We start from the raw sequence: 57,671 nt of genomic DNA, 5'->3' as shown, positions 1-57,671 counted from the left end.
CGGTGATCTCCACCCACCACATGACCAACCCGCACAAGTACCCCCGCCAGCACGGCAACCCGCCGCTGACCCGGCCCCAGCAGTACGGCGCCGGCATGGACATCCTGTTGCAGCTGCGCAACTCCCTGGCCACCCACGGCCCGGTGCTCATCGGCGGCGACATGAACACCCACGCCTCGTACACCGACCTCCCGTGGACGGCGGCCGCCAAGATGAAGGCCGCCGGCTACGGCTGGCACAACCACTCGGTCGACTTCATCTTCTTCCCCCAGCACCAGGGCGTGCGCCTCGAGCAGGGCTGGGACGGGACCATGGTCTCCGACCACCACTGGATCGCCGCCCGCATCGCCATGAACGGCGCCGGCCCCGAGAGCGCCCCCACGACTGCGGCCACCAGCGAAGGTGTGGTGAACGCCGCCCACACCACGAGGACCTCGGCCGAGGAGCCGCCGACCGGCGACGTGCTCGCCCAGCTGATGCAGCTGCGGTTCGCCTCCAGCTACCCGACCCTGACCACCGAGCAGGCCCGCAACGCGATCACCATCGCCCAGGTCGCCCGCGACCTCCAGGTTCCTCGCTACGGGCTGCAGATCGCGATCGCCACCGCCATCCAGGAGTCCAAGCTGGTCAACCTCACCGGCGGCGACCGCGACTCCGGCGGCCTGTTCCAGCAGCGTCCCTCGACCGGCTGGGGGAGCCGTGCCGAGGTCACCAACCCCGTTCTCGCCGCTCGCGCCTTCTTCGGCAAGGCCCGGCACACCGGCAACCCCGGACTGCTCGACATCCCCGGCTGGGAGGACATGCCGCTCACCGAGGCGGCCCAGGCCGTGCAGCGCTCCGGCTTCCCCGACGCCTACGCCCAATGGGAGGACGTCGCCGGCGACATCACCGACCTTCTCGGCGGCGACCTGCCAGACCTGCCAGACGTCGATGGCGAGGTCTCGAACGCAAGCAACTGCGAGGACACCGTCGGCCCGATCACCGTCGGAACCTTGAACATCCTGGGCGCCGGCCACACCGACAACCAGGCTGGCGGCGGCAACGAGAAGGCCGGGCACGCCACCTGGGACAAGCGGCTGCCCGGGGCACTCAGCGCGATCGAGAACGCCGGCGTCACCATCGCCGGCCTCCAGGAGGTCCATGGCCCCCAGGCCAAGGCCCTGGCTGACCGCTACTCGGCCAAGTGGGGCATGTACCCGTCCACCGGCAACACCCAGAACAAGGTGATCTGGGACCGCGGCAGCTGGGAGATGACCGACTCACGCCTCGTCCAGATCCCGTACTTCAACGGCAAGGACGTCGGGATGCCGGTCGTCCAGCTGACGGGTGCGGCCGACAGCGTCAACGCCGGGCAGGTGATCTGGGTCTGGAGCATCCACAACCCGGCCAACACGCAAGGGAACGCCGCCGGGCACCGCAAGGAGGCGCTGCGCCGCCAGCTGGCCACCATGACCGAGCTCGCCGGCACCGGCACCCCGGCGGTGATCTTGGGCGACTTCAACGACGGCAAGGACGGCCAGAGCTCCTCGCACTGCGTCCTCACCCCCGAACTGAGCAACGCCTTCGGGGGATCAGCGGAGCCCTGCAAGAAGCCCAAGCAGGACGCGCCGATCGACCACATCTACGGCGCCAATCTCACCTGGGCCAGCGCCGAGGTCGACAACAGCACCCAGGCCAACAAGATCGCTGACCACCCGCTGGTGACCGCCACCACCGCCGGCAGCAGCGCGGGCTGCGCGGTCGCGACCGAGACCAACTACAACCTCGGCCCGGTCAAGCCGCAGCTGACGCAGCTGGTCAACATCCTCGGCCCGATGTTCGACATCAAGACCGTCGGCGGCTACCGCGAGAGCGCCACCGACCCCCACGGTCACCCTGCCGGCCTGGCGGCCGACTTCATGGTCCCGCTGACTCCCGCCGGCAAGGCCCAGGGGGACGCGCTCGTGGCGTACGCCCAGGCGCACGCGAAGGAACTCGCCATCGACTACATCATCTGGTACCAGCGCATCTGGTCGGTCGCGCGGGCCGACGAGGGCTGGCGGCCGATGGAGGACCGAGGCTCGGCCACTGCGAACCATCTCGACCACCCGCACATCAACGTGCTCCCCAACGCCGAATTCTCCCCAGTCGGCCTCGAGGGCGCATCCTGCGACGAGGTGGTCTACCCGGTTCCCGCGCAGTACATCGGAACGGACCGGAAGAACTGGCACGACACCGGCCCCTACTGGTCCAACTGGCACACCGGAACCGACTTCTCCGCCCCGTGCGGCACGACCGTCTACGCCGCCCACGCCGGCACCATCGAGATCGACACCAGCCAGGGCTGGGCCGGCCCGCAGCTGGTCAAGGTCACCACCGGCGCCGGGTCCCTGACCACTTGGTACGCGCACATGCAGAACGTCACCGTCAGCCGCGCCCAGACCGTCGCCGCCGGCGAGCCGATCGGCCAGGTCGGCAATGAAGGCAACGGAAGTGGCTGCCACCTCCACTTCGAGGTCCACCTCGAGAACGGCTCCATCTACGGACCCGACAACGTCGACCCCTCGACCTGGCTGGCTGAAAACGCCTCGAAGCCGAGTCGGTCTGTGTGATCGCTGCCGGGCCCTCCCGACACATAGGTGACCAGCCAGAACTTCGACCACGAGGCGGCATCCAATGCAGCGAGAGCGACGACGCGACCCCTACCCCTGGACCTGGGAGATCCCTGTAGCCGTGGCCTTGGCGGCCCTGTTCGTCATCGTCATCGGCATCCAGTTCGGCCGCTCCCTCGCGAACCTGCTCGCCGGCGCCGGATGGACCTGGCCCGACGCCAACGCCGGCGCGTTCCCCTCGCCGATCGGCACCGCCTTCTGGACCAGCCTTCCCGGAGTGTTCGGCGGGCACGCCGACGCCGGCCTGCCCACACCGACACCGGACGGCCTGGCTGGCCGCGGCCTGGTGTGGGTCAGCCTCGCGATGACCGAGGTCGCGCTGCTGACCGCCACCATCTGGGTCGGCGTCTCGGCCTACCAGCGCTGGGGCCCGGGACGCATGCGCGGCATGGCCACCGCCGCAGAGGCCGAGAAGATCCTGGGCGTCACTCGGCTGCGCAAGGTCGCCGGCATCGTCCGCCCCGACCTCTACGGCAAGCACGCCGCCACGGTGGCACCCGTTCAGCGCACCGCCGGCGACCTCACCGAACAGACCGGGCCGCAGTTCGGCCACGGGCTCAGCCCGTGGCTCCTGAACGGCCGCCGGACGAAGGAGGAGCGATGAAGCTGAGGTTCAACCCGTGGGACGTGGGCTGGCGCATCGGGGACGCGCACGAGCCGCGTGGCGGCGAGCTGTGGGTGCCGTGGGACCGCACCGCCGGGGTGATCGGACCGCAGGGCTCAGGCAAGACCCTCGACCTGCTCACCCCGGCGCTGCTCAGTGCCCCGGGCGCTGCCCTGGTCACCCTGACGAAGGTCGAGGACCTGCTGCTCAGCCTCACCGAACGCTCCCGCGACGACCGGCCGTGCGTGGTCCTCGACCCGTTCGGCCTGGCCGAGGGCGTCGTCGACGAACTGATCTGGGACCCGATCGCCGGGTGCGTCGATCCCAAGGTCGCCGAGCGGCGAGCCAAGGCCTTCACGGCCGGCACCGTCAAGGGTGCGATCACCGGCGGCACCGGGGACGATGCCGCCCGGTTCTATGCCGCGGAGTCGGCGAAGGTGCTGCAGGGCTACTTCCACGCCGCGGCCCTGACCCGCAAGACCCTCGAGGACGTCTTGCAGTGGGTCGCGAACCCGACCGCAGCCACCCAGCCGATGGAGATCCTGCGACGCCACCCGCACGCCGAGCCCTTCTGGCACGGCCTGCTGCACGGAGCGCTCAACGGCGACGACCGCACCGCCGGCAACACGATCACCACGGTGCAGCAGGCCGTGTCCCTGTTCTTCCAGGCCGACATCCGCCGCCGCTGCGTGCCCAGCCACGGGCACCCGGCGTCCGACCTGGTCGACGTGATCCGTCGACGCGGCACCATCTACCTCCTGGGCCGCGAGGACCCCTACGCCTCGGCCAGCCCGCTGATGACCGCGGTGGCCGAGCACGTCTTGGACACCGGGCTGTTGCTGGCCAACAGCTCACCGTGGGGAGGCCGACTGTGCCCGCCCCTGGTCTCGGTGCTCGACGAGCTGCCCTCGACCGCACCGTTGCCGACGCTGCGGACCCGGATGGCCAACGAGCGCGCTCTGGGCCTGTCGTTCATTTGGGCAGCCCAGACCCGTCCCCAGCTGACCAGCATCTTCGGCGAGCACGAGGCCCGGGCGCTGCTCGGCCTCACCAATACCCTGGTGATGTTCGGCGGGTCCAAGGACGTCGCGTTCAACCAGGAGATCTCCGACCTGCTCGGAACAGTCCGCATTGGCCGCGTCACCCACTCCACCGGCGGGTTCAACGGCGGTAGCCGCAGCTTCTCCGGCGACGACATCCCCATCATGCGGCCCGAGGAGGTCCGCCAGCTCCCCGAGCGGCGGGCCCTGGTGATCGCCGAGAACGGCAAGCCGATCATCGCCAAGCTGCACCGCTGCGTGGAGGGCAAGGCCGGCGAGCGTCTCCTGGCCGACCAGCGGGCGCTGCGCGCGCGGCTCACCAACGACAGCCGCATGGTCATCACCCCAGAGGCACGGGCGACCGCCGCCCTCGTCGAGGCGCGCCGCCTCGGCTTCGTCGACGACGAGACCGAACCGACAAGGAGTGAGCTGTGACGACCGAACAGGCCCGACGGGCTGCGTCTAGCCCGATGGTGTTCCCGTTCCCCGTGCCCGGGGAGCAGGTCCGGCTGGCCTACCGCGAGCTCCACATCGCCATCAACGGCACCGAGGAGCAGAAGAAGGCTTTGGGCAACCACGCCCTGCTGCCGCGGCCCTGGGAGCCGGCCACGTGCCTGGACCCCGAGCTGCGGCACGGGCTGTGGGAGTGGCTCGAGGACGTCGTGATCTGGCTCAACCGCGAATACACCTGGGACGTCTCCGGGCTCATCCCCAGCTGCTGGCCCCTGCACCCCCACCTAGTCCACGAGGTCGCGGTCCTGGCCGACCAGCGCCGCCGCGCCGGGCTGGCGATGACCAGCGACGCGCTCGAGGAGTGGCACCGCTACTGCCTGCCGGCCTTCACCGACCGCATGCGCAACAGGCTGCGTGCCCACTGCGACGAAGAGCACCAGGGGTGGCCGGCCAAGCCGCGGCACAATGAACATGTGGAAGACCGCAGCCGCAAGCGCCGGGACGCCGCGTTTGCGCAGGATCTCGTTGCGGCCAATGTGAACACGTGGGCACACGAGCGACCATCGCCGACCGCCCAACCGCGACTGGGCGTGGTCGATCTCGACACAGGCGAGATCCACGAAGATGAGTTGCCCAGCCCGCAGCCTCGCACCCGTACGGAGAAAGGGCCCCGCCGCTAGCTGCACTTGCGGCGAGTAGGGGCATCGGTCGAGTGTGCGATTCGCAGCGGGGTACGACTGAGACCATCTGAGCCTCGTGTGGCGTCGGTAGCTGCCAGGTCGGGCAAAACTCAGCGATGAAGGTGAGTTCGGGTCGGTGTGCGCTTGGGTTCCCCCGCTACGACGACACTGGCAGAAGCACTTAGTGGCCTGAGCCGGGTCGCGATCATCGGCTCGGCGATTGCCAATCCCCCGGTAGTTCCGAGGAAACTGTTTCGCGACTAAGCGGGGACTGCCACGCCACATCTGGCGGTCGTAGTCCGCGGCTTCAGGAGGACAAGTGCCTTCAGCCTGCCGGCTGGCTGCGGACTCGGCGAGATCCTCGATGCCAGCGCCCAGCTTCGCTCCCAGGCCCCTGAGCCCGGTACGTTCAGATAGGCCAACACGAGGAGGCGGATGATGGTGGGGCCGGTCGAGGGTGCATTCCCCGATTTGCCGCGCGTGCCTGCGTTGCCTCACCTGCGCCCGCAGAACGCCTCCGCGATGGCGGTTGTGGCCGAGGCGGAGTCGGTCCTCCGAGCCGCCAGGGACGCAGTGCACCAGGTTGAACACTGCGCGCGGCCCGGTCAGCAGTTGGCGCACATCCGGTCAGCCGTGGTTGACATCCGGCGCGTCACCTTCGTGCTGCAAACGCTCAGCAGCCGCGTCGATGGCTTTGACGACTGGTATCACGGAGTCCAGGTCACGCTGCGCGCTGATCCGCTCATGAGGTACTTCGTCGAACTGCGCAACGACATCGAGAAGCGAGGGCTGCCGGGCGCCGTCGCCGAGCTGTACCGCGTGGACACGGGTGAGGCGATCGCGGACGTCGCTTGCTTTGAGGATCAGTACGGACTAGCGGTCAGTGGAGCGGTTCGCCCGGACGTTCACCTTGCGCAGAGTGGGCTGAGCGGGGCGCACGGGCTCCGCCATTTTCGTCTTCCCGACCCGCCCACAACGCACCAAGGTCGGGAGCTGACGGATCTCCGTTTCGCGACCCTGTCCGGCCTCGCGCTCGACTTCCTTGAGGCCCGAGCCGTGATCCCAGCCAGGTCACGTTTTGCCGACTAGGGCTCCTTTGCAGGCGCTGACATCGTCCGTATGATTGCTGACTGCAACACCTGTTGAACTCGATCACGCCAGCCACCCGGCATGGACACGGCGTCTATATATATGGCTCAGATCGTGTGCGCCCCTCAAAGTTGTGAGTTCCTCAACCGTTGCTGAACCATTCGGTTTGCCACTTATCCGTTCGCTGCTTCTTGCCGGGAGTCGCAGTCACTTCGGCTGAGGAGAGCCCGAATGAACCAGTCCCCAGTACCTGCACGAATCCTCGACGACACCCGCGTGGAGGCTCTCGTCGCGAGGGCGGTTCCGCTGACCCTGGCGGCACTGCTGGCGGTGTACGCCATCCACAAGACCGGCTCAACCGATGCACTCTATGGCCTGACACGACTTCTCGACGCAGTGGCCGGCCGCGACTGACCGGGCATGGAGCTGTTCCCAGTGTTCACCGGGTAGGCCTTCGCCGGGCTGCACCGCTGGCGCATAGTGCTGGTGTGGGCTCTGCAACCGAGGTCATCCCGGACAGCGTCATCGAGCACGACGGCATGCTCTGGAAGCCGCGCCGGGGCACGACCGTCTCTGCCGACGAGTTCATCGCCGCGCGGACGCTGTTCGTCGAGCTCAACCACGATGCGGTCTGGAATCCCTGGGTCCGGGACGAGCGCGAAGCCGACCTCGACCGCGCCGCCGAGATCATGAGCCAGTGGCAGCGTGCCGAGCCTGGCCACAGACACTTGAGTCTCAAGCAGTGGGAAGCGCAGCAGACGCGACGCGACCGACAACGCGAGAAGCAACGCGCCACGGAAGATGCGCGGCGTCAGCGCGACAAGGAACGCTACGACGAGCAGCGATCCACCGCCCGCCTCCGGCTCATCGAGGTGCAATCGCGCCTCGACTATGAGCTGAGCGAGTTGGCCGGCTTCCGCGACGGCACCAGGTTCCCCGCGATGGATCCTAAGCGGCGGGAACAGGAGATCGCAGAACTGGAGCAGAAGGTAGAGCGCCTCCAGGCCGAGGTCGGCAAGCTGGCTCCGATCGTCAGCGATCCCGAGGACGTCGTGGATGAGCACGGCTGGCTGCCTCGTGACCGGCGGCAGCACACCTGGTGGTCGTACCGACTGGAACGCGAGCGCAAGGTCCGCGATCTCAAGGGGCAACTGCCAGGGCTGCAAGCAGCCCTCGAGGCGTGTACCGATCGGGCAGAACGCCGCGACCACCGAGCCAAGTTGGCCGAGGCCAATCGGAAGCTCGACGGCCTCATCGCCGAGGGACCGTTCACTGCCGAGGAGATGTGCTCGGAGTGCGCCACCCCGATGGCACACCATGGGTGGGTCTGGCCTCCTGGCCACCCATGCCCGGCCTGGCCCGGTTGGGCGGCGCGGATGCGCGAAGCTCGACAGATGCTTGAGGCGTTCGCCAAGCGGCGCGAGGAGGCGGTGCCGCCACCGAAGCCCACGCCGCAGCCGCTGGCAGTCGTCCCCTCTGGGCTGCCCATTGCCGAGGTCGTCGCCAAGCTGAGTGAGCTTCAGCAGCAGTACCCGGACGCCGAAGTCCGTCGCGGCCGGGCGAATCGGTGGGAGTTGTGGGCGCCTGAGGGGCCGGAGTAGCCGCGGCACCGGAGGGTGCGGCCGAACGGGATGGTCAAGACGAGTTCCTCGATTCCGGGGACGTGGTCCGCTCCGCGGTGGTGGGATCTGATTGCCCTGCAGGTGACCCGAGACGCCTGCCGGGCACCATGCATTCGGGGCGCGCATCGACGCCTGGCTTTGGGGAGGCGTCTTGACTGTCTTCGAGATTCACGACGAGGCCGGCTTCGCGGCGGCCAAAGCCTTCCTGGCTGGGTGGCTGCCGCAGGTCGATGCCCATCTCACGAGGCTTCTCGGGCTGCCGAACCCGCTCGACGCGGTGCACGTGTTCCTTAGCGATCAGGCGACGCACGAGCAGCGGTTCCCTCGGAGGAGAAGGAGCTGCTCTTGAACGCCGGCGGTGACCAACCGGTCGAGGACATCCCGATTCGGACCGAGACTTACGCCCATGGTGTGGCCCACCTGACCGATAGCAGCCTCAGCCTGCCACCGGGCATCCCCGACGGAGAGCCCGGCATCTTCCTCGACTGCGAGACCTTGGGCAGGATCGCCGAAGAGATCGGTATCGAGTTCGAGCCAGTCCTCGGTCGGACCGCGATCCACGAGTTGTCGCACATTGTGCGTGGGCATGTCACCTCCGACCGAGCGCGTACTCATGGATTTGCGCGCGAAGGCGATGCACAGTGTGACGCCTGGGCCGTGACGGCCTCGATGTTGACCTCGCCTGCGACCCGCGCCAATGCGCTCGCCGGTCGGGCCGCACAGGTGCGGCTCGCCGACCGTCAACCGCGTGCGTACACCATGTTCGGGAACGACTCGGCAGATCGCTACCACCTGGAACCACGAGGACCCCGAGAGCACGGTTCACCTCGTCCGAACGCCCCGGAACCTGCTCGCGGTCATCCAGGAGGACATCGTCGAAGTGCCCGTCCGTACGCTCGTCTCGCCAGTTCCAGAGGTGGGTGACCTCATCTACCTGGCTGAGGAGCGGGACGACCATGACTACTTCGTCGCTGGCCCATGGGTTGTTCTCAATCGCGCTGACGACGCGATCTCGCTGTCCAAGCGGGATCGTGAGGAAGTCGCAAAGATCGAACGCGATCAGAGGCGGAGTTATCGCGCGCGAACTGATATTCAGTACGTCGTGCTGCGACCGTTCAGTGTGTTGAGCGCCGCGCCTGCCGTGAGTACCGATGACCTTCCGCCGATTGGCATTCCGTATGCGGTCGGCGAACCCGGAGTCTGGCTCGATCACCTTGTCAGTCCGGCCGTGCCGGTCCTCGAGCAGATACGCGTCGAACGCCGTGCCGTCCATGCTGTGTTCGTGGACGGAGTCGGCGAGGACTTCCGGGTGAAGTTGCAGCAGTCGGGGTACGTCTTCGATCCCGATGCCGATTGACACGCTTGATGACGGTTGACGATCGCTCCCATGGCGCGCCACTCGACACCGTGGTTCGCGGGCAGTTCGCGCTGCAGCGCTCCTGCCTCGTACCGCTCAACCAACTCAGCTGCTGGTCCGCCCACAGGCCGACCAGACGCTGCTTCTCCCGCTCGACGGGCTGCGGCTGAAGCCTCTCCGGCGGAGCGCAGGATGCTGAGCCACTCCGCAGACCGAGGAGGGGCTTGATAGATGTCCCGCTAGAAACCACCTGACCGGACAACTGTCTGAGAACAGCGATGCGACTTACGTCGCGTCACAGGGTCGCTAGGTCGCGGCATCGCGGAGGTTGAGTCAGCGCCGGCTGACGCCCGGGGCAGGTCCGTTACTACCCGGCATCGGATGGTGTTGAACTCTGCGAAGCGACGAGACGGCCGCGTCCGTTGCGGGGTACGAGTCGACGGGAAGCAGGAGGCGGGACACGATCCGGTAGCGCAGGTCGCGGGCTGGGCCGTCGCCCAGGGGCTTCTCAGCGACCAGGCCGCGCGTGGCGGCGCCGACGTCGTGACCCTGCTCGTGGGCCTCCTGCAGCATCGCCGCGGTGGCGGGCCAGTCGCCCTGCTCGAGGAGGCGCGGGTCGAGCTCGCGAGCCAGCGGGGCCCACCGCTCAGCCGGGGTCTTCTCGGCCGCGGCCGAGAGCCGGGCGCGGACCTCGCTGCTCTTGTGGAGCTCGGCCAGCGCCGCCTTCCGCGGGTCGGCATCCCAGGTCTTGACCGCGTCACGCAGGTCGCGTCGCGCCTGCATCTGGGAGAGCTGTAGGCGGGCCCGGACCTGGTTGACGCCCGGCTCCCAGGCGCGGCTGGGACGAGCCGACAGGATCCTAATGGCCGCCACGCTCGCCTGCTCCGGGGCGAGATTGTCGAGCCGCTCGCTGAGCAGGTGGTCACCTAGCGAGCGGAAGGCCGGCTGGCCGCTGGCCACCGCGGCAGTGAGCGCCGCGGGCCCGCGCTGTGCGAGCAGGTCGGCGGGGTCGAGGCCGTCGGGGAACCGGGCGTAGCCGGGGTCCAGTCCGTGCGGGGTGAGCATCCAGAAGTCGCGCTCGGCCGCGACCTGGCCCGCCAGGTCGGCATCGGTGGCCACGATCGGGTCGCGGCCGGCGGCAGCCAACTGGGCGGCCTGCTCGTCGGTCAGCGACGTGCCGAGCGGGGCCACGCCGAGGTAGAGGCCAGCGCTGGCCAGCGTGACCGCGACGGCGTCCATCGGGCCCTCGACGATCACCGGGACGGCGCCTTCGGCGAGCAGTTCGTCGACGACGCCGAACAGTTGGGCGCCCTTGTGGAACAGCGGGGTGTCGGCGGTGTTGAGGTACTTCGGACCGCCCTTGTCGGCGTCGGTGAGGTCGGGACGGCGGCGGCCGACGAAGCCGAGCACCTCGCCCTGGTGGATCACCGGGAACATCACGCGGTCGCGGAACCGGTCGATGAGGCGGCCGGTGCTGGCCTCCACAGCGACGCCGGTGGCGAGCATCTCGGCGTCGCTGACGCCGCGGCCGCGGAGGTGGTCGACCAGGTTGGTCCAGCCGGCCGGAGCCTGACCGGGGCGGAACCGCTCGTCGCCGGCGAGATCGAGTCCGAACCGTCCGGTGAGGTAGTCGCGGCCCCACGAGTCGGTGAACCGGGACTCGAAGAGGGCCTGCGTGAGCTCGTTGATCTCGACCATGCGCTCACGCGTGACGGGGGAGGAGTGCCACTCGTCGGCCCGCTGGTACATGAGCCGGATGTCGGCGTCGGTGGGCTCCAGTCGGGTGCCGCCGAGGTCGCGGATGTAGGCGGCCAGGGTGAGATCGGGCTCGACGAACTGGTCCTCGTCGACGTCGACCAAGTGCTCGTCGGGCGCTTCAACCAGGTGCTCGTCGGACGGGCCGGGGTCCTCGGCGAGCGGCCAGTCGGTCCAGTCGTGGTCGGTGGCGTGGTCGACGAGCGTCGCCGGGGGCTCGATCCCGTCCCATAGGTCTGCGGGCGGCTCGTCGAAGTGGTAGTCGTGCGTGTGCTCGTCGGGCGCGGTCTGCAGCGCGATCGAGGTCCGCCAGACCAGTGCCTGGCACTCGTCAACTCCGTCAAGCGCGTCGTCCCAGCCGTCGCTCGCGGCATCCCTCTGGGCCCGGCCGGCGCCCAGCAGGGCCTCGACCTGCCATCCACGCTGCAGGCCGTGGTCGACGTTGGAGACCAGCGCCGGCCACCAGGTGCTGGCCTGGATGCTCGCGGCTCGCTCGGGACCGAACAGGTCCGCGAGGCGCGGCGCCCAGTCGGTGGTGACGCTCTCGCCGTGGGAGCCGTCGCCGATCTGGGCGGCGACGGCGGGCGTGAGGTGCCGGGCCATGCGCCACCACAGCGCGGCCGCGGCGTGCTCGTCGGGCAGCGGGCCGGCCGGGTGATCGGGCGCGGCAGCGGAGCGCAGCACCTCGTGGGCCGTGACGCCGGCACGCGACATTGCGGCCAGCCGCTCGGCCAGGAGCGGGGTGAACTCGTCTTCGCGGACCTGCGGGGCCAGGGAGTAGAGCAGCTGACGCCATTCCTTGAGCGCCGGCGTGTGGTCACCGGTGACGGCCCGGTTGAGGCGCCGCTGCCACGTCGCCGACGCCTTCTGCAGCTGCGGTGCGCCGGTCGGTCGCCGGTCGTCCCCGGGGACCTGCATGGCTGCGCGCCAGACCTCGACGTCGGCCACCGTGGCGGCCTCGGGGCGGATGCCGTTCTGCGCCCACACCGGCAACGAGGACTGCTCGGCGGCGCGGGTGTGGACCTGCTCCGCGAGCTCCTCGACCAGGTGCGCGCGCTGGGCGAGGTAGGCGCCCCAGTGCGGGTCCTCGGCCAGACGCGACGGGATCCCGGGCATCCACGGCAGCGGTCCGGCGCCGGCGTTGCGCAGCCCGGAGGCGTCGAGGCGCCAGTCCAGGACCGCGGCCCGGTCGCGTGCGCTCTCCAGCTCGCGGTCACCGGCGGCGGCTCGGAGAGCTTCGACGGGGTTCTCGCCGGCCGCGCCGAGCAGCAGCAGGTGGGCGCGCAGGGTGGGCCAGGCGGCCTCATCCGACAACCCGGGAGCCAGTGCTTCGACGGCGGAGTCCAGCGCGTCGACCACGTTGACCGTGGTGCCGTCTACGCCGGTCGTGGTCTCGTGGCGCAGCAGGTCCTCGGCGGCGACGTAGAGGCTGTCGAGGTAGCGCTGCGCTGCCTCGCCGAGCCGGGTGGCCGGGTCGGCCTGCTCGCGGACCAGGCTCGTCGCGGACCGCTGGGCGTCGTCGCGAGCCAGCATCGACTCGAGGATGTCGGTGGGGGTGAGCGGCCGGACCAGGGTCGGGTGGATCACCGAGTGAGGGTCGCCGTCGCCGACGACCTCGAGGTAGACGTGGTTGGCGGTCGCGCCGCGGGTCATCATCGTGTAGAGCTGCTGGCGCGACTCCTGGCCGGTGGCCAGGCCGTGCATGGTGTCGGCGGTGACGCCCTGGGCGGTGTGCACGGTGCACGCGTAGCCGAGCTCGGTGGCCTTGGCGACGTAGTCACTCGGCAGGCGCACGGTGCGGCCGTGCTGGGTGTGCTGGACGGTCAGGTCGCCGCCGTCGTGGATCTCCAGGACGGTCCACCGATCGCCGTTCTTCACCCAGTCGGTGGCCGAGGTACGCAGCCGGCGGTCGTTCTCGCGGGTGATGATCAGCTCCCCGATCGACGCCTCGTTGCCGTCGGCGAGCCGCCGCCCCGGGCCACTGCTGGCGACGTCGGCCGGGTCGATCCCTTCCAGGCGGTGGGCGCGGGCCTGCTGATTCAGCTCGCTGACCAGGTCGCGGGTCGGGGCGAGCATGATCGAGTCCAGGCCGGCGGCGCGGTCGGCCTGCCAGGCGGCGAAGACCTCCTCGGTCATGGTCGCCAGGTCGCCGACGTGAACCCGGTCGCGGTCGAGGTAGAAGCCGAGCGCCTCGCTCTTGCCTTCGCGCAGTGCCAGCGACGCTGCGCCCTCGGCGGGGTCTTTGAACCGGACGAGCTCGGTCAGCTGGAGCGCGCCGTGGGTGGCGCGGATGTCGCGCAGCACGCCGCCGGCGCCGATCGCGGAGAGTTGCTGGTCGTCACCGATCAGGCGGACGCTGCCGCCGCGCTCGAGGATGTAGGAGACCGCGGCGTCCAGGGAAAGGGTGTCGGCCATGCCCGCCTCGTCGATCACGACGAGCGTTGAGGAGTCGATGCCGGCGACCCACTCCGGCATCGCGGCACCGGTCTGCCGGGCCTGCTCGAGTGAGTGCGTGAGCTTGGCCAGGGTGTCGGTCTGGGTGTCGATCTGGGACCGCAGGGCGTCCGCGGCCGCCGCTGACGGCGCGAGGCCGATGATGGTGCCGCCGCCGTCGCTCCACGCGTTGGCCAGGGCACGCATCGCGGTGGTCTTGCCCGATCCGGCCGGGGCGATCGCCAGCTGGAGCCGGGCGCCCGAGGTGGCCATCGCCCGCACCAGCGTGGCCTGTCCAGCGTTGAGGGTGATGCCGTTGGCGGTCGACTCCAGAAGCGCCAGGTCGACCGAGGACGCCACGACGGCGTACCCCTCATGGCGGCCGGCGGCGTCGACCAGACGCTGCTCGGCGGCCAGCACCTTGCTCGAGGTGAACAGGTCGGCCCCGGCCTGGGTGTAGACCGAGGACCCGTCCGCGCGACGTAGCTCGACCGGCTCGCTGATGGTGTCCCAGGGGCGGGCCATGCTCACCGAGCGGTCGTCGAGGACCTCGCTGACCAACAGGTCGACCACCTGGGAGACCTGGTTGGTGGGCACATTGGCGGCCCGGACCTGCCGCTGGGCCTCGGCGTAGACGTGCCAGTACTGCCACGTGCTCCGGCCACCCTCCATCGTCGCCACGATGCGGTCGGTGGTTTTGGCGAACCAGGCCGAGTCGGCCAGGGAGCGAGCCGCGCCCTTCGGGTGGAGCGCGCCGTGCACCATCTGCTTGACCTGTTGCGGGGTGCCCAGCACCTCGACCGCCTCGCGGGTCCAGGCCTCGCGCTGCTCGGCCATCGAGCGCGGCTCGTGCTTGGCCTCGCGGGTCTCCAGCGTCGCCTGCTGGGCCAACTGGATGGTCTCTACGGGCGTCGGGGGCCGGCCGTGGGTGGCCTGGAACGCCGCAGCGAGGACCTTGCGGCGGTCCTCGACGTTGATCCGGCGCTTGGAGAACCGGCGGTTCAGATCGGGGTCGACGCCGACGATCTCACGCACCGGCCGCTTGCGGGCGTCCTCGTTCGGGCGCTCCTCGAACCGCACGCCGAGGGCGTCGACCACGTGCCGCTCGAGCGCGGTGTTGTAGGTCTCCGAGGCCGAGACGACCGCCTTGTGCAGCGGCCGGCCGTCGATGGCCAGCCACTTGCCGTCGAGGGTCTGGACCTTGTTCGCCACGGCGACGTGCGTATGCAAGTCGGGGTCTCCGGCGCGGGAGTCGCGGTGGGTGAACGCCGTGGCGACCAGGCCGCGGACGTCGACCTGGCGCACGCCGTTGGTGCCCCGGCGCGTGAACAGTGCCTTGGATTCGATGAAGTTCAGCGCGTCCTTGATCGCCGCCTGGTGGGCCCGCTCGATCACCGCGGCGGTCTTCGGGTCGGAGATCGCCCACAGCACCGAGACGCTCTTGACCGGGGAGAAGGTCAGGTCGTAGCCGGCGACGGCGTTGGTCTTGGGGCGGGAGTGCTTGGCGATCGTCGACGCGAGCTCACGGGCATCCGCCGGTTCGCGGCCGTGCTCGGCACGGAAGAACTCCGCGGCCACCTCGGTGCGGATCTTGGCCCGGTCGGCGGCGGGGACCGGCCAGTCCCCGGGCAGGCCGGCGGCCCCGTTGAAGGCAGCCATGCGCTTGGCGACCTCGATCCGGAACGGGCTGATGTCGTTGTCGTAGACCTTGTAGGGCGTGCCGAGCCGGACCGCGGTCTTGTAGTCCGCATCGGTCGGCCGGCCGGCCTCATCGCGGCCGATCCGCAGGTCCAGCTCCTTGGTCCGCTGGGTGGCCAGCGGGTGGTGCCCGGAGCCGAACAGGCTCTGCATGTGGTCGGCGGTGACGACGTCGCCGGCATCGAGTCCCTCAATGCCGCCCATACCCGAGCCGACCCACACGCCTGGGGTCTCGCCCTTCTCGGTGTAGTAGCTCGCCAGCCCGGTGTGGCCCTTGTCGGTGGCGTCCATCGCTGCGACCTGGCGGGTCAGGTAGTCGTACCCCGACCCCGCCGTCAGCTTGTGGAGGCTCATCGTCACGGTCACCTACGTGCGCACGCGCGCGGCAGGCGATCACTTTCGGCCGGATTTCTGCTCTATTCTTTCTATTCGGCCGACCGAGAATGCAAGAGGTGTGTGGCACTTGGTCGGTCGCGGAAATCCGGGGGGACGCTCAGGGCTGTCGGTGACGGCTGGGGCGTCGGGTTCGGATCGGGTGGGCTGAACGGGTCGAGGGAGCGGGTTGATGTTTCTGCGGTTCTGTGATCGCTCGGGGTCCAGGAAATGTCGTAGGTGACTGTCAGAGTCCATGTCGACACGAGTGAGGACCGGATGAGTCAGCAGACGATCAAGCAGCAGGCACGGCGTACGGCGCGGGAGATGGCCGAGAAGCGGCGGCGCGAGCGCGAGGAGCGGGAGCGTCGGGTGATCGACCTGGCCGAGCGGGTCATGGTCGCGATCGGTGAGCGCGACGCGGCGGTGGCCGAGGCCGAGAAGCGCGCGGGTGAGGCGCTCCGGGAGTTGACCGAGCGCGAGGGCCTGTCGCTGGGCGAGGCCGTCGAGTGGTGCGGCGAGACGATCACCGTGCGCGAAGCGACGCGGCTACGGCGGCTCGCCAGTGAGTCGCTGGCGAGCGACGACGGCGAGCAGGACAGCGACCGTGACGGCGCGCAGGGCGGCGACGGTGCGGCGCTGGCGACCGCTGGGGGTGGGGGAGCGGGTGCCGGTTCGTCGGCTGGATGACGCCGGCCTCGGCGCGGTCGCGGCCGCGATCACCGATCCGGCTGTGCTCGCGCGGTACCGGGCGAAGGTCGCCACGGTGCCGGGGAGCGAGTGCCTGTGGTGGACTGGCGCGGTTGCCGGTCGGTCCGATCGTGAGCGCACCGACGGTGGCGGGCATGGCCGGTTCTGGTACGCGCCAGGGCGGGTGATCATCTCGCACCGGTTCGCGTTCGCGGTGATGAACGGGGTGGACGCGCTCGCGGAGGCGCGGCTGCTCGGGCATCGGTGTCACAACCCGCTGTGTCAGCGGATCGCACCGGATCACGTCGTGGTGTCGAGCGCGGCGCAGAACCGCCGGGAGTGGTCGGTGCAGCGGCGGCTGCCGTACAGCCCGCTGGCCGATCCGCGTGGGCCGCGACGCCGGGCGCGGGAACTGCGTGACCTGGCGCGCGAGGACCCGCAGCTGGTGGCCGACGACCTCGCGAGGCTCCAGGAGCTGCTGGGCGAGCAACTGACGCTCTGGTGAGGTTGGGCCTTCTGGCTGGGCGGTCAGGCGGGCTCGCCGTCGAGGAGGCGACCGAGCGTCTCCCACAGGTCGAGGTAGCCGTCAGCGTCCTCGGGCGACTGCTCGCCCCACTTGGCGTGAAGATCGCGGATGCGGTCGAGTCGGTCGAGACGGTCGGGGAGCGCGTCACGGGCGGCGGCGATGAACTCGACGTCGGCGGCATGGCCGGTGGTCTTGAGGCCAAGCCGGTGGTCGTGCCCGGTGTAGTAGGCCACCACGATGGTGTCGGGCAGCAGGGCGTCGGCGGCGGTGGCGCGGATCTTGTCGCCGTCCGGAGTCCAGGGGCCGGAGGTGGCGCGTGCCTCCAGAGCGCGCAGGGTGGCGTCGTCGCTCATGCGGGCTGGTCCTCCCGGGCGGCGAGGTCGAGCCGCCCGGATGCGGCGGTCGCCACGGCGGTGATCCGGGCGGCCAGCGCCCGCAACTCGGCGGGCGTGCCCTGAATCGCCACCACGTCGTCACCGGCGAGGGTGAGGACCGGCTGACGATGCTCACCGGCACCAACCCAGTCCTCGCCGGGAGTGAACACCTGGACGCTGGTCTCCCGAGCGGCCAGCCACTCGATGTGCGCGCTCATGGGGTCACCTCGGCGGGCGCGGTGCCGATGATGCGGCGGAACGCCTCCACGTCGGCGTCGAGGGAGAACAGGCGGCGCCGGTGCTTGTCGTTCTCGGCGGCGACCTCGCCCAGGACTCCCGCGAGCCCGTGGAGGAAGGCCACGACGGCATCGGCGTCGACGGCATCGCCCATGGCGACCCACGGCTTGGGTACCCGCTCGGTGGCGGCGTAGGGCATCGCGGACATGGCGGCTCGGATGCGGCGCTGGTCGCGCTCGCTGATCACCGTCGTGGTTGAAGCTGCGTCGTTGGTCATGACTGCTCCTGTTCGGTGGTGCGGTGGGTGTGCTCGGCGTGCAGGGCGTCCAGCGCCGTGGCGACGCTGGACAGGGCCGCGTCCAGGTGGGCGCGGGCGGTCTCGGGGGTCCAGCGGCGTACGTCGCGCAGCCGGTGCTCGATGACGATCAGGTCGCAGGCCGTCTCGCTGAGCGCGTGCCGGTCCTTGGCGGCGCTGGCCTCGACGTCGGCGGGCGTGGCGGTCAGCTGGCTCATCGCAGGACGTCCTCGACTGCGCGGCGCTTGGCCTCGTCGAGCGTGCGGGTGTTGATCGCCCAGTGCTGCCCGTAGCCGCCGTCGATGTCGGCGTAGAACCCCGGGGCGAGGTAGGTCGCGTGGTCGCCGGGCGTGATCCGGATCAGGTACGTGCGCCCATGAGCGTGGACGCTGGCGGTGTGCGCGGTCCAGCGACCCGGCCAGCGGTCGTCGGCGTCTGCGGTGTGCCACTCCACCGGCGTGCTATCGAGCGTCGTCGGGGCGGCGCTGGCGTGGGTGGTCGTGTCGGTCATGGCTCCTCCGTCGGCTGGGCCGGTGGCGGGCCGGACTCGGGGTCTCAGCTCGCCACCGGAGGAACTGGCGGAACGGTCAGGCCGGAGCGAGCGCGGTCCAGGCGCGGCGCTTGATCCGGTCGGGGTCGTCGCTGGTGAGCACGCGCGTGGCGCGGGCGGTGTGCTCGTCACCCTTGGTGCGGACCGGGGCGTAGTGGTCGACGTACTCAGCCACGGCCTGGTAGCCGGCCCACGCGGTGTCGCGGATGCCGGCCTGGGTGTCGGCGTCGGCGAACAGCCAGTGCAGCCGGGAGCGGCGACGGCGCTCGGTCTCGCGGACTCGCTTGGTGGCGTTGCCCTCGGCCTTGCCGAACGTGGCGTCGATCAGGGCGTCGAACGCGGCGTCGGTCATGGTCTGCTGGATCAGCCGCTCGGCCTCGACCTGGAACGCGTCGACGTAGGTGAAGGTCAGCCCGAGCGCGTCGCGGGCGGCCTGCACGGCGGCCTTGGCGTTGCGGGTGTGCCGGATCGAGAACGACGACTCGTGGTTGCGCAGCGCCGCGCTCTGAGTGTTCGCGCAGACGACGCGGACGGGGGTGACGAGGATGCGGAACGCGCTGGTGCCGTCGTGGCTGTTGAGCGCGGCGATGTTGAGGTCGACGCGGTCGGTACCGCCAACCGTGAGCGAGTTCGGCAGCTGCATGGTGATGAACACCTGCCGCCCGCCGCGCAGTGACCCGGCGGTGTCGAAGATCGCGCCCGACTCGTCGGCCAGCAGGTTCAGGAACTCGGCGTGGTCCTCGTTCTCCAGCGGGGTGTAGCCGCCGCCTACGACGCCGAGCGCCTCCGGTGCTCCGGTGAACGGGTTGGTGCGCACCGTGGCGAAGCCGGGGACCTCGATCGGGGTGACGCCGCCCTCGCTGACCTCGGCGGTGGTGAGCGGCAACTTGCGGACGTCCCAGCCGCCCAGGTGGCCGAGCCTCATGGCTTCCTCTGCGGTGAACGCGCGGTCGCGGACGGTGGTGCCCAGGCGGTGCCAGGCGTCCTTGCGGGCGAAGACGGCTGCGGCCTGCGTGCCGTGGGTCTCGATCTCGTGTGACATGTCGGGGTCCTCCCGGGTAGCGGATCAAACGAACTGAGTCCATTCTATGGTTTCTATTCCACTGAGGGCGGTTCTCCACAGGAAGAACCGCCCTCAGGTGGGTGGGGGAGAGGAGCCGATCAGGCGGCGCTGTCGCTGGCCTCGTCGGCGTCGTCGTCGCTGTCGTCCTCGGTGCTCGGCTGCGGCTCCTCGCCGAGCAGGATCCGCTCGACCTCGCTGGGCTGGTAGCCCCACTCCACGAGCGCGCCGAGCACGCGGGCGTCCCACGCGGTCGGGTTGCGCCACGAGTGCTTGCCGGTTGTGGCCTCCCACGCGGCGACGATCGCGGCGAGGGTGGTCATGGTCGCGGCCTTCGGCGTGCTCGCCTTGGTCGCGATCTTGTGGCACTCCTCGTACCCCGCGCCGTAGTAGCCGGTCGGGACGTCGATCCCGAGCAGCGTGAAGAGCATCGGGTGCCGGTGGTCCATGGCCTTGCTCAGCGAGTGGTGGCCGGTCACGACGGCCTCGCAGATCAGGGCCTCGGCACCCTTCGGGGCGGTCTTGCGGGCCACGAACGTGGCCAGCCACTCGCGGCGCACCGTCTCCGCGCTCGCCCAGGCCTTGTTGTTGGCGATCACGCGGCGGCGCTCCTCGCGGCGGGCCTCGGCCTCCTCCTCACTCTCGCCGCTCTCGTCCGCGCTGGCGGTGCTGCCGGACCCGCCGCCGCGACGACGCAGGCCGGACGCGGCGAGGTCGGTGACGACCCACACCGGCACGTACTGCTGGTAGGGCTCGCCCGGCTCGTCGTCCTCGTGCTCCTCGTCGCTGTCGTCCTCGTGCTCCTCGTCGTACTCGTCCTCGGGGTAGACCCACTCCTTGACGACCTGGACGCGAGCGCCGGGAACGTTGGGCCAATCCTCCTCGGGCAGCGACTCGCCGTCCTCGGTGACCAGCCGCTCGATGCGCAGCACCTCGTCGGCCTCCGCGACCTCCTCGGCGCTCAGCACCGGCAGACCCTCGGCGCGCAGTCGCTCGGCCTCGGCGGCGTCGGCCTCGCGCTCGGCGGCCTCGTCGCGCAGCCGCTGGGCCTCGTGCGCGAGCGAGCGACGCCACCGCTTGGCATTCTCCAGGCGCTCGACGGCCTCGGGGTCGTGTTCGAACTCGGCGAAGATCGCGGCCTCCTCCAACGTCAGGTCACCGGAGTCGAGCCGGTTGCGGCTCTGGTCGGCCTTGGTGACCACCAGGGCGGCGTTCACGGTCGGGCGGTCGATGCTGGTGCGCTTGGCGATCTGCGCGGCGCTCACGCCGAGCAGGGCCAGCTGCTCCACGCCCGCGACGATCTCAGCCTCGCGCATCCCGGCGCGGTGGAGGTTCTCGACCATCTGGTCCCCGATCCGGTCGGCGTCGGCGGGCTGGGGGACGACGCGGGCCGGGATCAACCCGGTGGGGGTGCCGACCTCGGCGGCGGTGACGGTCCGGCGCTGCCCGCGCAGCAGGACGTACTGGCCGTCCTCGTTGCGGTAGACCGTGACGGCCTCCAGCACGCCGCGCTCCTTGATCGACTGGCGGAACTCCTTGTGGTCGGGGCGCAGGTCGGTCCGGACGTTCGTGCCGATGATGATCGCGGCGGGGTCGAGGTACAGGAACTCCTCAGCCTGGACGGCCTCGGAGGCCTCGACGGTGGTGGTGTCGGCGGGGGTCTGGATGGTGTCGGTCATGCGGCTGTCCTCCATGAGTAGAATAGAAAGAACTGACAGGACAAAGTCTCCCAGTGGGGGTCGGCGCCTACCGGGCCACAGGGCGGACCTGTGGAAAGGTGGGCACCCGGCGAGGGTGGGGAAAACCCGGCCTCACGGGGCGCGCGGACTCCGCTGCGGCGGCGAGGCGCAGCTGCACCTCGTAGCTGGCTGGAACGGAGAGGAATCGAGCGAGGGTGGGAACGGCTGCGCAGGGCCCCGACCGGGAATGCAGCGGCGTCGGTGTTAGCCGCTGCAGCTCGACGCCGGCGGAGGAGACCACGGGTGTGATCAGGTGACGAGCCAGACCACGATCCCGGTCGGGATCTACTGGAAACCCGGCGTGTGGGACCTCGCACGATCGGCCTACCTCGCAGACCTGGACACCGACGCCGACTCACCCGGCTCGTTCGTCGGCTGGCTCGCCAAGGCGCTCGAGCTCCACGCCCAGCGATCACCACAGCAGCGGGCCGAGCTCGCGGCCGCGGGCGAGAAGCATCCCGCCCTGGTCAGCGTGACCCGCAAGAGCTTCAACAAGAAGCACGACCTGCCCGCCTCGACCATCGAGGCGGTCGAAGACGCGCTCGTGGCCGACCGTCAGGAGCTCGGCCGGATGCTCGCCCGCTCGGCGTTCGCCCAGGAGGCAGTGATCGTCGCGGCCGAGGAGGCCCGCCGGCGCCTGGGCCGCGAGCTGCCGCCGCCACCGCAGAAGCTCAGCAACCGACCGCCGCGCCGCCGGCCTGCCCGGTAGCAAGCGAGGACGACGCCGGCAGTTTGGGTCGGCACCTGGTCCGAGCGTGCTTCCCAGCGCCCCGATCCGGTCCCGAGAGCCGGTCGGGGCGCGTCTGCGTGCCCTGGCCCGCTGCGCCGCCAGCCGGGCTCGAGCGGTGGAAACTACCTCGCCCGATGTGATCGCTGCCGGGCCTGGATGACACCTAGGTGACTGCGGGACCGATCAACGTCTCGCAGTCACCTAGGAGGAAGCCATGTCCACCACCGTCACCTTCGCCGGCAACCTGGCCGAGGCACCGGAGCTGCACCACACCCGGGAGAGCAAGCCGTTCGTCACCTGCCGCGTCCTGGTCAACCGCCGGATCCAGAACGACCAGGGGGAGTGGGTCAGCGACGAGCCCACCGCCCACAACGTCAAGATCTTCGGCTCGGCCGCCACCCACGTGCACGACAGCTGCGGATCCGGTGACCCGATCTTCGTCCACGGCCTCGAGCGCACCGAGAGCTGGCCGGACAAGGAGACCGGCGAGAAGCGCACCAAGGACGTGGTGGTCGTCGACAACCGCTTCGGCGAGGTCGGCCTCTCGCTCAAGTACGTCTCCGCGCGCATCGACCGCGGCCCGCACGCGGCCCAGGCCAGCTGAGGAGGTTCGCTCCGATGGATCTCGTCGTCCAGTCCCCGGACGAGCTGCTCGCCGCGGTGCCGCACGTCCTCGGCTTCAAGCCCGAGGAGTCGATCGTGCTGGTGCCCTTCCGGCCCGGGCTGCCGATCACCCGCGTCGACCTGCCCCGGACCGCCGCCGATCGCGAGGAGGTCTGGGACGCCCTCAGCGGCCCCTACGGCCGGCATGCCCTGCCCGGTTCCTGCGTTGGCATCGTCTGCATCACCCAGGACCGCCGCAACGCTGAGCTCGCCAGCCAGCACCTGTCCAACCGGCTGGAGACAGTCGGCATCACCTCCCACCTTCGGCTGTGGGCCGACGGTGAGCGCTGGAGGGAGTTCAACACCGGTGCCACCGGTCTGCAGACCCAGGAAGCAGCCGAGCGGATCGCCGCGAAGACGGTCCTCACCGGCTCCGTGCAGCCGGCGGCCAGCCGGGAATCCCTATCGGCCTCGCTGGTCGGGGACCGTGAGCCGATCGCCCAGGTCCTCGAGACGGCCCGGAAAGAAGCGGCCGCGAGCACACCCAGCGCCGAGCGCGACTGGGCACTGGACCGTCTCGAGCAGTTCCACGCCGACGGCAACCGCCTCTCCGACGTCGACGGCGCCCGGATGCTCGTGGCCCTGGAGACGATCAGCACCCGCGACGCGCTCTGGGAGGACATGAGCACCCAGAACACCGCATCACACATCGCGCTGTGGAGGGACCTGACCCGCCGCGCTCCCGAGGAGGTTCGGGCCGCCCCGGCATCGATGCTCGGCTTCGCAAGCTGGTTGCGCGGGGACGGAGCGAAGGCCTGGTGCGCGCTCGACCAGGTGCCCGTCGACCGACCCTACTCCATGGCCGCCATCGTCGCCTCTGCCCTGCAGAACGGCCTGCACCCCAGGGAGTGGGAGCGCCACCAGGCGCAGATGCGCGAGGTCGCCAGCGAGCTCGACGAGTCGTTCGTGCCGAAGCCGCCTGGCCAGAACGCGCAGCGGGACGTCCCGCGGACCCAGCCCAGCACCGACCGGTCGGCTCCAGGCCGCTGAGGAGGACACGTCGATGGACCAGCAGGACAACACCACCACGCAGCAGAGCGTCACCGAGCGTCAGCTTCGCCGCCTTGTCGTACCGGCGCCCGCCGCATACGACCCGAGCAGGCGCATCGACGTTATCCACGAACCCGACCTCGAGGTTCTGTGGGGAGGGCTGGAATGAGCGTCCCGCGCGCCGACGTCGACGAGGCCGACCTGCTCGCCCGCGTGAAGCTCAGTTTGACTATCGAACCCGGCGACCTGCGGGTGACCAGGCTGGTGAGCGAGCTCGGCGCCGGCAAGGTCCTGGGCTACCTCGAGGCGGCCGCCGAGGCAACGCCCACTGTGCCCCACAGACCGGCGACCCGGCCGAGGCTCAGCGCTGGCTCGAGAAGTACGCCTACGCCGACGTTGGCGTGGAGGCCTGATCGCCAAGAGAGATTCGGGCAGCGGTAACTGCCTGGTTGGGGCAGCACGTGGCCGACATAAGGTCGCCCGACCCGCGACTGAGCAGACTGAGCTGAGTCGAACTTCGCCCGAAGTGTCGGTTCCCATCGTTAGTCTGAACGCATGGGTCGAGGGCGCACACGTAACGTCGGTGAAGCGGTCCGCTCCGGAAGGTCCCGAGGCGGGAACGCCGGGTGAGGGGCGGGCCGATGATGCCCGCCTCTCACTTCGTTGGAAGGTGGCTGCGCGCTAGGTCCCGACCCGAGTTCGGGCTGGGCTACTGTAAGGGCGCCCGCGACGGTGCCCTCGTGTTCTCGTACGTAGATGTCCCCGAGGTCGCGGAACTCGAGCGGCTCGTGTCGCGTGAGGATGTCGTCGACAAACCGATCCCGGTTGGGACGCGAGTATGGGTTCGCGGGAAGCCCTACGGTTGGCACGCAGGCGTCGTCGATGCTGCTGCATCCGCCCAGCGTTACCACGTCTCGCTGGTGGGACATCCACAACGGCTCCTTCTGTATCAGGACCAGTTCGTCATCCGGTGGGCCCAACCGCTGGACAATCCGGCAGCAGCGATTGCGCACGGTTTGGCCGAGACTCCCACGTACTACGAAGCGCGATCTGCCCTGCTGTCCGAACTCGTCCGGCAGCGACAGGTCGCTCGCGGACTCTCAGCCGCGATTTCGGCACCGATCAACCTGTTCCAGCATCAGGTCGATACAGCCGCACGAGTCCTGGCTGATCCGGTGATGCGCTATCTCCTCGCTGACGAAGTGGGACTTGGGAAGACCATCGAGGCTGGGATCGTTGTACGTCAGTTGCTGATCGACGACCCGACGGCGCGCATCCTTGTGCTCTGCCCGGACAGTTTGCGAGGCCAGTGGACCTCTGAGTTGCGTGACCGCCTCGGACTTGGGGAAGCGTTGCAGGGGCCGCAATTGACGATCGCTCCCCACTCGTCAGCCCAAGCCCTCGCGATCCGACGCACCGATGGACTTCGCCATTACAACTTGATTGTGATTGACGAGGCACACAACCTCCTTGATCACGTTGGAGTCGATACGGAACTCGAACGCGAGTTTCGCCGCGTTGACGGTTTAATGGCGCTATCGGCGACCCCGATGCGCGGCGATCTCGAGACCTTCCGGAGGCTCCTGGCTCTGGTTGATCCGGTCGCTTTCGCCGACACCACCTCGGCCTCGTTTCGAAGGCGACTCGAGGAGCGCGAGCGAAGCGCTGGAGACGTTCAGGTCCTCGCGACGCGTCGCGCCAGTTTCAGGCAGAAGTTGGCCGTGCTTGAAAGTGTGGTGTCTGACTTTCCCGACGATGACAATGTCCAAGCACTGGCTGCCAACTGTCGGGATTCGGGCGACCCTCATGCATCGGCATGGACCGAGCTCGCCGACTATGTGCGGGAGATCTACCGGATCAGTCGCAGGATGATCCGTCATCGACGGACCAGCGAGCTCACCGACTCATACGCCGTCGCGGGGAGAGTGCCAACGTTCATTGAGGTAGCAGATCCTGCGCGACCCGTTGTGGACGAATTCTTGGAGGCATACCGCCGTCGTCTCAGCGACTCCGATTCCGACGTCTTCGCGAGGACAGTCCTTCATGCTCTCGCCGGGCCGATGGTGCTGCGAGAGTTCCTCAAGCGTCCCGTCCACGAGGACGATCGGGTCCTGTTCGAGATGACGATCGCTCGCCTGGAAATGGCAGGCGTCGAGTGCCGTTTGATGATCGCAACCGAGGTTGTTTGGCAGCGCGTCCGTGACGGCCGCAGGGTCATCGTTGCTTCGAGTTTTCCGGCTGTCCTCGATCGGTTCGACGAGATGGTTCAGGACGGGGTCGCTGAACACAAGGTCCACCATCACTATCACTCCATGACGCCCGAAGATCGAGATCATGCGGTCGCAGACTTCCTTGGAGAGTGCGGCGGAGCAATCCTCATAGCTGACACATCTATGGAGGAGGGACGCAATCTTCAGGGCGCAGAAGTGTTGATCAACTTGGATCTTCCGCTTGATGTCAACCGACTGGATCAGCGCATCGGTCGCCTGGATAGGTACGCAGTGCGTCCTGAACCGGCAGAGGTCGTGGTCTTCACGGAACCGACCAGCGACTGGGTCTCCGCACACATCCACCTTCTCGATCGCGGCATCGGAGTCTTCCAGTCGTCTGTATCCACCGTACAGAGGTTGTTGTCCGCCGTGCTAGCCGCCGTACTCGAGAACCTGCTCAACAAGGGCGTTGAGGCGCTGCAGATCGACGTTGCGCACCAGCGCGAGGAGTTGGAGATCGAGCGCGACAACATCGATCTGCTGGAGGAGTTGGAGTCTGTGGAGGCGGCGACTGTCTTCGGCGCACAGGCTTTCGAAGATCTCCTTCAGTACGAGGCGGAACCCGACAACCTGAGGGGAGCCGTTCGGAGGCTCACCACGGGTACGGGCTCGTTGGCGCTGAGACCCGCCGAGTCCCACGCAGGAGTACTCCGGTTCGGCAGCGCTCGAGGTGTCGGCCTCGCAGCGGATGAAGCCGGGACGCTCGAGCGACTCCTTCAGCCGAAGGCATTTCATCGCGCAGTTGCGTTGGAGCACCCAAACGTATCGCCGTTTCGAATCGGCGATCCGCTCGTGGATTGGCTCCAGCACTACTTGGTGGCCGACGAGCGTGGGCGCGCTTCGGCAGTGGTCCGACCGGTACCGGGCCTTGGTTCCCCATCGCTTTGGCTGCACTGCGAGTTCCTAGTGGAGTTTGATGCAGCTCAGTCAGCCGTCAATGGGGGTCCGAGCCGGCGTCGACTCTCCCGCCGAGGGGAAGCCCACCTTCAGCCCATGCGGCTCGAGACTTGGACCGATGCATTTGGGGCTGCGCCGAGTGACCTCGTCGAGACGGTACTGAGCCTTCCCTTTGACCCCGATCGGGATGAGGTACTGCGCGGGAAGATCTGGGAACCCGTGCTTGAGGAGTTGCCGGATTGGTCGCGCCTCTGCGAGGAGAGCGCCAACGCCGCTTGGGAGGAGGTCCGAACATCTCCTGAACTCGAATCCGCTCTGCGAAGTGGCTTGGAGACCGCGGAGCAAGACGCAGTCCGAAGACTCGCGATTCTCGAGGCACGGGCGCGACGTCTGCCGAGCGGATCGGAGCGTCGAGCGGCGCAGGAGGAACTTCGCTTGGAGCGCGACGCCGCGCAGGCGATCGCTGCGGGGATTCGGAACCCATCGATGCGCTTGGTGGCATGCGGCGCATGCGTGTCGTGGCCCGAGGAGAAGTTCTAGTGGACGAAGAAGCAGATGTCATCGAGTACCTGCGCCGCGGCGAATCCCCGTTGTCGTTCCAAGACGATCTGCACAGCCGGCTAAGCGGTGCCCTCAGTGACTCATCTGCGAGCCCCCTCGATCGCGCGGTGCTTCTGCGCCAACTGCTTCGCAGGTGGTCGCTGCGTGATGGGCGCGATGTCCCGGTTGGCCTGGCCAAGGACTTCTCAGACTCGATCCGCCAGGCGGCAGAGCGTGTTGGGCTCCGCGAACGGGGTGATGGGATGTGGATAGCCAATCCCTGGTTGCCGAAGTGGCTCGAATGCGACGGGGTCGTGCCCGACACGGCGGCATTGGCAGGGACGACAGAGGGGAATCGCTTCCATGCGGAGCCCCTGAGCGCGGACCCCTTCTTCGAGCACAGCACCGGATTCCCCACTTACCAGACGCCCGGGCAGCGGGCAGCTTGTCGGGCGGTGATGTCGACCCCGGAAGGCTCGACGGTGATCGCCATGCTTCCCACCGGGTCTGGGAAGACGGAGATCGCGCTCTGTCTCTCAGATCGGGTGAGGACCGGACTCACGGTGATCGTGGTGCCCACCGTGGCGCTTGCGTACGACTTCCAGCGCCGATTCCGAGACCACTTCGCACGTCGCAACAAGCGGGTCAACCCGGAATCGCTCCACTTCGCGTGGACAGCTAGTACAGACGAGTCGACGAGAAGCGCGTTCAAGACTCGGATCGCCAACGGCCAACAACCACTGCTGGTGACATCTCCGGAGTCGATGACCCGTGCCCTGCGACAAACACTTCTGGACGCTGCCTCGATTGGTCGCCTGCAAGGCTTCGTCATCGATGAGGCCCATCTGGTAACGCAATGGGGTCGGTTCTTCAGGCCCGAGTTCCGAACGCTGTCCGACCTGAGACGCGATCTGCTTCAGTGTGCCGAAAAGGCTGGTCACGCTCGGCCGGTCACGTTGCTCCTCAGCGCCACCCTGGGTAGTGCGGAAATGTCTGACCTCATCTCCCTCTTCGGCGACCCCGGGCCTTGCAGTCCAGTCGTCGCGAACGCCCTCCGAAGCGAACCTGACATCTGGATCGCCCATTCGACCGAGTTGGAGGAGCGGGCTGAACGCGTTCTCGACACCCTGGCTCACTGCGCTCGGCCCGCAGTTCTCTATGTGACCAAGCCCGAGAAGGCCGAGGAATGGCTGCTCGATCTGCGTGCGGTGGGGTACTCGCGGATTGCGGTGGTCACCGGTAGAAGCACCGCGGCTGAGCGTTCTTCCGTTCTCCAGGGCATCCGGGCGACGCCTGGCGCCCCGAGTGGTATCGATCTCGTCGTCGCCACGTCAGCCTTTGGACTCGGGATCGACTATCCGCACATTCGCTCGGTTGTTCACGCGTGTCTTCCGGAGACCGTCGACCGCTGGTACCAAGAGCTTGGCCGGGGTGGGCGAGACGGCGCCGCATGCGCGGCCTACCTGCTCTCAGGACCCGGGGATGACGCCGAAGCCGAAAGTCTCGGCGTCAAGGTCCTGTCGCCGGCGATCGCCCATAAGCGGTGGGATGATCTCTGGAATCACAAGAGGCTCCTCAGGGATCGAACGTTCATGGACCTCGAGGGCGCGCGTGGCTCGGTCGGACGAGGCGACTTCAACCGGCGGTGGAATGCACAGGTAATCCAGGGCCTTATCGAACTTGGTGAACTGAGGCGGGAGCAGTTCGACATTGAGGACATCCAAGAGTTGGCCAACAAGGACGACGTCGACGTCTCTGACTGGACTGCAGTGAGCCGAATCGCCGCTCGGCTGGGAACGCCTTCTTTCTGGGAAGACGTCTGGCGTCCATGGCAACTCCGAGAGATGAGTCGCTCGTCAAGGTCGCTGGACCGGATTCGCGACGTGTCGCGTTTGAAGGTTGGCGCTTGCGGATGCATCGCGGCGGCGTATGCCCCCGAGGAGGAGTTGCAGCAACGGTGGGGCAGTCGCTTGGAGTTCATGGAACCGGTTGGGGACTGCGGCAGGTGCCCGGAGTGCCGACGCCGTGGCGTGGCCCCTTACGCTGACCCGCCGCCAGCGCCTGATCAACAATGGGCGGTTTCCCCGAGCGACCTCCGGGATTTGGAGACATTCGCGAGTGCAGCTCGCGGTGTCAACGGATGTGCCTTGGTGACGCATCAGCAGGAAGAGGATGATCTCGCGTTGCGGATCGGGGCCGGTCTGGCAATGCTCGGCGTACGACACTTCGGGGGCCTTTCTGGGCCTGTTAAGGGCCGGCAGGGGGAGGCGACCTTCTTCGACGCTGCCCCGCTCTCGCCGCTGGACCTGACGCCTGTATCGAGTTTCTCCTATTTCGCCCGGGGTCAGCAGGTCTCCCGCCAGTGGCTAGCCCGCCGCGAGGCCGTCCGACCGGATCGAGATGGCCATCCGTTGGTCGACGTACTGATGGTGCCCAACGCGATCACGATCGGCGGTCGATCGGTCGGCAAGGACATTCCTTCGCTGGCCGCTGCGACGGCCCTCGAACTTCTGCCGAGGAGCTGAATGTGGATTACCTACGAGGCCAAGCGACTGCGAGTGCGGTCGGCCTGTTCGTGATCTGCCGCTACCTCAGCGCATTCGCTGAGGGCCGCGCAGAGGAGGACCTGCGACGATCGCTTCAGTTGCTGCGAACGGGCGGCACCTCGTCCGACGAGGCGGGTGCCGTCCTCGTTGCGTCTCTCGCGATCGGTGACGGCCTCGGCATCATCGGGCGGGAGAGTTCGTCCTCCCCATGGAAGGTTGACACCGACCTCGCGAATGGCCTGAAGGCGGCGGGCGATCGGTGGCCATGGTTCCGCGGCGAACTGCTTCGCCGTATCGCGGAGCATGGAAAGCGTGAGTTGGAGTCGGAGGGGAAGGCGCCCGACCTGGTTCTCGGCCTGACGTGGTTCCTACAACTCAATCCGCTAAGCCCCCTTCAGACGGACTGGGGCCTGGGGCCTGAGCCGTTGGTGGAAGCGCTCGCCTTCGACGCGGTGTCCAGGAGTGACCAGTGGCGCCCGTTCCTGCGCTGGGCGGTTGCACTTGGCCTCGCTCGGCGCTCGGATACCGGCGCCGCGAAGGTGGTCGTCCCCGACGCGACGACGGCGATCGCCGATCAACTCGAGTCGCTTCCCGCCTCGGGAAGCGCTCGCGATTGGCTCTCGGCATTGCGGGAGCGCCTGCCGTTACTGGGCTCACCGACCCTCCTCGCGGCGCTCCCGAAGGGCGGTCCGGCATGGGACGAGTTGCCCGCCGGAGTGGTGCTTGCTCTGCTCAAGCTCGAGAGAATGGGTGTTCTGTCGCTCGAGCCTTCGGATGACGCCTCGGACGTCATCTCGGTCGGATTGGGGTCCTCGGCGCGCCAAGTCGGACGGATCACGGTGAGGAGCACCTAATGGCCGAGAGTTCGATGACGAGGTTCCGATGCTGGAGCGCCGACGGTGTCGCGCGGACGGTATTCTCCGATATCGGTGCGCTGGCGGGGGACGCGGATGCGGTGTTTCTCGCCGCGCACACGCCGGTCGAACTCGAGCACCGCAAGGGAGCAGAAGTCGGTTTAGGCGGCTCCGGAGAGGCACAAGTACTCGAGGCCTTGATGAGCCGGATCGGCGACCTTGAGCGGAACACGCTTGTCGCGGTAATCGGTCCCTCGGGCAGCGGTAAGAGCCACGTCGTGCGTTGGGTGCACTCGCACCTGCCCGCGGACGATCCCAGATTCCACATTCTGTATGTCCCTCGAGCGGTGCAAACGCTCCGCGAGCTTCTGCGGCGCATTATCGAGGGTCTTCCGGGTGTCGAGGGCGACAACCTCATGAGCCGCGTCGACGATGCGATCTCCAACGTCCGGCCCGGCGAGCTTCAAGACCGCCTGGTCAACGAGATGCAGATCGCCCTGAACTGGACACTCGATGATCGTGCGGCGTACGACGGCGAGGCCCCTGACGAAGCGGCGGCGCGCGAGGATCGCAACAGCATGCTTGGCACGAAGGACGAAGAGACCGGCGGCAGGCGCGACGGACTCGCCGACCTCATCGATATACCGCTCGTCAAGGAGGCGCTGCTGCGTCCTGAGGGTCGCCTAAGCCAGTTGGTACGGTCCTACTTCGATGAAACATCCCGACGCGATGACAACGACGAGATCTTCACTCGGGACGATCTTCCAATCAAGGCGCGGGGCGTCCGCACTGCCCTGGCTGGGCGCCGCGAACTAGCCGAACTGTGGGCGGTGATCGCACGTCAGCCGGACGACGCGATTGACCTCCTTGAAGAGGCACTACGCACCGCTCTTCCCAGGACAGTCGGCCTGCGATCAACGGGGGGCGAAACCCTCGACTCACTTTTCCGGGAGTCGCGCAAGGCGCTCCGCGCGCAGGGACGAGACCTCGTGCTCGTCTTCGAGGACTTGGCCCAGTTCGGACTTGTCGACGGCGAGCTCTACGACCAGTTCGTCACGCAACCGGGTGACGAACTCGCCCCGTTGCGAGTGGTCTTCGCAGTGACGGACGCACCGTACCGACGAATGGAGCGCACCGTCCGCGGGCGGGTCGAGCACGAGTTCCATGTGGGCGGATCCGCACTCGCTGACCCTGCCAAATTCATCGGCCGCTACCTCAACCTGGTTCGCGTCGGGCGGGAGGAGACGCAGAGTCTGTGGGCGCCCGGCAAGGATCGCAAGGCTGGTCCAAGTTGGATGGTGAACGCGTGCGACACCCGAGAGGAGGGGCAGGTTTGCCGCGTCCGTGACACGTGCCATGCGGCGTTCGGCAGCGTCGCCATCGAGGGACTCGGTCATGTGGGCCTCTACCCGTACAACGACGCGGCGCTCCGCCGAGCATTCTCGGAGGCCGAGGCGCTAGCCGCCAACGAGGGACGTCCGATCACTCCACGTGACGTTGTGCAACTTTGCTTCGAGACGATTCTTCCAGAGGCCGACGCACATATCGCCGCGGGCGACTTTCCGCACGAGCGGACACGTCAGCAGTTCGACTTCAAGGTCCGCATGGCGAAGGACGCACTCGTGACGGCCAACCCGTCGTCCGATCCCGAGCGCAACTACCGGGCTCTGGTCATCTGGGGTGACGAGTCGCCACTGCCGGCGGGGATCCTCGAAGCGTTCGATCTCGACGGCGCACCAAGGGCCGCCGAAACTACGACGAAGCCCACCCGGCCGACCCAGCCGGAAGGAGAGGAACTTGACCTCCCGAACCCGCTCCTCCCGTTGTTCCAGTGGCAGGTGGGCGACGGCCTGCCGGAAGACGACGTCAACTTCTACCGGAGCACGCTGCGTGCGCTCACGGTCGATCGACTGCAGTTAGACCAGTCGCTCGTCCACATCTACAAGGGCCGGGGGAAGGAGATGCTCGAGAGCATCTTCAACGTGACCTCGTTCGACATCGAAGGGGCGCGCGGTCGTGTGGCTGGAGCGCACTCGGTTCGCTTCGCGCTCACGCGGAGTGCCGAAGACATGCGCGTTATGGCAGCGGCGCGATGGTTCCGCGATCACGGCCACTTCGATCCTGCGCGCGCGATTTGGCAGTGGCCGGAGGGCTACGACCCCACTCAGTTGCTGGTTGAGTTGGAGAGCCGTCTCGACGAGTGGGCGTCCAAGGTGAGGGCGCGCTTCCTCGAACTGACGGGCGGCACCAGACTCGCGCGGCAAGCCGTCGGCGTACGCGTGGTTGCACTGGCGACTGCCGGCTGGAACGCAGCGGCGCTCACCACGACATCGGCAGTTCTCAAACCGCCGGACGAGTCTCGCTTGAGGCCAAGCGATGCATGGGCAGGCGCAGATGAGGTGGCATCGAGGATCCTTGTGTCGCTGAAGGTGGAGGAGTACGTCGGTGAGTTCGCCGCCGTTCGGCAAGGCGAGACCGGACAGCCACAACTGATCGACCCGCGCGACCTCGATGACGCCATCGGGGAGTTCCTGGCTGACCCGAAGAAGGCACTCGACGAAGTGGCAGCTTCGAAGGCAGATCCGGTTTTGGCTCAGGCTGCCCAGGATCTCGTGGCTGCTGTGGCCGCCGGTACCAGCCCCGCGGCGGAGTCGGCAAAGCAGGCGTACGAAACCGTCACCTCGCTGCTCGAGGGACATCCGCCCGCAGCCGTCGCGTTGGCGGCTGAAGAGGTCAGTGTGCTGGCAAGGGACGGTGGCCTCTTCCGGCCCCAAGACAAATGGCTGGATTTCCGCGCTGCCCTCGAACTCATTTCCGGGGCGACGCTCGACGACGTACCGATCATCGGCGATGGGGATATCGGAGCAGTGGTGTATCGCCAGCGCGCAATACGTGAGCTTGAGCGGCTCGCGAAGGCATTGACGTTCGTGAAGCACGTCGTGGGGGAGACGAAGAAGGAGTCCGAGCGAGGAGGCGGTCACGCCGGAGATGTCTCGACCCTCCGCGCCCAAGTGAAGACACAAGTCGAAGAGTTGGCGACGCTCGCCAATTCTCTTGGACCGGGGGGCAAGTGATGGCGACAGACGGAGCAGGGGTGTCGTGGATTGCTTCCGCTGAAGAGGCGGTGCAACTCGCAAAGAATGCCGACGAGGCGCGGCGCCAAGTCGCTCTCTTGGAGGAAGCGAGGACGGATCTAGAACGACTGATCGCCGAGTTTCGCGTGCTCGTCGAGGGCGTCTCGGTGGTGCGGCCGTTCGGGTGGGAAGGGAAGTACCCAAGCCCAGATCTCGCCCGTGACCTAGCCGAAGCAGCGGCCTCGCTGGACTCGCGTCCTCTGAACCGCGTTATCAAGGCCCTTGAACGCTTCCGAGGGGATGTCCACATCGCTGTAAAGGAGCGGTGGAGCGCTTATGCCTCTCATCGGCTTGGAGACGTGACTGATCTCCTCAGCCTCTCCGAGACCTTGTCCGAGGTCGAGGGCATCGCGGGCATCTCACAGGAGCTGCGAACGGCGCTCGGAGAGTTGGCGCGTACGCAGAGTTCGGCTCCTTCGCAGCAGTCCGCCGAACTCCTGACTCGAGCCGAGGTGTCGTTGCGCAGGCTGGAGGAGTCGCTTAAGCCCGACTCAGTACGACGGTTCCTCTCGGCTGTTGCGCGCGGAGGTGCCTCGATCGAACTCATGACAGCGGATGTCATCGATTGGCTGAAGTCGCACAACGCGCTCGACCGTTTCAGGATCGTCGCGGGCTCGCCGGTAGATGATGCTGATGTCTGAGTTGCTCCAGAAGGCGCTGACTGCGATCGAACTCCGCGAGGCTGCGCTGCTTGCCTGGGGTGCGGTCGGTGCTCAGTGGCATCGCGACGAACTGGTGGACGTGCTCCGTGCTTACGGAGATGGCGAACGACTGCTCGACGAGATGTTGGAGTTGGCCCTGGTCGTCGAGACGCCGTCCGGCGGGTATCGCTCACGAAGTGCCGAGACGGTCCGACTGTTGGCGACGCTACGGCAGGCGTTCCGCGGGGAAGCAGTGCTTTCGGGACGGCCGCTCGTCCTCGACTATCGCTTGCTCCAACGACCTCGCCGTCGCCCCCGGCGCGACGTTCCCGCGGCTGTCTTCGAGACTGCGGTCGGTGACTCACTCGCCTCCGCGGGCATCGACGCGCTCCGAGCGCTCACCCCACACCACGTCTCCGCATTCCAGCAGCGGTCCACTCAGCAGGTTCTCGAGGCACTGAGCACGAGGGAGGCGGCTGGCGTCGTGGTCACCGCCGGCACGGGAAGCGGAAAGACCCTTGCCTTTTACATGCCGATGCTGGCCTGGATCTGCGACAACGCCGGTCGCCCACCGGGTGTACTCGCCCTCGCCCTCTATCCGCGCAACGAGCTGCTAAAGGACCAGTTGCGCGCGCTCGTCGCGTACGCAATGCGACTTCAGGGAATCGGCGGCGACTCGAGCCCCGTTACCCTCGCGACATGGTTCGGCGCCACGCCCGCGTCGGCCAAACTCGTCCGCGACGGTAGAGCCGACTCGTGGCGCAAAGTGGCCGGCGGCTATGTCTGCCCGTTCTTGCATTGCCCGAACGAGGACTGCGAGGACGGCGCGCTCGTTTGGCCGATTCAGGAACTCCGAACCGGCACCGAGTTGCTCAGGTGTACGGCGTGTGGCACCGAGGTCCCCGGGAGCCTTTTGCGCCTGACGCGCGAATCCGCTCGATCGCACCCACCCAGAGTGATGCTCAGCACCACCGAGTCGCTCAACCGACAACTGTCTTCGCCGGGCAACCTGCGTGCATTCGGCGTCGTTCACAGCGGGCTTCGGGCTGTCTTGCTGGACGAGGTTCATACCTACGAAGGAACAACCGGCGCGCAGAACGCCTACCTATTTCGTCGCTTGCGCAAGGCACTTGGCTACGAGCCACTGTGGGCCGGCCTGTCGGCAACCCTTACGGACGCAGCGGGGTTCTTCGGCCGTCTCGTTGATCTTGATGCTGGTCGCGTCTCGGTCGTCGAACCGGATCCTTCTGAGCTGGAAGAGTCCGGGGCTGAGTACTTGATGGCGCTGCGCCACAACCCGCACGGCAACACAGGGACGCTCTCGACCACGATCCAGGCGGCGATGGCTCTGTCGCGTTCGCTAGACCCGATGGTCGGGAATCCCTTTAACCCGCCAGTCGACTCAGGTGGGATCTTCGGTAGCCGCCTCTTCGCCTTCACGGACAAGCTCGACAGTACGAACCGCTTGTACTGGGACGTGCTCGACGCGGAAGGCTGGGCATGGCCCGGTCAGGTGAAGCAGAACACGAGCCCACTCACGTTGGCCCACTTACGGTCTCATGATCAGAGTTCCATTCAGCCACCCCGGAAGGAGGATCCCAGCCTTCGCGACCCGGAGGGTCAGTACTGGTGGCTTGCCGAGACGCTGGGGCACGAGATCGACGGCGACGTGCAGAAGGGCATTGGTCGAACGAGTTCTCAGGACACTGGTGTTGCGTCAGACGCGGAGATTGTGGTTGCGACCGCCAGCCTGGAAGTGGGGTTCGATGACGACCGCGTCGGTGCGGTACTTCAGCACAAGGCTCCGCATGATGTCGCGCAGTTCCTCCAACGTAAGGGTCGCGCGGGACGAAACGCTTCTACGCGGCCATGGACTGTGGTGGTTCTCAGCGACTGGGGTCGCGATCGTGATGCCTGGGACGCCTACGATGCGCTCTTCAGCCCCATTGTGCCGCCCCGTTCTTTGCCCTTGGGGAACCTCTACGTCCTGCGAATTCAAGCGGTCTACAGCCTGCTCGACTGGCTCGCGCAGCGGCTGGGGTACGGACGGAATTCGACCTGGGCAGACAGTTCGGGTCCTGCCGATCTGCTCGCCAAGGACCCCAGGTGGAGGCCGAAGACACAGGAACGGCAAACAAAGCTGGCCGATCTTCTTGCTGCACTTCTCCGTGACGGGCCTGAGCGCACCTCATTGACCCGCCACCTTCGTCGAAGTCTGTCTCTCGGAAACGGGACGGTTGCCGACGTTACGGTCGACAAGATTCTCTGGGAGGCGCCACGGCCGTTACTGGCGGCAGTTGTTCCAACTCTGCGCCGCAGGCTTCGGGATCAGTGGAACGCCGAACGACCTGCTGATGACGACTCTGGCGTGAGGACGCGCACACCTCTGCGTGAGTTTGTACCGGGAAACCTCTTCGACGAACTGCTCGTCCCGGATGTGGAGTTCCAGGTGCCTTGGGCGCGAGGCGAGACCACCGTCGAGCACCTTCCCGCGCTCCGGGCGATTCGTGAGTTCCTTCCGGGCAATGTTTCGCGGCACTTCGGAGTTTGGGCTGCCAACAAGCGCCATTGGGTGGCTCTACCGCCCGAACTCGACACCGACGGCACCCATCTCGTCGACGTGGCGACGTTCGGCGGCATTCCCATCGATGACGTTGTGACAGACGGACGTGTCACACACGTGTTTGCTCCGAGCCGCGTCGCTCTGGCGTCGGTACCGCCGGAGGTCAGTGATGCGTCGTCCATGCGCGCCGATTGGAACTTCAACGCAACACCTCTTGGGGCGGGGACACCCCTGCCAGTCGCGGGTGCTGCCTGCGGCTTCTTCCCAGCTATTACTGCCCACCTGCACAGTCAAGGTGGCGGTGTACGCCTGGTCCGTTACGCGGAATCGGGACGAGGCGTGCTCTGGCTGAACGGCCAGTCCAACCCGAAGCGAATTCGGTTCTGCGCGGGCAGTGACGGGTCCTGGGAGCAAGCCGCACTCGGGGTCGAGATTCATGCCGATGCTCTCCACGGTCGTGTGGCTCTGCCGTCCTTTGACGCCGGTCCAACGCCCGCCGAGCGCGCCGAGTGGATGCGCGAACTTATAGAGAGCGACCCTGGATTCCCCGACGAAATGTCCACATTCGACCGGAGCGGTCTGGCGGATGCGGCCGAAGCGTTCGCCGCCGTGTGGGACTGGAGCGCTGGCCACCCTGACGACCGGCAGTTCGCCGACGAGATGCGGCGAGTGGGGACCGTGCTTGGTCTGATCGACCCGGCGAATCCCGGCACCCTCTCGGCATGGATCGGGGACGCGGACGTGCTCGGAAGCGTGCTCAGTCACCTGATCGGTTCCCGCGCCCCTCGGCGTTCCGACGAGTGGCTGGCGTGGAATGAGCGACGCTTCACATTAAGCGCTGCCCACACCTTGCTAGACGCACTCGTTGCCGGCAATGGCCATGTCGATGCCGACGACCTTCTGATTGATGTCGACCCACACGAGAGCGCCACGTTCTACATCTCAGAGCAGTCGCCCGGCGGTACCGGTCAGATCGAAGCCCTCGCGGTCGATCTGATCGAGGGACCAGAGCGGTTGCCGATGGCACTGGCCGATGTGCTTCGTCCCACCGATCTTGAACTGCTCGACGACCAACTGCGTGCGGTGATCGACTGCACCGATGTGTCTGTGCAAGGCGCTGTAGCTGCCCTGGCCGACAGTTGGCCGGAAGGGCACGACGCGGTGCGGCGTGCCGCCGTGGGATTGGACACCGCCCTCGAGAGCTCTGGGCTTGTGCTGGAGCACCCTGGGAAGATCGCGCTCTCCACGCGCCTCGCAGGTCCGGGAGCAGATCCGGCCTTCCTGGGAGAGGTGAGAGAGTGGCTGCAGGCCCGTGACGCCGCCGAACGTCGGAGCGGTCTCGAAATCGAGCCTCGGACTTTGGCTGCTCTCCTGGCTAGCCGTGACAGCGTTGACCCGTATCTGCACCTTGAGAGCCCCGACGAGATGAAACGCGCGCGTGCAATCGCGAACGTGCTGTGGCCTCGGGGCCGCTCTGCACGTTCGACCCGTAGCTTCAACCCGTACGCCGGACGTGGCGACGGATCGATCGAGCTGCTCCGCGCACATTGGCACTCGCCGGTCGAGAGTCTCGAGTTCACCGCCTGGAACGACGGGAGCAGATCCGAGGCCCATAGGCTCCTTCGTGCCCACGGCGAACTTCTCCTGCGCGTTCCAGCGGCGTCCAAGCGAGCACTTCGAACCGCCGTGATCGACCTCCACACGACACCGATCGAGGTAGGTCCGCTGTGGTGCTATCCAGAAGTGCTCGGCGTACACGACCGTGGCGCCCTCGCCGAAGCCCGGCTCGCGCTGAGGGAGACTTGGTGAATCGCGTCATCCGGAAGTCGCAAAGCGCCAGCGCAACTGAGGCGGCTGACCTCCTTGCCGGCCTATTCAGTGCCGAGCTCTGCTTCCCAAGCAAGTGCCTCTGGCTCGTCTCGCCTTGGGTCTCCGATGTGGAACTACTCGACAACACCGCGGGGAACTTCGACGCGCTGACTCGCTTCGGCAAGCGAAGAATCCGACTTGCGGAGATCCTGGTGGCTCTTGCTGAGAAGGATGCACACATCGTCGTCGGCACGACGACTGACGATCACAACACGCGCTTCCTCGAGAGGCTCAAGTTGCTGGCCGCAGATCTGCGTGTGGAGGGCCAGTTCACAATCGCCATTGATACGTCGAACAACCTCCACACCAAGGCCCTCACCGGAGACGACTTCGCTCTCGCGGGAAGCATGAATATCACTTTCAATGGCATCCAAGTCAGGGAAGAGTCCGTCGATCTCCGCACGGATCAGGGGTATGTAGCGCAAGCGCGCATGGATGCGTTCGACAGGTTTGGTGGTGTCCTGTGAGGATTGATACCGCTCTCCCTGACCTGATCGGCGACCTCGGTCGATTCGGAGCGTTCGTGGACCGCATCGAGGGGCTCGTCGAGTCTCAGGTCTCTAGGTTCCGAACGGGGGCGAGCGAGTGGCTCGTACTTCCGTGGACGAACGGCTTCTACCTCTTCAGCGAGGACAGCGAAGGTCAACGTCGCGGACGCGAGGTGGTCGTTGCATTCCTCGGTCCGGGCGTAGTGTCCGTCGACACGGTCACCGAATCACGCCTGAATGCGGAACTACCGCCTGCATGGAAGTCCACGGGCCTGGTCCGCGCGTCGTTCCTACGGCGGGTCGACCACAGGCCCAACGGAGCAGCGGAGATGCTGGCGCGACTCGAAGACATGGTCGCCTCGGTCGGAGGGCGCCAGTGGACGGCCTTGGAGATCAAGCCGACGAACAGTGAACTCCTTCGCGACTTCCGGTTAGCACTCCTGCGCCGGGACGACGATTCGGCCCGCAGTCTGCTCGACCAGATCGTTCTCAACGGCCATGTGAGCGCCGAAAATCTTCGTTACCTGCGAATTGAGTACTTCGCCGCGTTCGGGCGCTGGGCCGAGATGCGGGCAATGCCTTATATCAGCGCGCTGCTGCAGACGCGTCGCCCGAGGGCGATTTCGGAGACTTTGCTGCGAATGGTCTGGTGGACGGAACTCTCCGGACCAGAGCACGAGAACCCCCGCATCGCCTTCAACGAACGCGGCGTACTTGGGGAGTTCGGGCCGCTAGTGCGGTCCGTGCGCGTACCTTCCACGCCGGAAGGTCGCGGAGTGTGCTTCTTGGCGGCACTCGCGGACGAAGATGTCGAGTGGCAGACCTCGATTCTCGAGCGGGCCGAAGAGCCAGAAGAACGACACCGGTTGAAAGCGCTCGCCAGCGCACCCGAGCGTGAAGCGACGGCCACGCCAGCCGACCTGCCGGGTCACGCTCCAGTCCTTGTGCCAGTGGCCGACCCTGTTGCTGAGGCGTTTCGGGAAGGCCGACTCGCGGACGTGGTCTCGACCTTCATCACAGACCCCACTGCCAGGTATGCCGAACTTGCCTTGCAGGCCATCCTCGATTCTGGCGAGGTAGAGCACGCGCCACGCGTGCTCGCTGCGGTCCGTGATCTCGGGAAGCGCGGGGCACTCGAACTCACGAGGCACGGCAGAAGAGACCTGGCGGAGCTCGAGCAGTTCGTTGATGCCTCCTGCGCAGATTGGGTCGAATGGGCCAAGAGGCTCGCAGGCGACGTGAGATGGGCGGATGCGGCCGCGGTTGCCCGCAACAACGCGGAGGCTTGGCCGCAACTCGGAACTCTGGACGCCCAGCAACTCGCCGCCGTGTGCGATGCATTGCTCGAAGCGTCCGGAGGAACCAATGCGGATCAACTGCGGGCATGCATCGACCTACTGTGCCGGGAGTCGGCCCGCATCTTGGCCGGCGGCTCCTCGAACGACTTCTGTCAGGTCGTGCTGGCGTTGTTGTCGGAACAGGACAACTTCAGCGAAATGGTTCGCTCCGCCTACCTCGATCTCTTCGCCGCCTGGCTCGAAGTGGGTCCTTCGGCAGGGGAGTACGAAGAGGTGCTCGACCTAACCCTCAAGATCTGGCAGCGGATCGCGTCACCCAACGCGGTCGGATGGTGCATCAACGTACTTGAGCTCGTGGCCGATTCACCGTGCCCCGTTGATTCGAAGCGCACCGGGCTGGCGGTCTTGATGATCGATGGTGCCCGACTGCACTCCGGACGCTTGAGCTTCCGAGAACGGGTAGAGGTGGAAGTGCTCGCCGCCGGCCTCGGGTTGCCATCACAGGAAATTGAGGCGCCGAAGATTGAGCGCGACGTGTGGTCGGCACTCGACGGCAAGCTCGTCGGAATTTACTCGCTTCTGCCCCGCGTCGAGACCCACCTCAGGGCCCGTCTCGCGAAGCTATGTTCCGTCGGTGACGTGAAGGAGAACCACGACGAGGTCGCCACCCAAGCGCTCAAGTCCCTTGCAGAGAGGGCTGACTACTTCATTGTCGATACCTGGCATGCAGCGCACCAAGCCACGGGCGCGATTGACGCCGTGCGTCCGCGGGAGAAGCAGATCCTTCCGCGCTTGAAGGGCCACTCCGGCTTCTTGCGCGCCCTGGAAGAAGCGCTCGGCGGCTAGAACCAACTAGGCTCGTCGAACGGCCCGCAGCAGGTGACTCGACAGCAACCTCACATCGTTTGGGGTGTTCTGGATGCCGTTCCACCGACGCGGTTCGTCGCCACCCAGGTTCCACGATCCGCTCGTCCACGCGCAATGCTCCGCAAGCGCCGCGATTTTGTGCTCGATGCCAAGCTTCGGAAGTCGAGCAGCAGGCGTTCCGTCGGTCAAGGCGTCCATCACGTAGCCGAGTGCTTGAATGCCCGCGCCATGCGTGAGGCGTGACTTGGTGGGCGGGAGTTCCCATGCGTCGGGAAAGGTCACCTGCACGACGGTCCAGTAGTAGTTGAGATGCAACACGATCTGGTCGATGTCGCCGCTCCCGTCCACGGGATCGCGATATTGGTACAGGGCGCCGTCGTAGAGGCTGTTCTCGATCATCTTCAGGACGCTGTTGTCCTTGATGTAGCCATCGGCCATGGTGGGCGTTGCGATTCGTCCCGCAAACGGTTCGCCCTTCGCCCGTTGCCCGAAGTTCAAACGCGTGAGCACCTGCGCCGGCAACTGCTTCTTGGCGTATGCGGTCGGGAGATGCCCTTTGGTGTCCGGCAGGAGTTCATGGATGAGGCCCTTCGGCAGGGGCTTCGTGTTGTTCACCAAGATGAACTGCGAGCGCTGCTCCGCTTCGCCGTGGGCGATGAATCCGACTGCAGCGACTGCGAACTCGGCGAGGTCCGCATCGCGGATCGCGGCACTTCGCTGCTGCCCGTCCACGAGCCAAGCGGGCTTCTCGTCATCCGGCAGCGATTCATCGACAGGAATGACGAGTTCGCCGGCGGCGACGTAGTCAACGACGCTGCGGGAACCTACCGGCTCGAACTTCACCCGTTCATCGAAGGCAAGCACGATCGCGTTGGGAAGCATTGCCCCATCGGACTCGAGGTAACGGCGGATAGCTCGAATGTGGCTGAGCACCTCAGGACGCTGGTAGCCCTGGAGTTCGATGTCGTGACGGTGGACCCGACTGACTGTTGCGAAGTCGTGGATCTGCTTGCCATCGACGCCGAAAGTGTAGATGTACTGCTGTCCCTGACGGATCCGCAATGCGGGAAGCCGGATTTCGTAGCGATCGGCCATCAGGCTCTCCTCGTGTTGGACCTAAGAACACTCATGCGTTGAGCGAGCACCGACATGTTGTGGAACCCACGACGCTTGTTGCGTTCGGTGCCGCGGAAGATGGCGATCTCAACGCCATGTTGCGTGCACAGCTTGCAACGGCAGCGCGTCCAGGGCGCGTCCGCGAGTGTCTCGTCGTATGCAGCTAGATATGACTTCTTGGACTGGCACACCGCCTCGTACGCGCCGAGTGCGTCGATGCATGCCCGCCGGGCGCGCACGGTTCCGTCGTAGGCCCTGAGCGCCTTGAGGGCGTCGCGTTCGGCGGTCAACGCCTCCCTTTGGCTGACCGCGCCGGCGAGGATGGCGCGCTTGAGTGTTGGGTTGCCGTCGACTTGCGGGACTCGGATGGCTACGTAGGCCCGCTCAGCTGTGTGGTAGTTCTTCCGGTCGTCCATGAATGCCTGGCGGAACGCCGACGTGCTGTCGAAGCTTGCAACGCCGAAGTCGGCGAAGTCATCCATCGAGTCGATCCGCGTGATGCCGAGAAGATGCAGTTCGGTCTCGGGCTTGAGTACTTCATGGATGCGAGTGAGGCAGGCGAGGATCTGGTTGGTCTTGAGAGGGACCATGCCGCCCAGCGCGATTCGTTCGTATCCCATGTCCTGAAGGGCGTGCACGCTGTCGGCGAAGCTATCGGGACTCCAGCCCTGCGCGGCGCCAACCGGTTGCACGGTGCTTCGTCGTTCGCGGACTGCCTCGATGAACTGCTCGGCAAGCCTCAACGTCAGACGTCGACGTTCTGCCCACTGCGGGTCGACATCTGCTTCCGTGGCGCCCGGGGCGTAACCGAAAATGATGTGGTCGGTGCTGACCCCCGCATCGAAGCCGCACTCGTCGTAGAAGTCGAGGGTTTCCTCCGCCGTGACTGGAGGCACTTCTTCATCGACGTAGTTGAAGGCGCCGTTGTCGCCGAGCGTCTCCACCTCGTCTGGGAGGCGGAAGAAGCGCCGTACGCCCATCCGATACATGCGGGCGCGCTGGGCGCCCGAGTACTTGCCTGCGCCCTTGATGGAACCGTCGACGATCGACTTGCTGACAAGCACGCCGTGGTAAGGGGCCCGTTCAAGCACCTCGTGGGCGTATCGGTCGTCCCTTTGCCGGACTCGATGTGCCACGTACTCGTCGCGTAGGAAGTCGTAGGTCGGACTGACGAGGTCCTGGCTGTCTGGGAAGTAGAACTTCACTTTCGACCGGTCCGTTCAGCAAGGTACGTGCGCACGAGGTAGTTCGAGAGCGCGCTGATGTGTCGCGGCGTGTTCTGCAGGTCATTCCACGCGACACCCAGATCCTCCCAAGTGCCGCTAGTCCATCGGCATTTCTCCGCGATCAGCCCCAGTTCCTGCGCAGCGCGCTCCTGGGCCCGCGGGTCATCGTCGCGCACATGGGTCATCACCCGGTCCATGACCCGACCCATCGCCCGGATGCCAACCCCGTGCATGAGCCGACTCTTGTTCGCGGACTTGCCCCACGCCTCAGGGAACGTCTCTCGCACCGCCCCCCAGTAGGCCAAGAGCACCCGCCGGATGCCCTCGGTGTCGGTTGTCCCGCTGGCGATGTTTCGGTACGGGAAGAGAACCCCTGACGGTGACTCGACTGATTCGCGGATGGCCTCCACAAGGCTGGTGTCAGTGACGACGGCCCGCTTTTTCTCTTCGGCCCGCGTGGATGCTCGCCGGATCATCCCGCGGAAAGGCGAGTCCTTGTCCTGATTCAGCATGTCGACGAGCGCTGAGGGCAACTGTCTTGTGGCCATGCGTGCGGACGGCACGCTGGAGATCTCGGGCAGTAGTTCGGTGACGAGACCGGTTGGCAAAGGCTGAACGGTGTTCACGCGTAGGAACTGCTCACGCTGGAGCTCCAGGGTGGGAGCCACAAACCCAGCAACCGGGACGGGCAGGCGTCGGTTCCTGGTTCGAGCAAGCGCCAAACTGCGCTGCTGCCCATCAACGATCCATGCCGGTCGGGGACCTTCCCGGTCCGTCGCGATCGGGATCTCCAAGGTCCCAGCCACGGCGAGCCCGTCGGTCGTCGTCGGGCCGCGGCTGGACTTGAACTTGACCTCCGGTGGCAAAGCGAGGATGAGCCCGTTGGGGAAGAGGGGATCTTCGGAGTCCAGGTAATCCTGGATCTGCTTGACGTGCTTCTGCTTCTCGGGGCGCTGATAGCCGATCAACTTTCCCGCCTCGTCCCGGCCGATGCGGGCAACATCGGCAACCAGGTCGACCTCCTCGGCCGCGAGGGTGAACAGGTAAAGCGGCGTCTCGTCGCTCTGCAGCACCTTCAGCGCTCGGCGTATCAGCCAATCTGGGTTAGTCACCGGGCTGCCGCCTGTAGGAAGAGGTCTGAGAAGCGCCGCTGCTCGCAGGCCAAGCCCGAGTCCCGTAGCGACTTGAGAGCGCGAGTCTTGGAGATTGCCGGATCGTGTGTCCTGAGGGCACTGATGAACTCAAGCACTGCGCTGTCCGACATCGCCTTGCGGTTGTACTCCTCCTGGCGGCGTGAACGCTCCGACCAGTCGCGCCAAAGTACAGGGGCGTCTTCGGCAAATGGATCCGTGTTCCTCGTGAGCGTTAGCCACCGCGTAGCCGCGCGAAGGTTGAGGCTCGTCGTGGTGCCACCGAGGGCCTGGCGGAGCCAGCGATCTGATGCGATCCGGAAGTCATCGGGGATCTCCCGGGAGCCACCAAAGACCAGCAGTTCGCTGGGTGCGGTGCTTTCTAACAGGTCGGTTCCTATCGCCCGTGAGTAGCTCTCTGAGAGCACCCACAGGGCACGCCCGCCTACGGGGGCCGAAGTTCGGGGGAGTGCTCTCCACCAAGCCCGAGTCTCGGCCATCGAGACCGCAACTGAATCAGCGTGGCCAGCGCTGAAGGTTGCCGCGTACGCAGGCGCCGTGTCGCTCAGGGAGCGAAGCCCCAGTCCGGCTGAAGCTACCAGTACGTCCGGTTCGAAGCCGACATCTCGTGCGGTGGCGATGAGTCGCTTGACCTGGCTCCAGGTCTCGCCACGGTACAGATCGATCAGCGGCGAGGTCGTTTGCGATCGGGCCACTGACTTCGTCCACACCCGGGCGCGGGCTTCCACCTCCCCACGGGGAAGATTGCGAGCCATCAGTTCGGGGCGTGGGGTCGCCAACTTCCTGTCAGTGCAGGTGACGATGATCGTCAGTTTCCGTCGCGACATGACCTCACAGCTTCCGAAACTACATGTTCGACGCGGCTACTCTATCGTGTAGTTTCGTTGCTATGGAGTAGGACCGAGGTTGTGTACAGATGGAGAGGATGAGGCGCATGACGAGGAAGGCCGTCGTACTGCTGAGCGGGGGACTGGACTCCACCACCGTGCTCGCGATCGCCAAGGACCAGGGTTTCGAACCGTACGCCCTGAGCTTCCGCTACGGTCAGCGCCACGAGATCGAACTCGCCGCTGCGCAGCGCGTCGCGGAGGCAGCCGGAGTCTCTCGGCATGTTGTGTGTGACATCGACCTACGCGTGTTCGGCGGATCCGCCCTCACGGCCGACGTCGAGGTCCCCAAGCATGACTCCGCCGCGGAGATCTCCGGCGAGGAGATCCCGATCACCTACGTGCCGGCCCGCAACACGGTCTTCCTGTCGTTCGCTCTGGCCTACGCGGAGGTGGTGGGAGCGACCGACATCTTCATCGGCGTGAACGCGCTCGACTACTCGGGCTACCCGGACTGTAGGCCCGAGTTCATCGCCGCCTACGAGCGCATGGCGAACCTCGCCACCCGCGCCGGAGTCGAGGGGAACGAACTCAGGATCCACACTCCGCTCATAGAGCTGACCAAGGCTCAGACCGTCGAAATCGGCAAGCGGCTCGGAGTGGACTACTCGCTCACGTCCTCGTGTTACGACCCGGACGACCAAGGCCGGCCATGCGGCCACTGCGACTCTTGCCTGCTCAGGCTCAAGGGCTTCGCTGAGGCGGGTCTCGAGGATCCGCTTGAGTACCAGGGGTCGCAGGCGTGACCTACAAGGTCAAGGAGATCTTCTACACCCTCCAGGGTGAGGGTGCCCATGCTGGACGCCCTTCCGTGTTCTGCAGATTCAGTTCCTGCAACCTCTGGACCGGGCGCGAGAAGGACCGAGAGCGCGCCATCTGCAAGTTCTGCGACACGGACTTCGTTGGCACCGACGGCGAAGGCGGCGGCAAGTTCCGCGACGCCGAGGCTCTCGCCGACGCAGTTGCATCGAGGTGGCCCCATGGTTCCGGCGGTGAACCCATGGTTGTTTGCACCGGCGGGGAGCCGCTGCTGCAACTTGACGCTCTCGCCGTACGGGCCCTCAAGGCTCGAGGCTTCTACGTAGCGGTCGAGACCAACGGAACGATCGAGCCGCCGGCCGGGATCGACTGGCTCTGCGTCAGCCCCAAGGTTGGCGCCGAGTTGGTGGTCCAGAGCGGACAGGAGTTGAAGTTCGTCGTCCCCCAGGGCGGCGTAGACCCTGTGTCATTCGAGCACCTGGACTTCGCCAGCTTCCGCGTCCAGCCGATGGATGGCCCCGACCTTCCCGCCAACACCGAGCTCGCAGTCAAGTTCTGCATGGAGCACCCGCGCTGGCAGCTCAGCCTGCAGACCCACAAGTACCTGGGGATTCCGTGACACACACAGCTGAGATCTACCGCGAGTTCTCCTTCGAAGCGGCGCACCGCCTACCGAACGTCCCAGAGGGTCACAAGTGCGCTCGCCTCCACGGTCACTCATACAAGGTCGAGATCCATGTCCTCGGGCCCGTCGGCGACGAGAGCGGCTGGGTTCAGGACTTCGGCGACATCAAGGACGCCTTCAAGCCCCTCGAAGACCAACTCGATCACTACTACCTCAACGAGATCGAAGGGCTCGAGAACCCGACCAGCGAGGTTCTCGCCAAGTGGATCTGGGATCGCCTGATCGCGGTGCTTCCAAACCTCAATGAGATCAGGGTCCGAGAGACCTGTACTTCCGGCTGCGTGTACCGAGGGGCGTGAGCGAATGCAGCTGCCTGACATTCAGGACCAGGCTGACCGTCGAGGGATCGAACTCGACGAGGTTGGAGTCGCTGGAGTGCGATACCCAGTCCGGTTCAGCGACGGAACGACACTGCAGAGCGGGGTTGCATCCGTTGATGTGACGGTTCGACTCCCCGCTAATCGCCGCGGCACGCACATGAGCCGGATGCTCGAACTCGTACACGAGCACCTCCGTGACTTCGACCCGCGGGAACTGCCCACCACCCTCAAGGCAGCTGCCGACCGATTGGACGTCGACGGTGTGCGGCTGGCCGTGTCACTGCCGATTGCATTCGAGGTCGTCTCGCCCGCGTCCGGCATCGAGGCATGGCAAGCCAGCGACGTCTCGATTCATGCCGCGCTGAACGACGACGCCGTCGTGGCGCGCACGACAACGGAGACCGACGTCACGAGTCTTTGTCCGTGCAGCAAGGCGATCAGCGACTACGGCGCTCACAATCAGCGCAGTCGAGTGAGCCTCACCGTCTTGGGGATGTCCGACGACGTGTATCCGCTGCCGGTTCATCGTCAGTTCGACATGATCCGCGACGTTGGGTCAACTCCGGTCTTTCCGATCATCAAGCGCGTCGACGAGCGTGTCGTCACGATGAATGCGCACGACAACCCGGCATTCGTTGAGGACATGGCGCGCGATCTTTCTCAGGCATGCCGTGCGCTTGGAGTCGCGCACGAGGTGCGGGTTCGGAACTTCGAGAGCATCCATAGCCACGACGCAGTCGCTGCAGTGACCTGCACCAACATCGGTTGACCGTGGACCGCCGGCGACTCGAGATCCGCCACTTCCGCGGCAGCAGGGAACTCACCTGGAGGATCCCGGCAGAGCGACCCTTCATCGCACTACTGAGGGATGGAAGGTGAACCTCGAGGACCGCGGCAACTTCATCCGCGCTTGGGCTATAAAGCCCCAGCGCTTTGCTTGGCTACTCGGCGCTGGAGCTAGCGCTCTTGCGGGACTGCCGACCGCGAGCCAGATCCGCGACGATCTTCTGCTCCGCCTCTACGCCGATAGGCACGGGCTCGTCCGCCAACACCTGCATCCCAACGACCCAGCCATACAGGCTGCCCTCGATGCGTACTTCAACGGCCACAATGGGATGGTCCCGTTCGGGACCGACGACGACTACTCCACGGCATTCGAGCTAGCACTGCCCGAGGAGTCCTCGCGCCACGAGTACCTTCAGGGTCTCCTGTCCGGCCGCAAACCCAGTTATGGCCAGCGCATCTTTGGCGCCCTCATCAGTGCGGGCCTGGTGAACATCACGGTCACCACCAACTTCGACGCGCTGATCGAGCAGGCCGCCGCCGAGTCGTTCGCCACGGTGGGCGATGCCAACAAGCCGACGCTCCTCAACGTCGCTGCCCTCGGAAGTTCCGACCGGGCACGACAGATCCTCAAGCCGTCGGCCCACCCCACGCTGATCAAGCTGCATGGTGACTTTCAAGAGTCGGCGTTGAAGAACCTTAAGTCCGAGCTCGCCAGCCAGGACGCGGTCTTACGGCAATCCGTTCACGATGCGAGCCGGAGCATTGGGCTCGCCGTAGTCGGGTACAGCGGCCGCGACGACAGCGTTATGGAGATGCTCGAGTCAGCTTCTAAGGTCGACGGTGCCTGGCCAGCCGGGCTCTGGTGGTTCACGCGCAACCGTGACCGCACATCGAACCGTGTTATCTCTCTGCTGCAGGACGCACAGGATCTCGGAGTGTCAGCGCACCTGCTCGAACTGGAGACGTTCGATGAGTTGATGGTCGACTTGGCCAAGCAAGCCGATCTGACTGCCGAGGCACGCAAGTACGTCTCAGGCCTGCAGCCGCGGGCCCAGCGAACTGCGGCAGCGCCGCCGACGGCAACAGGTAAGCACTACCCGATCATTCGGTACAACGCCATCCCCATTCTGTCCGCACCGGCGACAGCCTTGCGCGCCACAATCTCCGGAGTCGACCACGAGGAGTTTCGGGCACGATGCAGAGAGACCGACTGGCGCGGCGTCGCGGTCATGGCAGGCGGTGCCGTTTGGGGATGGGGCAACGGCGAGGAGTTCAGCGATCTGGTCGGGAGCCGCGCCGAAGTTGTTGACCTCGATCTCACGTCGGGCGTATTGGAGCCTGGCCCACACGCGCTTCTTGTCGACGGACTGACCCGAGCCATCGCCAAGGCCCTACCCGCCTGGCCCAGGATCACGCGCCGGCACAACGAAGTGGTCCTCGAGGAATGGGACGATCTGACCCCCGAGCGCACTGAACTACTGCAGATGTTCAAGAACGTCTACGGCGGCCACGTGGCCGGGCGACTCATTGACCGCTACGGGCCCGACCGTGACGGCCAGCCAAGGCGGTGGGCCGAGGCTGTCAGACTTCACGTGGAATTCCGGTGGGGGCTTACCTGGCTCATCTTCTCGCCGTACACCTGGGTCGATCGCTGGGAACGCTCTGACGAACAGCAGGACGAGCCGGACTCGGCGTCGGAGTGGCGCCGCGAGCGGTGGGTGCAGCGTAAGAAGAACGAGAAGTGGGCCGAACTGATCCAGGCGTGGACCACGGCAATCGCGCCGGGTCGTAAAGCAGCGTCACTCCGCCTTCCGTACGCCGCAGATCCGAAGACGTTCGGCGGGTTCCGCGTCGGGGCGACCTCCGCGTACAGCTGGAGAGCACCATGAGTGCTAGTGCCCTACAGCCCGGCCAGCCGTGGGCCCCCCACGCCTGGCTCCCGGAACCCCTGCTGAAGTTCGACAATTCTGCGAGGCCGCGAACGGCCGGGAACCCGCTGCTCGGGCTGCTTCAACACGGCCCCTATGCCGGGCCACCGACCGGAGTTGTGCGCGTCGCCACGATCACCATGACTGGGCAGCGGGAAATGCTCTACGCCTTCCTAAGGGGTGCCACTTTGGCACACGAGCCCAGTGACCGGCACGCTTACGTGCCCCGTTTCCCCGGGTTCACCAATCTGGTTCGCGCGGAGCTGCTACCTCAGCGAGCCGCGCACGTCGACCTGAGCTCGGACGCCCCGGGTACAGGCTCAGACGCTCACGAACGGCTCAGCGAAGTCATCGCGCGAGCAGTTGCGCAGCTGCAATCGATCAGGGACAGCTGGGACGTGATTGTGCTTCTTCTCCCTCGCGCCTGGGAGCCGCTCCGCCGCAGCCCAGACGGCTCCTACGATCTGCACGACCGCCTTAAGGCGACCGCTGCACCCTTGGCCTGCCCGATCCAAGTGGTGCGCGAGGCGGGCGCGCTTCAGTTCCCCTTGTACTGCTCGATGTACTGGCGCCTCTCGATCGCGCTGCTGACCAAGGCCGGGGGCGTCCCCTTCCGGATAGTCCAGCCGACGCCGACCGACACCGCCTACATCGGTCTGGCATACGCGATCCGTGGAGGTACGGCCAACGAGTTCGTCACCTGCTGCTCGCAAGTGTTCGACGCCGAGGGCGGCGGGTTCGAGTTCATCGCGTACAACGTCGGCGCCGACCGCGACCTTGACAACCCACACCTGACCCGCGAGGAGATGCACACCGTCATGACCCGCAGCGCGAGTCTGTACCAGCGCCGTCGTGCGGGAGCCATGCCAGCCCGTCTTGTCGCGCACAAGACGACCCGCTGGACCCCAGATGAGATCGCCGGCGTTTTCGACGCCTGGAGCGCGGCCGTGCCCGAAATCGAATGCCTGCAGGTGCGTTCCCAGACCCCATGGACTGGGGTCGCCCTCCGTGAACACAAGGACAACAAGGGTGCAGAGCCACACGACTGGCCTGTAGATCGAGGTTCCCTGCAGTACCTCTCCTACCACGAGGCGCTCCTCTGGGTATCCGGCACGGCACAAGGCGTTGGAGTGCGCGGAGGTAAGTACAACCAGGCCGCGAAGGCACTGCCAATGCCCATCTCCTTCGAGCGCGACGCAGGACAGGGGCCTCTCGAAGTGCCCGCAGCCGAGATCCTCGCCCTCTCAAAGCTCGACTGGAACAACGACGCTCTTTACGGCCACACACCGGTCACGATCTCGTACAGTCAGAAGCTGGCGAAGATGATCGGACGCGTCCCCGACCTCCCCGATGACAGCTACCAGTTCCGCCTCTTCATGTAGACAGAAGTTGAGTGCCGCACATCCCGAGTGGTACGCCCAAGTGCAGGGACTTTCAGCCGACGGTTATCAAGCGTCCAACCTGCCCAAGAAGGGAACCGAGGCTCGATGAGCATCATGATGACGCCATGGGTCTAGCGAAGAGGTGGGCGGAAGAACTCGCGGCCCGCGGCTACGACGACGTCGAGGGATCGATCTGTCTAACTCATGTCATCGATCCCGCACTCGAAGCCGATCTCCGCGAAGAAATCACGCCCGGAGTCTGCGGCCTTTGTGGCGAAGAGGCGGACGAGCCAGCTGTAGTTCCGGTCGAGACTCTCATGGCGACGTTCATCGAATCCTTCCGGTACTTCTTCACGACGTCCGATGAGTTGCCATGGGACAACGAGGACGGCGTCTACGTTGGTCCCCAGTTCGACACGCGCGAGGCGGTCTACGAGTTGGCCGCTGACGCGTTCGAGCCCGCGGTCATCGATGACGCCCTTGAGCTTGTCTCGAGTGCGATTGGCGACGACAACGAGTGGACGACCTGGGGGACAGCGGCGGACACTGACGATCTCGACTACGAGTGGACGCAGTTTGCTGAAACCGTGAAGCACGAGGCGCGTTTCGTCTTCCTGGATGACGACACGCGCCACGACCCGACATCACGCTTCCTCCGCAAACTTCGGGAGTACGTCAACGAGAAGAACGGTCTCGTGCGATCGCTGCCCGCAGGGACGCCAGTGTTCAGAGGCCGACTCTGCGAGAAGCCAGGCGCGATTTCCCCGACCGCAGAGGCCCTGGGGCCCGCTCCGAGAGGTAGGGCGGCGGCCAACCGCATGTCTCCCCAGGGAATCTCGCTGTTCTACGGATCCTCCGATCCTGAAACGGCGGTCGCCGAGATTGCAGGGCACGGCGTCGACCCCCTCGCGGTCGTCGGACGTTTCATTACCACTCGAGATCTGACCGTCCTTGACCTCACGGTTCGACCACGCCTGCCGTCTCCCTTCGACCAAGGGCGACGTCGGGAGTACCGGATGCTTTCGTTCCTGGGATCTTTCGTGAGCGCGATAACGGCGCCCGTGATTCCGGATGGTCGCCAGCACGTCGAGTACGTGCCCACGCAAGTCGTCACTGAGTATCTTCGTCGGGTCGCTGCAGTCGACCTGGACGGGATCGTTCTACCCAGTGTCCAAACCGGCAGACAGACGTTCGTGCTCTTCTTCGATTCAGACGGTGTCGCGAACGGCACGGACGAGCCAACGTCGCCGTCGCTTCGTGACGAACTTCTCGGCTTGCCGGCAGCGCCCCCAGCGGCGATCTTGGACCCCAGCAACGTGGCGACGTACCGGGTGACGCGCACCTACGGGATCGAACCCCTTTACTCACTGCGTGGTGCCAGCGTGTAGACGCGGTCGCCTGGATGAGACTCGCGCGCGTCGCCACGTCGGCGACGGGGTGAAGGCGGTGGTGTGAATGCCAGGGGACGGGCAGCCCCTTCGTTGCGCGCACGCCACTCGCGTCACACGCAACCCGCACTCGCGGCGGCCTCGGACGGTTGGTGGTTCTAGTTGACCTGACGTGGGGGCCGCGAATGAGATTCGATCCATGCCGCGTTTATGCCCCGAAAACCTGGTCGGAGCCGTATGTAGTGAATTGGCGAGGTCCCCAGGTGTCTGTGCGGCGATCCGGTCCGCCGAGGCAATGATGACCACCAGAGCCGGGACCTCGGCCTGTGATCGGCAGCCCGGACGAGTTGTCACTCGGGCAGTGGCTCGGTCGCTATCTCGCGGGCTTCGATCGGATCGACGCCGAGTGCGCGCAGCACCAGTTCGGCTGCGTCGGTGCCGGCGTCGCGCCAGGCCTGGTGGCCTTGGAGCACCATCCAGATCGCGCTGACCGTCGCGCCCATGATCAGCGAGGCGACGCTGAGGTCGCGACCTGCTGTGACGGTGTAGCGGCCGGCCTTGATGCCCGCCGCAACGTCTGCCATGGGCGGCCCCGCGACCATGCTGCGCAAGGATTCATCGGTCAGCGCGAACCGCGCGAGGAACTGGCCGAGCGGGGGATCCGCATGGGCTCCGCGCACGAGCATTCGCATTCCGACCGCGAGGCGAAGCGGGGGATCGGTGATGCCTGCGGCGTCCATCACTTCGACGTTGGCTTGGTGCAGCTCGACAGCCAGGTCCCCGCGGACCTGGTCGAACAACGCATCTATCGATCCGACGTTGCGGTAGAGCGTGCCGCGGGCCACGCCCGCCTCGGCGGCAAGGTCGCTGATCGAGACGTCGGCGTGGCCGCGCTCCGCGAACAGCCGGATGGCTGCTGCGCGGATGCGGCGTTCGGTCGCACTCATGTTGAGAGTGTGACATGTATCGGCTCGATGAGACACTATTGACACGTATTGAACAGAAGTGTTCAATAGGTGGTGTGGAGAGAGTTCAAGTTCTGATCGCCGGCGCTGGCCCGGTCGGGCTCACACTCGCTCACGAGCTCGAGCGACACGGCGTCGAGACCCTGCTCGTCGAGCGCAACGCGGGTACGACGCAGCACCCCAAGATGGACATCACCAATGGGCGCTCTATGGAGCTCTTCCGGCGCTTGGGTATCGCCGACGACCTTCGCGCCCGCGCCGTCCCCAGCGATCACCCGGTGAAGGTCACTTGGGCGACGGGCGCTGCCGGGTGGGAGCTCGCCTCGTTCGCCTACCCGTCGGTCGAGGAGGCGCGGGCTCTGGTCGCGGGCACCAACGACGGCACGCTGCCTCTCGAACCCGCGATGCGGGTCTCCCAGGTCGTCCTCGAGCCCGCGCTGCGTGACTTGCTGGTCGCACGTGCCGATCACGGTCGGGTCGAGTATGGCTGGGGTCTCGACTCGTTCGCCCAGGATGACGACGGCGTGACGGCCGAGCTCGTCGAGACGGCCACGGGCAGTCGCCGAACCGTCCGCGCGTTGTACCTCGCCGGCTGCGACGGTGCGGGCAGCCGGATCCGTCGCGGTCTCGGGATCGGTGAGCACCAGATCGATCTCCGCAGGCTGGCGGTCAAGCAACTGGGGGTGCGCCGAACGGTCGGCAGCCTGCTGCGCAACGTGCGGTACGACGGCACCCGACCGCCCGACGGTCGTTTCTACCTCGTTCACTTCCACTCCCGCGACCGCGAGATCCACCGACGCTTCGGCTACGTCTGGCATCTGCAGTCTCCGGAGGGCTGGACCCTCATCTCCCAGGACGACGGTGAGATCTGGACCCTCCACTCGCCACTCGGTGTCGGTGTTGATGCCGACTCGATTGATCCGGTGCAGTTCGTTCGCGACCGCCTCGGTCACGACCTCGACGTCGACGTGCAGGTCGCCAACGCGTGGGTGCCGCGCCTCGTCGTCGCGGACTCCTTCGGCGCCGGGCGGCTATGGCTCGCCGGGGACGCGGTCCATCAGGTCACGCCGACCGGTGGCTACGGCATGAACACCGGCGTCGGCGACGCGGTCGGCCTCGGTTGGGCGCTCGCCGCCAATGTCCAGGGCTGGGGCACACCGGGCCTGCTGAAGGCGTACGCCGCGGAGCGCCGCGCCGTCGCAGTCCGCAACCGCGACGCGGCTGCACGCCACGCGCTGGTGCGGGCCGCGATCATGACGACCGACTGGCGCGACATGCACAGCGAAGGTTGGTCTGGCGAGCGCACCCGCCGTCGGCTGGGGCGCGAGATCGCCGACCTCGGAAACCTCGAGAACGAGGCACTGGGCATCGAGCTCGGCTATCGCTACGACACCTCACCGATCATCGCCCACGAGCCCGGCCCGGCGCCGAAGCAGACGATGGACGCCTACGTCCCCTCCACCACACCCGGCGTGCGGCCGCCGAGCATCAAGCTCGTCGACGGGACAGCCATCTTCGACCTGTTCGGCCCGGGGTTCACCTTGCTCTGTTTTGCCGAGCACGACACGGCAGCACTGGAGAAGGCCGCCGCTGCGGTCGGCCTGCCGCTCGAGGTCGTCGACGTCCGCGACCCCCACGCCCGCGCCCTGTACGAGCGTGACCTCGTCCTCATCCGCCCGGACCAGCACGTCGCCTGGCGTGGCGACGTCCCGCCCGCCAAACCGCATTCGCTCATCGACCTCGTCAGGGGAGTCGCCGCATGAACACCGTCCTGTGGGTCCTGCAGATCGCGCTCGCCCTCATCTTCCTCGGCGCGGGGCTGATGAAGGCCACTCAGTCCCTGGCCACGCTGGAGACGAGGGTCGGCGGTTGGGTGCACGACGTGCCCCTTCCGGTGATCCGGCTGACCGGCGTCGCCGAGATTCTCGGAGCGGCCGGGCTGATCCTGCCCCGCGCCCTCGACATCGCCCCGGTCCTCACCGCCCTTGCCGCCGGAGGCCTCGCGATCGCCATGGTCGGCGCGATCGTCGTGCACGCCCGCCGCGGAGAGCACCGAGAGGTCGCCTTCAACGGCGTCCTGCTTCTGCTCACGCTCTTCGTCGCAGTCGGCAGGCTCTGATGGGCACGCACAACGATCTGCACAGCGAGCAGGGTGCGCTGCGTGGCGAGCACCCGGGCCGGGCAGCCAACCCGGTCATCAAGGTTGCCGATCTCGCCTGGCTCGAGTTCGAGAAGCCCGACCTGGCCGCTGCTGAGCGGTTTGCCCACGCCTTCGGGTTCGCGACCGTGAGCCGGACCAGCGAGGAGGTCCAGCTCCGCGGTGTCTACGCCGGCAGCCCGGCCGTCATCATCCGACGCGGAGCCCGATCGCGCTTCGCAGGCACCGCGTTCCGGGCTGCTGAGGGCAGCGACCTCCTGCGGCTGGCGAACGCCACCGGCACCCGGGTAGACGCATTGCCCGAGAGCCTCGGTGGCGCGGTCGTCGACCTCACCGCGCCCGACGGCGCCGGTGTCCGTGTCGTCGCCGGCACCCACGAACTCCCTGCCCAGCCGCCCCAGGAGCCGCTGGTCGTCAACACCGGGGGTGAGGTACGACGCGTCAACGCCACCCAGCGGCCGCCGCGCGCGCCGGCCGTCGTCGAGCGCCTCGGGCACGTCGTGCTCCAGAGCACCCGTTACCGCGAGAGCCTGGACTGGTACCTGACGCACCTCGGCATGATCGTCAGCGACTTCCTCTACTACCCGGGCCAGCGCGAGCGGGGGCCGACGATGAGCTTCATCCGGTGCGACCGTGGCTCCGAGCTGGCCGACCACCACGCGCTTGCGATGACACTGGGCCCCAGCAACCGATACGTCCACTCGGCCTACCAGGTCAGCGATCTCGACGCGCTCGCGGCAGGCGGCGAGCACCTGCTCGACCTCGGGTACGACCGATCGTGGGGGATCGGCCGGCACATCCAGGGAAGCCAGATCTTCGACTACTGGCGCGACCCCGACGGCTTCCTTGTCGAGCACTTCACCGATGGCGACCGGTTCGACAACACCCTCGAACCGGGCTGGGCACCGATGACCGCGTCCGGACTGGCCCAGTGGGGACCACCCGCGACCAAGGACTTCCTCGGCATCGCGCCCGGACGCGAGTCCTTGAGGGAACTGCGAGCCATGGCCACCGCTCTTCGCCAAGACAACGAGTTCGACCTGTCCCGACTGCGGGGCCTGATGAAAGTGGCAACCTCATGAGCATCTCCGTCCTCCGCACCGCCGACGCATGGTGGGTCCAGACCGCCGAGGGCGCCGTCCGCGTCAACACCACCGCGGCGACGACCGCCGAACTGCTGGCGGATCGGGCGGCCGTCGAGACCGCCCGCACCGGTGGCGAGGCGGTCTCCGTCGAGTCGCTCGAGCTCGTCTCGCCGGTGACCGCGCCCTGCCGCGTGGTCGCGCAGATGACCAATTTCCGCTCGCACGTCATCGACTCGGGGATGGATCCAGACAGCATCCCG

Annotated in this window: 47 protein-coding genes (2 of these 47 only partly in view); 34 read left to right on the top strand and 13 right to left on the bottom strand. The window is 66.8% G+C overall.

Going from position 1 to position 57,671, the window contains the following annotated elements:
• The 9 genes from H0488_RS00770 to H0488_RS00730 all read left to right on the top strand — a co-directional run.
• A protein-coding gene (locus H0488_RS00770) for a VldE C-terminal domain-containing protein (protein ID WP_183097400.1) crosses the window boundary here: on the top strand, nt 1-2,591 show its 3' portion. It extends 556 nt beyond the left edge of the window; only the last 2,591 of its 3,147 coding nucleotides appear in the window; the start codon falls outside the window, past its left edge; it ends in the stop codon at nt 2,589-2,591.
• 64 nt (nt 2,592-2,655) lie between these two features.
• A complete protein-coding gene (locus tag H0488_RS00765) occupies nt 2,656-3,255 on the top strand; it encodes a hypothetical protein (protein ID WP_183097399.1) in 600 nt (199 codons plus the stop codon).
• Nucleotides 3,252-4,730 (top strand): type IV secretory system conjugative DNA transfer family protein, encoded by a 1,479-nt coding sequence (locus H0488_RS00760; RefSeq protein ID WP_183097398.1) that lies wholly within the window; start codon nt 3,252-3,254, stop codon nt 4,728-4,730. Before H0488_RS00765 ends, H0488_RS00760 begins: the two co-directional genes overlap by 4 nt.
• Nucleotides 4,727-5,428 carry a hypothetical protein gene (locus H0488_RS00755; protein WP_312856161.1) on the top strand — a complete coding sequence of 234 codons (702 nt, stop codon included), beginning with the start codon at nt 4,727-4,729 and terminating at the stop codon, nt 5,426-5,428. Before H0488_RS00760 ends, H0488_RS00755 begins: the two co-directional genes overlap by 4 nt.
• 435 nt (nt 5,429-5,863) lie before the next feature.
• On the top strand, nt 5,864-6,517 hold the full coding sequence (locus H0488_RS00750) for an Ea47 family protein (protein ID WP_183097397.1): 654 nt from the start codon (nt 5,864-5,866) through the stop codon (nt 6,515-6,517).
• A gap of 231 nt (nt 6,518-6,748) precedes the next feature.
• The gene (locus H0488_RS00745) at nt 6,749-6,931 is read left to right on the top strand and encodes a hypothetical protein (RefSeq protein WP_183097396.1); all 183 of its coding nucleotides are present in this window, start codon (nt 6,749-6,751) and stop codon (nt 6,929-6,931) included.
• A 74-nt stretch (nt 6,932-7,005) separates the two neighbouring features.
• Nucleotides 7,006-8,118, top strand: a complete 1,113-nt coding sequence (locus tag H0488_RS00740) for a hypothetical protein (protein ID WP_183097395.1) — start codon at nt 7,006-7,008, stop codon at nt 8,116-8,118.
• A 172-nt stretch (nt 8,119-8,290) separates the two neighbouring features.
• A complete protein-coding gene (locus H0488_RS00735; RefSeq protein ID WP_183097394.1) occupies nt 8,291-8,488 on the top strand; it encodes a hypothetical protein in 198 nt (65 codons plus the stop codon).
• 567 nt (nt 8,489-9,055) lie between these two features.
• Nucleotides 9,056-9,496, top strand: coding sequence for a hypothetical protein (locus H0488_RS00730; protein ID WP_183097393.1), 441 nt, complete (start codon nt 9,056-9,058; stop codon nt 9,494-9,496).
• A 333-nt stretch (nt 9,497-9,829) separates the two neighbouring features.
• Here the strand turns inward: H0488_RS00730 and mobF are convergent, their stop codons facing one another.
• Nucleotides 9,830-15,736 (bottom strand): MobF family relaxase, encoded by a 5,907-nt coding sequence (gene mobF, locus H0488_RS00725; protein WP_246371241.1) that lies wholly within the window; start codon nt 15,734-15,736, stop codon nt 9,830-9,832.
• 297 nt (nt 15,737-16,033) lie between these two features.
• Here mobF and H0488_RS00720 point away from each other — a divergent pair, with 297 nt between their 5' ends.
• On the top strand, nt 16,034-16,444 hold the full coding sequence (locus tag H0488_RS00720) for a hypothetical protein (RefSeq protein WP_220794063.1): 411 nt from the start codon (nt 16,034-16,036) through the stop codon (nt 16,442-16,444).
• On the top strand, nt 16,410-16,949 hold the full coding sequence (locus H0488_RS00715) for a hypothetical protein (RefSeq protein ID WP_312856160.1): 540 nt from the start codon (nt 16,410-16,412) through the stop codon (nt 16,947-16,949). Before H0488_RS00720 ends, H0488_RS00715 begins: the two co-directional genes overlap by 35 nt.
• Before the next feature lie 23 nt (nt 16,950-16,972).
• On the opposite strand, the gene H0488_RS00710 is transcribed toward H0488_RS00715, so the two are convergent.
• The 7 genes from H0488_RS00710 to H0488_RS00680 form a co-directional block, all read right to left on the bottom strand.
• Nucleotides 16,973-17,323, bottom strand: coding sequence for a hypothetical protein (locus H0488_RS00710; protein WP_183097391.1), 351 nt, complete (start codon nt 17,321-17,323; stop codon nt 16,973-16,975).
• Complete coding sequence (locus H0488_RS00705; RefSeq protein ID WP_010832688.1) at nt 17,320-17,562, bottom strand: hypothetical protein; 243 nt, start codon at nt 17,560-17,562, stop codon at nt 17,320-17,322. The genes H0488_RS00710 and H0488_RS00705 overlap by 4 nt, the downstream gene beginning before the upstream one ends.
• Nucleotides 17,559-17,858, bottom strand: a complete 300-nt coding sequence (locus H0488_RS00700; protein WP_183097390.1) for a hypothetical protein — start codon at nt 17,856-17,858, stop codon at nt 17,559-17,561. The genes H0488_RS00705 and H0488_RS00700 overlap by 4 nt, the downstream gene beginning before the upstream one ends.
• Nucleotides 17,855-18,094, bottom strand: coding sequence for a hypothetical protein (locus tag H0488_RS00695; protein WP_183097389.1), 240 nt, complete (start codon nt 18,092-18,094; stop codon nt 17,855-17,857). Before H0488_RS00695 ends, H0488_RS00700 begins: the two co-directional genes overlap by 4 nt.
• A complete protein-coding gene (locus H0488_RS00690; protein ID WP_183097388.1) occupies nt 18,091-18,387 on the bottom strand; it encodes a hypothetical protein in 297 nt (98 codons plus the stop codon). The genes H0488_RS00695 and H0488_RS00690 overlap by 4 nt, the downstream gene beginning before the upstream one ends.
• A 76-nt stretch (nt 18,388-18,463) precedes the next feature.
• A complete protein-coding gene (locus tag H0488_RS00685) occupies nt 18,464-19,468 on the bottom strand; it encodes a DUF932 domain-containing protein (RefSeq protein WP_183097387.1) in 1,005 nt (334 codons plus the stop codon).
• A 119-nt stretch (nt 19,469-19,587) separates the two neighbouring features.
• Nucleotides 19,588-21,165 carry a ParB/RepB/Spo0J family partition protein gene (locus H0488_RS00680; RefSeq protein ID WP_183097386.1) on the bottom strand — a complete coding sequence of 526 codons (1,578 nt, stop codon included), beginning with the start codon at nt 21,163-21,165 and terminating at the stop codon, nt 19,588-19,590.
• Between the two features lie 313 nt (nt 21,166-21,478).
• Here H0488_RS00680 and H0488_RS00675 point away from each other — a divergent pair, with 313 nt between their 5' ends.
• The 12 genes from H0488_RS00675 to dpdD all read left to right on the top strand — a co-directional run bounded on the left by H0488_RS00675 (nt 21,479) and on the right by dpdD (nt 41,554).
• Nucleotides 21,479-21,934 (top strand): hypothetical protein, encoded by a 456-nt coding sequence (locus H0488_RS00675; RefSeq protein ID WP_183097385.1) that lies wholly within the window; start codon nt 21,479-21,481, stop codon nt 21,932-21,934.
• A gap of 235 nt (nt 21,935-22,169) precedes the next feature.
• Nucleotides 22,170-22,559 (top strand): single-stranded DNA-binding protein, encoded by a 390-nt coding sequence (locus H0488_RS00670; protein ID WP_183097384.1) that lies wholly within the window; start codon nt 22,170-22,172, stop codon nt 22,557-22,559.
• 14 nt (nt 22,560-22,573) lie between these two features.
• Nucleotides 22,574-23,608 carry a DUF4192 domain-containing protein gene (locus H0488_RS00665; protein WP_183097383.1) on the top strand — a complete coding sequence of 345 codons (1,035 nt, stop codon included), beginning with the start codon at nt 22,574-22,576 and terminating at the stop codon, nt 23,606-23,608.
• Between the two features lie 13 nt (nt 23,609-23,621).
• Nucleotides 23,622-23,777, top strand: a complete 156-nt coding sequence (locus H0488_RS00660) for a hypothetical protein (protein ID WP_183097382.1) — start codon at nt 23,622-23,624, stop codon at nt 23,775-23,777.
• 472 nt (nt 23,778-24,249) lie between these two features.
• Nucleotides 24,250-27,315, top strand: a complete 3,066-nt coding sequence (dpdE, locus tag H0488_RS00655) for a protein DpdE (RefSeq protein ID WP_312856159.1) — start codon at nt 24,250-24,252, stop codon at nt 27,313-27,315.
• Nucleotides 27,315-29,840, top strand: a complete 2,526-nt coding sequence (gene dpdF, locus H0488_RS00650; protein ID WP_183097380.1) for a protein DpdF — start codon at nt 27,315-27,317, stop codon at nt 29,838-29,840. The genes dpdE and dpdF overlap by 1 nt, the downstream gene beginning before the upstream one ends.
• 2 nt (nt 29,841-29,842) lie before the next feature.
• Nucleotides 29,843-30,715, top strand: coding sequence for a hypothetical protein (locus tag H0488_RS00645; RefSeq protein ID WP_183097379.1), 873 nt, complete (start codon nt 29,843-29,845; stop codon nt 30,713-30,715).
• Complete coding sequence (locus H0488_RS00640) at nt 30,715-33,789, top strand: ATP-binding protein (RefSeq protein WP_183097378.1); 3,075 nt, start codon at nt 30,715-30,717, stop codon at nt 33,787-33,789. The genes H0488_RS00645 and H0488_RS00640 overlap by 1 nt, the downstream gene beginning before the upstream one ends.
• A gap of 20 nt (nt 33,790-33,809) precedes the next feature.
• The gene (locus tag H0488_RS00635) at nt 33,810-34,490 is read left to right on the top strand and encodes a hypothetical protein (protein ID WP_183097377.1); all 681 of its coding nucleotides are present in this window, start codon (nt 33,810-33,812) and stop codon (nt 34,488-34,490) included.
• On the top strand, nt 34,483-38,862 hold the full coding sequence (dpdJ, locus tag H0488_RS00630) for a protein DpdJ (protein ID WP_183097376.1): 4,380 nt from the start codon (nt 34,483-34,485) through the stop codon (nt 38,860-38,862). The genes H0488_RS00635 and dpdJ overlap by 8 nt, the downstream gene beginning before the upstream one ends.
• Entirely contained in the window at nt 38,859-39,389 is a 531-nt protein-coding gene (dpdK, locus tag H0488_RS00625) for a phospholipase D-like domain-containing protein DpdK (RefSeq protein WP_183097375.1), read from the top strand. Before dpdJ ends, dpdK begins: the two co-directional genes overlap by 4 nt.
• Nucleotides 39,390-39,445: 56 nt before the next feature.
• Nucleotides 39,446-41,554, top strand: a complete 2,109-nt coding sequence (gene dpdD, locus H0488_RS00620; RefSeq protein ID WP_183097374.1) for a protein DpdD — start codon at nt 39,446-39,448, stop codon at nt 41,552-41,554.
• A 6-nt stretch (nt 41,555-41,560) separates the two neighbouring features.
• On the opposite strand, the gene dbpB (H0488_RS00615) is transcribed toward dpdD, so the two are convergent.
• Genes dbpB (H0488_RS00615) through H0488_RS00600 form a run of 4 tightly spaced genes read right to left on the bottom strand, consistent with a single transcriptional unit; the run spans nt 41,561 to nt 45,475 of the window.
• A complete protein-coding gene (dbpB, locus tag H0488_RS00615; protein ID WP_183097373.1) occupies nt 41,561-42,670 on the bottom strand; it encodes a DGQHR domain-containing protein DpdB in 1,110 nt (369 codons plus the stop codon).
• A complete protein-coding gene (gene dpdA / locus H0488_RS00610; RefSeq protein WP_183097372.1) occupies nt 42,670-43,896 on the bottom strand; it encodes a tRNA-guanine transglycosylase DpdA in 1,227 nt (408 codons plus the stop codon). Before dpdA ends, dbpB (H0488_RS00615) begins: the two co-directional genes overlap by 1 nt.
• Nucleotides 43,893-45,029, bottom strand: a complete 1,137-nt coding sequence (gene dbpB, locus H0488_RS00605; RefSeq protein WP_312856158.1) for a DGQHR domain-containing protein DpdB — start codon at nt 45,027-45,029, stop codon at nt 43,893-43,895. The genes dpdA and dbpB (H0488_RS00605) overlap by 4 nt, the downstream gene beginning before the upstream one ends.
• A complete protein-coding gene (locus H0488_RS00600) occupies nt 45,026-45,475 on the bottom strand; it encodes a hypothetical protein (RefSeq protein ID WP_183097371.1) in 450 nt (149 codons plus the stop codon). Before H0488_RS00600 ends, dbpB (H0488_RS00605) begins: the two co-directional genes overlap by 4 nt.
• 527 nt (nt 45,476-46,002) lie before the next feature.
• Between H0488_RS00600 and queC the strand changes: the two genes are divergently transcribed.
• The 7 genes from queC to H0488_RS00565 all read left to right on the top strand — a co-directional run bounded on the left by queC (nt 46,003) and on the right by H0488_RS00565 (nt 53,203).
• Nucleotides 46,003-46,701 (top strand): 7-cyano-7-deazaguanine synthase QueC, encoded by a 699-nt coding sequence (queC, locus tag H0488_RS00595; protein WP_183097370.1) that lies wholly within the window; start codon nt 46,003-46,005, stop codon nt 46,699-46,701.
• A complete protein-coding gene (queE, locus tag H0488_RS00590; protein ID WP_183097369.1) occupies nt 46,698-47,333 on the top strand; it encodes a 7-carboxy-7-deazaguanine synthase in 636 nt (211 codons plus the stop codon). Before queC ends, queE begins: the two co-directional genes overlap by 4 nt.
• Entirely contained in the window at nt 47,330-47,698 is a 369-nt protein-coding gene (queD, locus tag H0488_RS00585) for a 6-carboxytetrahydropterin synthase QueD (RefSeq protein WP_183097368.1), read from the top strand. The genes queE and queD overlap by 4 nt, the downstream gene beginning before the upstream one ends.
• Nucleotides 47,643-48,488 (top strand): GTP cyclohydrolase I FolE2, encoded by an 846-nt coding sequence (locus H0488_RS00580; RefSeq protein ID WP_312856157.1) that lies wholly within the window; start codon nt 47,643-47,645, stop codon nt 48,486-48,488. The genes queD and H0488_RS00580 overlap by 56 nt, the downstream gene beginning before the upstream one ends.
• 106 nt (nt 48,489-48,594) lie before the next feature.
• Nucleotides 48,595-50,394 carry an SIR2 family protein gene (locus H0488_RS00575; RefSeq protein WP_183097366.1) on the top strand — a complete coding sequence of 600 codons (1,800 nt, stop codon included), beginning with the start codon at nt 48,595-48,597 and terminating at the stop codon, nt 50,392-50,394.
• A gap of 197 nt (nt 50,395-50,591) precedes the next feature.
• Entirely contained in the window at nt 50,592-51,815 is a 1,224-nt protein-coding gene (locus H0488_RS00570; RefSeq protein ID WP_183097365.1) for an argonaute/piwi family protein, read from the top strand.
• 125 nt (nt 51,816-51,940) lie between these two features.
• Complete coding sequence (locus H0488_RS00565) at nt 51,941-53,203, top strand: HEPN-associated N-terminal domain-containing protein (protein WP_183097364.1); 1,263 nt, start codon at nt 51,941-51,943, stop codon at nt 53,201-53,203.
• A 350-nt stretch (nt 53,204-53,553) separates the two neighbouring features.
• Here H0488_RS00565 and H0488_RS00560 read toward each other — a convergent pair whose 3' ends face one another.
• Nucleotides 53,554-54,150, bottom strand: a complete 597-nt coding sequence (locus H0488_RS00560; RefSeq protein ID WP_183097363.1) for a TetR/AcrR family transcriptional regulator — start codon at nt 54,148-54,150, stop codon at nt 53,554-53,556.
• 14 nt (nt 54,151-54,164) lie between these two features.
• Between H0488_RS00560 and H0488_RS00555 the strand changes: the two genes are divergently transcribed.
• The 4 genes in view from H0488_RS00555 to H0488_RS00540 are tightly spaced (each overlapping or abutting the next) and all read left to right on the top strand, a layout consistent with a single transcriptional unit that may run on beyond the window.
• A complete protein-coding gene (locus H0488_RS00555) occupies nt 54,165-55,931 on the top strand; it encodes an FAD-dependent monooxygenase (RefSeq protein WP_246371240.1) in 1,767 nt (588 codons plus the stop codon).
• Nucleotides 55,928-56,287, top strand: coding sequence for a DoxX family protein (locus tag H0488_RS00550; protein WP_183097361.1), 360 nt, complete (start codon nt 55,928-55,930; stop codon nt 56,285-56,287). The genes H0488_RS00555 and H0488_RS00550 overlap by 4 nt, the downstream gene beginning before the upstream one ends.
• Nucleotides 56,287-57,408 carry a VOC family protein gene (locus H0488_RS00545; RefSeq protein ID WP_183097360.1) on the top strand — a complete coding sequence of 374 codons (1,122 nt, stop codon included), beginning with the start codon at nt 56,287-56,289 and terminating at the stop codon, nt 57,406-57,408. The genes H0488_RS00550 and H0488_RS00545 overlap by 1 nt, the downstream gene beginning before the upstream one ends.
• A protein-coding gene (locus tag H0488_RS00540; RefSeq protein WP_183097359.1) for a fumarylacetoacetate hydrolase family protein crosses the window boundary here: on the top strand, nt 57,405-57,671 show its start. 672 nt of this gene lie beyond the right edge of the window; 267 of the gene's 939 nt are visible here — the first part of the coding sequence; it begins with the start codon at nt 57,405-57,407; its stop codon lies beyond the right edge, outside the window. The genes H0488_RS00545 and H0488_RS00540 overlap by 4 nt, the downstream gene beginning before the upstream one ends.

Source organism: Nocardioides pelophilus (assembly GCF_014180685.1).
In the GTDB taxonomy this organism is placed as follows: Bacteria; Actinomycetota; Actinomycetes; order Propionibacteriales; family Nocardioidaceae; genus Nocardioides; species Nocardioides pelophilus.
Note: the sequence above shows the minus strand (reverse complement) of the source record. Positions and strands in the feature narration are given on the sequence as shown.

Coding starts and splice junctions, on each gene's coding strand:
- H0488_RS00685 (WP_183097387.1), bottom strand. CDS start 19,468: ATGTCACACGAGATCGAGACCCACGGCACGCAGGCCGCAGCCGTCTTC.
- H0488_RS00565 (WP_183097364.1), top strand. CDS start 51,941: ATGGGTCTAGCGAAGAGGTGGGCGGAAGAACTCGCGGCCCGCGGCTAC.
- H0488_RS00760 (WP_183097398.1), top strand. CDS start 3,252: ATGAAGCTGAGGTTCAACCCGTGGGACGTGGGCTGGCGCATCGGGGAC.
- dbpB (WP_183097373.1), bottom strand. CDS start 42,670: ATGGCCGATCGCTACGAAATCCGGCTTCCCGCATTGCGGATCCGTCAG.
- H0488_RS00570 (WP_183097365.1), top strand. CDS start 50,592: ATGCTCTACGCCTTCCTAAGGGGTGCCACTTTGGCACACGAGCCCAGT.
- H0488_RS00765 (WP_183097399.1), top strand. CDS start 2,656: ATGCAGCGAGAGCGACGACGCGACCCCTACCCCTGGACCTGGGAGATC.
- mobF (WP_246371241.1), bottom strand. CDS start 15,736: ATGAGCCTCCACAAGCTGACGGCGGGGTCGGGGTACGACTACCTGACC.
- H0488_RS00745 (WP_183097396.1), top strand. CDS start 6,749: ATGAACCAGTCCCCAGTACCTGCACGAATCCTCGACGACACCCGCGTG.
- H0488_RS00690 (WP_183097388.1), bottom strand. CDS start 18,387: ATGACCGACACGACCACCCACGCCAGCGCCGCCCCGACGACGCTCGAT.
- H0488_RS00560 (WP_183097363.1), bottom strand. CDS start 54,150: ATGAGTGCGACCGAACGCCGCATCCGCGCAGCAGCCATCCGGCTGTTC.
- H0488_RS00700 (WP_183097390.1), bottom strand. CDS start 17,858: ATGACCAACGACGCAGCTTCAACCACGACGGTGATCAGCGAGCGCGAC.
- H0488_RS00580 (WP_312856157.1), top strand. CDS start 47,643: ATGAGATCAGGGTCCGAGAGACCTGTACTTCCGGCTGCGTGTACCGAG.
- queC (WP_183097370.1), top strand. CDS start 46,003: ATGACGAGGAAGGCCGTCGTACTGCTGAGCGGGGGACTGGACTCCACC.
- H0488_RS00545 (WP_183097360.1), top strand. CDS start 56,287: ATGGGCACGCACAACGATCTGCACAGCGAGCAGGGTGCGCTGCGTGGC.
- H0488_RS00665 (WP_183097383.1), top strand. CDS start 22,574: ATGGATCTCGTCGTCCAGTCCCCGGACGAGCTGCTCGCCGCGGTGCCG.
- H0488_RS00680 (WP_183097386.1), bottom strand. CDS start 21,165: ATGACCGACACCATCCAGACCCCCGCCGACACCACCACCGTCGAGGCC.
- H0488_RS00660 (WP_183097382.1), top strand. CDS start 23,622: ATGGACCAGCAGGACAACACCACCACGCAGCAGAGCGTCACCGAGCGT.
- dpdJ (WP_183097376.1), top strand. CDS start 34,483: ATGTCTGAGTTGCTCCAGAAGGCGCTGACTGCGATCGAACTCCGCGAG.
- H0488_RS00695 (WP_183097389.1), bottom strand. CDS start 18,094: ATGAGCCAGCTGACCGCCACGCCCGCCGACGTCGAGGCCAGCGCCGCC.
- H0488_RS00555 (WP_246371240.1), top strand. CDS start 54,165: ATGTATCGGCTCGATGAGACACTATTGACACGTATTGAACAGAAGTGT.
- H0488_RS00670 (WP_183097384.1), top strand. CDS start 22,170: ATGTCCACCACCGTCACCTTCGCCGGCAACCTGGCCGAGGCACCGGAG.
- H0488_RS00640 (WP_183097378.1), top strand. CDS start 30,715: ATGGCCGAGAGTTCGATGACGAGGTTCCGATGCTGGAGCGCCGACGGT.
- H0488_RS00710 (WP_183097391.1), bottom strand. CDS start 17,323: ATGAGCGACGACGCCACCCTGCGCGCTCTGGAGGCACGCGCCACCTCC.
- dpdE (WP_312856159.1), top strand. CDS start 24,250: ATGATGCCCGCCTCTCACTTCGTTGGAAGGTGGCTGCGCGCTAGGTCC.
- H0488_RS00550 (WP_183097361.1), top strand. CDS start 55,928: ATGAACACCGTCCTGTGGGTCCTGCAGATCGCGCTCGCCCTCATCTTC.
- H0488_RS00705 (WP_010832688.1), bottom strand. CDS start 17,562: ATGAGCGCGCACATCGAGTGGCTGGCCGCTCGGGAGACCAGCGTCCAG.
- H0488_RS00720 (WP_220794063.1), top strand. CDS start 16,034: ATGAGTCAGCAGACGATCAAGCAGCAGGCACGGCGTACGGCGCGGGAG.
- H0488_RS00750 (WP_183097397.1), top strand. CDS start 5,864: ATGATGGTGGGGCCGGTCGAGGGTGCATTCCCCGATTTGCCGCGCGTG.